The 57149-nt window shown below is 63.1% G+C and carries 53 protein-coding genes and 1 pseudogene (1 of these 54 running past the window's edge); 41 read left to right on the top strand and 13 right to left on the bottom strand.

Annotated features, from left to right (window positions below; translation table 11 throughout):
• Positions 1-179: the 5' end (the start) of a TlpA family protein disulfide reductase gene (locus NCS00_RS12045; protein WP_250440199.1), read on the bottom strand. The gene continues 361 nt to the left of window position 1, outside the view; 179 of the gene's 540 nt are visible here — the first part of the coding sequence; its start codon is at positions 177-179; its stop codon lies beyond the left edge, outside the window.
• Between the two features lie 18 nt (positions 180-197).
• Positions 198-845 carry a hypothetical protein gene (locus NCS00_RS12040; RefSeq protein ID WP_008342899.1) on the bottom strand — a complete coding sequence of 216 codons (648 nt, stop codon included), beginning with the start codon at positions 843-845 and terminating at the stop codon, positions 198-200.
• Between the two features lie 201 nt (positions 846-1046).
• On the opposite strand from NCS00_RS12040, the gene mpl reads away from it, so the two are divergent.
• From mpl to pyrF, 16 genes are all read left to right on the top strand, one after another.
• Positions 1047-2450 carry a UDP-N-acetylmuramate:L-alanyl-gamma-D-glutamyl-meso-diaminopimelate ligase gene (gene mpl, locus NCS00_RS12035; protein ID WP_250435199.1) on the top strand — a complete coding sequence of 468 codons (1404 nt, stop codon included), beginning with the start codon at positions 1047-1049 and terminating at the stop codon, positions 2448-2450.
• Entirely contained in the window at positions 2447-3046 is a 600-nt protein-coding gene (locus tag NCS00_RS12030) for a YqiA/YcfP family alpha/beta fold hydrolase (RefSeq protein WP_008342897.1), read from the top strand. The genes mpl and NCS00_RS12030 overlap by 4 nt, the downstream gene beginning before the upstream one ends.
• A gap of 62 nt (positions 3047-3108) precedes the next feature.
• On the top strand, positions 3109-5163 hold the full coding sequence (locus tag NCS00_RS12025; RefSeq protein WP_250440198.1) for a ribonuclease catalytic domain-containing protein: 2055 nt from the start codon (positions 3109-3111) through the stop codon (positions 5161-5163).
• Positions 5160-6002, top strand: a complete 843-nt coding sequence (gene aroE / locus NCS00_RS12020) for a shikimate dehydrogenase (RefSeq protein ID WP_250435197.1) — start codon at positions 5160-5162, stop codon at positions 6000-6002. The genes NCS00_RS12025 and aroE overlap by 4 nt, the downstream gene beginning before the upstream one ends.
• A gap of 1 nt (position 6003) precedes the next feature.
• Positions 6004-6762, top strand: a complete 759-nt coding sequence (gene mtgA, locus NCS00_RS12015; protein ID WP_250440197.1) for a monofunctional biosynthetic peptidoglycan transglycosylase — start codon at positions 6004-6006, stop codon at positions 6760-6762.
• A gap of 348 nt (positions 6763-7110) precedes the next feature.
• Positions 7111-8040 (top strand): IclR family transcriptional regulator, encoded by a 930-nt coding sequence (locus NCS00_RS12010; RefSeq protein WP_008342893.1) that lies wholly within the window; start codon positions 7111-7113, stop codon positions 8038-8040.
• Positions 8037-9011, top strand: a complete 975-nt coding sequence (locus NCS00_RS12005; RefSeq protein ID WP_250440196.1) for a 2-dehydro-3-deoxygalactonokinase — start codon at positions 8037-8039, stop codon at positions 9009-9011. Before NCS00_RS12010 ends, NCS00_RS12005 begins: the two co-directional genes overlap by 4 nt.
• A gap of 15 nt (positions 9012-9026) precedes the next feature.
• Positions 9027-9704 (top strand): 2-dehydro-3-deoxy-6-phosphogalactonate aldolase, encoded by a 678-nt coding sequence (locus tag NCS00_RS12000; RefSeq protein ID WP_008342891.1) that lies wholly within the window; start codon positions 9027-9029, stop codon positions 9702-9704.
• The gene (locus NCS00_RS11995; protein WP_250440195.1) at positions 9701-10477 is read left to right on the top strand and encodes an SDR family oxidoreductase; all 777 of its coding nucleotides are present in this window, start codon (positions 9701-9703) and stop codon (positions 10475-10477) included. Before NCS00_RS12000 ends, NCS00_RS11995 begins: the two co-directional genes overlap by 4 nt.
• A 131-nt stretch (positions 10478-10608) precedes the next feature.
• A complete protein-coding gene (locus NCS00_RS11990) occupies positions 10609-11616 on the top strand; it encodes an arabinose ABC transporter substrate-binding protein (protein WP_008342889.1) in 1008 nt (335 codons plus the stop codon).
• A 56-nt stretch (positions 11617-11672) separates the two neighbouring features.
• Complete coding sequence (araG, locus tag NCS00_RS11985; protein ID WP_250440194.1) at positions 11673-13187, top strand: L-arabinose ABC transporter ATP-binding protein AraG; 1515 nt, start codon at positions 11673-11675, stop codon at positions 13185-13187.
• An 18-nt stretch (positions 13188-13205) separates the two neighbouring features.
• Complete coding sequence (gene araH / locus NCS00_RS11980) at positions 13206-14222, top strand: L-arabinose ABC transporter permease AraH (protein ID WP_175982767.1); 1017 nt, start codon at positions 13206-13208, stop codon at positions 14220-14222.
• A 730-nt stretch (positions 14223-14952) separates the two neighbouring features.
• Positions 14953-15741, top strand: a complete 789-nt coding sequence (locus NCS00_RS11975) for an SDR family NAD(P)-dependent oxidoreductase (RefSeq protein WP_250440193.1) — start codon at positions 14953-14955, stop codon at positions 15739-15741.
• Positions 15732-16607: an SMP-30/gluconolactonase/LRE family protein gene (locus tag NCS00_RS11970; RefSeq protein ID WP_250440192.1), complete on the top strand. Its 876-nt coding sequence runs from the start codon at positions 15732-15734 to the stop codon at positions 16605-16607. Before NCS00_RS11975 ends, NCS00_RS11970 begins: the two co-directional genes overlap by 10 nt.
• A gap of 87 nt (positions 16608-16694) precedes the next feature.
• Entirely contained in the window at positions 16695-17798 is a 1104-nt protein-coding gene (locus NCS00_RS11965; RefSeq protein WP_502801576.1) for an aldose 1-epimerase, read from the top strand.
• Between the two features lie 90 nt (positions 17799-17888).
• Positions 17889-18701 (top strand): orotidine-5'-phosphate decarboxylase, encoded by an 813-nt coding sequence (pyrF, locus tag NCS00_RS11960; RefSeq protein ID WP_250435191.1) that lies wholly within the window; start codon positions 17889-17891, stop codon positions 18699-18701.
• Positions 18702-18966: 265 nt separating this feature from the next.
• Here pyrF and NCS00_RS11955 read toward each other — a convergent pair whose 3' ends face one another.
• The 3 genes from NCS00_RS11955 to thiL are packed head-to-tail and all read right to left on the bottom strand — an operon-like array spanning position 18967 to position 21006.
• A complete protein-coding gene (locus NCS00_RS11955; RefSeq protein WP_008342881.1) occupies positions 18967-19467 on the bottom strand; it encodes a CinA family protein in 501 nt (166 codons plus the stop codon).
• Positions 19468-19493: 26 nt separating this feature from the next.
• Positions 19494-20027 (bottom strand): phosphatidylglycerophosphatase A family protein, encoded by a 534-nt coding sequence (locus tag NCS00_RS11950; RefSeq protein WP_239295150.1) that lies wholly within the window; start codon positions 20025-20027, stop codon positions 19494-19496.
• Positions 20017-21006, bottom strand: a complete 990-nt coding sequence (gene thiL, locus NCS00_RS11945; RefSeq protein ID WP_250440190.1) for a thiamine-phosphate kinase — start codon at positions 21004-21006, stop codon at positions 20017-20019. Before thiL ends, NCS00_RS11950 begins: the two co-directional genes overlap by 11 nt.
• 242 nt (positions 21007-21248) lie before the next feature.
• On the opposite strand from thiL, the gene NCS00_RS11940 reads away from it, so the two are divergent.
• The 3 genes from NCS00_RS11940 (at position 21249) to NCS00_RS11930 (ending at position 25015) form a co-directional block, all read left to right on the top strand.
• On the top strand, positions 21249-23543 hold the full coding sequence (locus tag NCS00_RS11940) for an NADP-dependent malic enzyme (RefSeq protein WP_008342878.1): 2295 nt from the start codon (positions 21249-21251) through the stop codon (positions 23541-23543).
• 409 nt (positions 23544-23952) lie between these two features.
• Positions 23953-24447 (top strand): guanyl-specific ribonuclease, encoded by a 495-nt coding sequence (locus NCS00_RS11935; protein ID WP_250440188.1) that lies wholly within the window; start codon positions 23953-23955, stop codon positions 24445-24447.
• 4 nt (positions 24448-24451) lie between these two features.
• Positions 24452-25015: a barstar family protein gene (locus NCS00_RS11930; RefSeq protein WP_008342876.1), complete on the top strand. Its 564-nt coding sequence runs from the start codon at positions 24452-24454 to the stop codon at positions 25013-25015.
• Between the two features lie 65 nt (positions 25016-25080).
• Here the strand turns inward: NCS00_RS11930 and NCS00_RS11925 are convergent, their stop codons facing one another.
• Positions 25081-25818 (bottom strand): 16S rRNA (uracil(1498)-N(3))-methyltransferase, encoded by a 738-nt coding sequence (locus NCS00_RS11925; protein ID WP_250440187.1) that lies wholly within the window; start codon positions 25816-25818, stop codon positions 25081-25083.
• A 53-nt stretch (positions 25819-25871) separates the two neighbouring features.
• Complete coding sequence (locus NCS00_RS11920; protein WP_008342874.1) at positions 25872-26285, bottom strand: VOC family protein; 414 nt, start codon at positions 26283-26285, stop codon at positions 25872-25874.
• Positions 26286-26717: 432 nt separating this feature from the next.
• On the opposite strand from NCS00_RS11920, the gene tkt reads away from it, so the two are divergent.
• Together tkt and gap are read left to right on the top strand one after the other, a co-directional pair.
• On the top strand, positions 26718-28772 hold the full coding sequence (gene tkt, locus NCS00_RS11915; protein ID WP_239295147.1) for a transketolase: 2055 nt from the start codon (positions 26718-26720) through the stop codon (positions 28770-28772).
• 47 nt (positions 28773-28819) lie between these two features.
• Positions 28820-29830, top strand: a complete 1011-nt coding sequence (gap, locus tag NCS00_RS11910) for a type I glyceraldehyde-3-phosphate dehydrogenase (RefSeq protein ID WP_008342872.1) — start codon at positions 28820-28822, stop codon at positions 29828-29830.
• 53 nt (positions 29831-29883) lie between these two features.
• Here the strand turns inward: gap and NCS00_RS11905 are convergent, their stop codons facing one another.
• Positions 29884-30579, bottom strand: a complete 696-nt coding sequence (locus tag NCS00_RS11905; RefSeq protein WP_034471690.1) for a FadR/GntR family transcriptional regulator — start codon at positions 30577-30579, stop codon at positions 29884-29886.
• Between the two features lie 229 nt (positions 30580-30808).
• On the opposite strand from NCS00_RS11905, the gene NCS00_RS11900 reads away from it, so the two are divergent.
• Positions 30809-32137, top strand: a complete 1329-nt coding sequence (locus NCS00_RS11900) for a C4-dicarboxylate transporter DctA (RefSeq protein WP_250440186.1) — start codon at positions 30809-30811, stop codon at positions 32135-32137.
• 79 nt (positions 32138-32216) lie between these two features.
• Positions 32217-32726, top strand: coding sequence for an ureidoglycolate lyase (locus tag NCS00_RS11895; protein ID WP_008342867.1), 510 nt, complete (start codon positions 32217-32219; stop codon positions 32724-32726).
• Between the two features lie 140 nt (positions 32727-32866).
• On the opposite strand, the gene fur is transcribed toward NCS00_RS11895, so the two are convergent.
• Complete coding sequence (fur, locus tag NCS00_RS11890; protein WP_008342866.1) at positions 32867-33295, bottom strand: ferric iron uptake transcriptional regulator; 429 nt, start codon at positions 33293-33295, stop codon at positions 32867-32869.
• Between the two features lie 193 nt (positions 33296-33488).
• On the opposite strand from fur, the gene NCS00_RS11885 reads away from it, so the two are divergent.
• The 9 genes from NCS00_RS11885 (at position 33489) to NCS00_RS11845 (ending at position 42623) form a co-directional block, all read left to right on the top strand.
• Entirely contained in the window at positions 33489-34289 is an 801-nt protein-coding gene (locus tag NCS00_RS11885) for an outer membrane protein assembly factor BamE (protein WP_033537302.1), read from the top strand.
• A 118-nt stretch (positions 34290-34407) separates the two neighbouring features.
• Positions 34408-35205 carry a 4-hydroxy-tetrahydrodipicolinate reductase gene (gene dapB / locus NCS00_RS11880; protein ID WP_008342862.1) on the top strand — a complete coding sequence of 266 codons (798 nt, stop codon included), beginning with the start codon at positions 34408-34410 and terminating at the stop codon, positions 35203-35205.
• Positions 35206-35213: 8 nt separating this feature from the next.
• Positions 35214-35879: a MotA/TolQ/ExbB proton channel family protein gene (locus NCS00_RS11875; protein ID WP_239295143.1), complete on the top strand. Its 666-nt coding sequence runs from the start codon at positions 35214-35216 to the stop codon at positions 35877-35879.
• A gap of 10 nt (positions 35880-35889) precedes the next feature.
• Complete coding sequence (locus NCS00_RS11870; protein WP_239295142.1) at positions 35890-36330, top strand: ExbD/TolR family protein; 441 nt, start codon at positions 35890-35892, stop codon at positions 36328-36330.
• A 193-nt stretch (positions 36331-36523) separates the two neighbouring features.
• Complete coding sequence (gene leuS / locus NCS00_RS11865) at positions 36524-39118, top strand: leucine--tRNA ligase (protein ID WP_250440185.1); 2595 nt, start codon at positions 36524-36526, stop codon at positions 39116-39118.
• 92 nt (positions 39119-39210) lie between these two features.
• Complete coding sequence (locus NCS00_RS11860) at positions 39211-39720, top strand: LPS-assembly lipoprotein LptE (protein WP_409014118.1); 510 nt, start codon at positions 39211-39213, stop codon at positions 39718-39720.
• Positions 39721-39742: 22 nt separating this feature from the next.
• Positions 39743-40834 (top strand): DNA polymerase III subunit delta, encoded by a 1092-nt coding sequence (gene holA / locus NCS00_RS11855; protein ID WP_250435182.1) that lies wholly within the window; start codon positions 39743-39745, stop codon positions 40832-40834.
• An 88-nt stretch (positions 40835-40922) separates the two neighbouring features.
• Positions 40923-42194 (top strand): glutamate-5-semialdehyde dehydrogenase, encoded by a 1272-nt coding sequence (locus NCS00_RS11850; protein ID WP_250435180.1) that lies wholly within the window; start codon positions 40923-40925, stop codon positions 42192-42194.
• A gap of 12 nt (positions 42195-42206) precedes the next feature.
• Entirely contained in the window at positions 42207-42623 is a 417-nt protein-coding gene (locus NCS00_RS11845) for a CopD family protein (RefSeq protein ID WP_008342849.1), read from the top strand.
• On the opposite strand, the gene NCS00_RS11840 is transcribed toward NCS00_RS11845, so the two are convergent.
• Together NCS00_RS11840 and NCS00_RS11835 are read right to left on the bottom strand one after the other, a co-directional pair.
• Positions 42610-44475, bottom strand: coding sequence for a hypothetical protein (locus tag NCS00_RS11840; RefSeq protein WP_250440184.1), 1866 nt, complete (start codon positions 44473-44475; stop codon positions 42610-42612). The genes NCS00_RS11845 and NCS00_RS11840 overlap by 14 nt on opposite strands.
• 86 nt (positions 44476-44561) lie before the next feature.
• Positions 44562-45401 carry a MurR/RpiR family transcriptional regulator gene (locus tag NCS00_RS11835; RefSeq protein ID WP_241814131.1) on the bottom strand — a complete coding sequence of 280 codons (840 nt, stop codon included), beginning with the start codon at positions 45399-45401 and terminating at the stop codon, positions 44562-44564.
• A 299-nt stretch (positions 45402-45700) separates the two neighbouring features.
• Between NCS00_RS11835 and edd the strand changes: the two genes are divergently transcribed.
• The 6 genes and pseudogenes from edd to NCS00_RS33680 form a co-directional block, all read left to right on the top strand.
• Positions 45701-47653, top strand: a complete 1953-nt coding sequence (edd, locus tag NCS00_RS11830) for a phosphogluconate dehydratase (protein WP_239295135.1) — start codon at positions 45701-45703, stop codon at positions 47651-47653.
• 91 nt (positions 47654-47744) lie between these two features.
• Positions 47745-48377 (top strand): bifunctional 4-hydroxy-2-oxoglutarate aldolase/2-dehydro-3-deoxy-phosphogluconate aldolase, encoded by a 633-nt coding sequence (gene eda, locus NCS00_RS11825; protein WP_008342842.1) that lies wholly within the window; start codon positions 47745-47747, stop codon positions 48375-48377.
• A 527-nt stretch (positions 48378-48904) separates the two neighbouring features.
• On the top strand, positions 48905-50065 hold the full coding sequence (locus tag NCS00_RS11820) for a DUF2827 domain-containing protein (protein ID WP_284504071.1): 1161 nt from the start codon (positions 48905-48907) through the stop codon (positions 50063-50065).
• Complete coding sequence (locus NCS00_RS11815; protein ID WP_250440183.1) at positions 50062-51213, top strand: DUF2827 domain-containing protein; 1152 nt, start codon at positions 50062-50064, stop codon at positions 51211-51213. Before NCS00_RS11820 ends, NCS00_RS11815 begins: the two co-directional genes overlap by 4 nt.
• A 45-nt stretch (positions 51214-51258) precedes the next feature.
• The gene (locus tag NCS00_RS11810; protein ID WP_250435171.1) at positions 51259-52386 is read left to right on the top strand and encodes a DUF2827 domain-containing protein; all 1128 of its coding nucleotides are present in this window, start codon (positions 51259-51261) and stop codon (positions 52384-52386) included.
• A 376-nt stretch (positions 52387-52762) separates the two neighbouring features.
• Positions 52763-52855: pseudogene (locus NCS00_RS33680) on the top strand (ESPR domain-containing protein); the annotation flags it as partial.
• Between the two features lie 236 nt (positions 52856-53091).
• Here NCS00_RS33680 and NCS00_RS33675 read toward each other — a convergent pair.
• Positions 53092-53496, bottom strand: coding sequence for a hypothetical protein (locus NCS00_RS33675; RefSeq protein WP_250440182.1), 405 nt, complete (start codon positions 53494-53496; stop codon positions 53092-53094).
• 24 nt (positions 53497-53520) lie between these two features.
• Here NCS00_RS33675 and NCS00_RS11800 point away from each other — a divergent pair, with 24 nt between their 5' ends.
• The 3 genes from NCS00_RS11800 to NCS00_RS11790 all read left to right on the top strand — a co-directional run bounded on the left by NCS00_RS11800 (position 53521) and on the right by NCS00_RS11790 (position 56987).
• A complete protein-coding gene (locus tag NCS00_RS11800; RefSeq protein WP_250440181.1) occupies positions 53521-54447 on the top strand; it encodes a YadA family autotransporter adhesin in 927 nt (308 codons plus the stop codon).
• Positions 54448-55114: 667 nt separating this feature from the next.
• Positions 55115-56479, top strand: a complete 1365-nt coding sequence (locus NCS00_RS11795) for a GntP family permease (RefSeq protein ID WP_239295129.1) — start codon at positions 55115-55117, stop codon at positions 56477-56479.
• A 10-nt stretch (positions 56480-56489) separates the two neighbouring features.
• Complete coding sequence (locus tag NCS00_RS11790; RefSeq protein WP_250440180.1) at positions 56490-56987, top strand: gluconokinase; 498 nt, start codon at positions 56490-56492, stop codon at positions 56985-56987.
• A gap of 59 nt (positions 56988-57046) precedes the next feature.
• Here the strand turns inward: NCS00_RS11790 and NCS00_RS11785 are convergent.
• Positions 57047-57149 (bottom strand): IS3 family transposase (locus NCS00_RS11785; RefSeq protein WP_250439142.1); only part of this gene is annotated, 103 nt, incomplete at its 5' end.

Raw genomic sequence — 57149 nt, 5'->3', positions numbered from 1 at the left:
GGTTGCGACGTGCCGGAAGCGCCCGGCGGCGTCGCCTTCCACAGTTGATCGACGGCGTTGCCGCTCGGCTGCGTCGCGGCCACGGTATCGCCGCCAGTGAACAGATGGCCCGCGTAGAAGCCGCCGACGGTCGCGGCGACAGCGACCACGAGGGCCGCCAGAATGCGTGTGCTTTTCATGAGCGTAGAGAAGATAGATCAGCCGCTGATCTCGAGCGGCGGGACATCGGGGTGATCGAGCAGCGTGCGTACGGCCGCCGCGTTCGCGCGGGCGAGGCGTCCGCGGTTGTCCGCGCGCACCGCGCCGCGCAGATCGTCGGGACCGTAGAGCGCGATATGCACGCCGACCGGCTCCTCGTCGCGTGCGCGATGCAGAAAGCTCAACGTCTCGACATAGCCGCGCCCGGCGAAGTGCCGCGTCTCGGACACGTCGTATTGCACGTTCGCGTTCAGCAGATAAATCGCGACTTCCTTGGGATTGTCGCAGAAGCATTGCAGATGAATATCGGAGTGCTCGCCTGCGGTGCCGTTGAGCACCGCGCCCGTCAGATATGGATCGAAGGGTGTCAGGCGCTCCATCCAGTCGAGCGCGACTTCGCGCATCCGGCGCAGCACGGCTGGCTGGCTGTCGCTCTGGAAAATCGCCTGATACTCGCGGATTTCCTCTTCGATCTGGTCGTTATCGGGCAGGAACTCGCCGCCGATCTTCGCCTCGCCGACGACCTGCCGCGCAGCCTTGCGCTTGGCGGTGGAGTAGTCGAGGCCGTCTTCGGCGATCATCCTCGCGGCAGCGATCGCGATTTCCTCGCGCACGCGCTGCGGATCGAAATGTGATTTGCGAACCATGCCGGAATGATACTAGATAAGCTCGAGCGGCCCTTTTGCGGGCCAAGGGCGGCAGGCTTGCGCCGGGGGAAAAGCGCTTAGCCTGCTCGGTTACAATATGCGCCTTCAGGCGCCTTTCTGCACGGGTTTGCCCTCAGGTTCACCGGTACGGCGCCGTTCCTGTTTTCGCATCTCAATCGCCCGCGCGGCGCGACACGGTTTATGCACATCCACATCCTCGGCATCTGCGGCACCTTCATGGGCGGACTCGCCGTCCTGGCGCGCGAGGCGGGCCACAAGGTCACCGGCTGCGACGCCGGCGTCTACCCGCCGATGAGCACGCAACTCGAAGCCCAGGGCATCGAACTGATCGAAGGTTACGGCATCGAGCAGCTCGCGCTCGAGCCGGATCTCTTCGTCATCGGCAACGTGGTGACGCGCGGCAATCCGCTGATGGAAGCCATCCTCGATCGCGGCCTGCCATACACATCCGGCCCGCAGTGGCTCGGCGAACATGTGCTGAACGGCAAATGGGTGCTCGCGGTGGCGGGCACGCACGGCAAGACCACGACGAGCTCGATGCTCGCATGGCTGCTCGAAGACGCGGGCATGAATCCCGGCTTTCTGATCGGCGGCGTGCCGTTGAACTTCGGCATTTCCGCGCGCCTGACCGATTCGAGCTTTTTCGTCATCGAAGCCGACGAGTACGACACCGCATTCTTCGACAAGCGTTCGAAGTTCGTGCATTACCGTCCGCGCACGGCCGTGCTCAATAATCTCGAATTCGATCACGCCGATATCTTCCCCGATCTCGCGGCCATCGAAACGCAATTCCACCACCTTGTGCGCACGGTGCCGGGCGTCGGGCGCATCGTCACGAACGGGCGCGAGGCGGCGCTGGAACGGGTGCTCACGCGCGGCTGCTGGTCGGGCGTCGAACGCTTCGGCGTCGAAGGCGGATGGCAGGCGCTGCCCGTCGAACAAGGCGCCGCCGTCGACGAGCAGTTCGCCGTGTACTGGGAAGGCGAGCGCCAGGGCGTCGTCGACTGGCAGGTGCAGGGCGAGCACAATCGGATGAACGCGCTCGCTGCGATCGCGGCCGCGCGCTCGGTCGGCGTGCCGGCGGCGCAATCGGCGAAATCGCTCGCGAGTTTTCGCAACGTCAAGCGGCGCATGGAAGTGAAGGGCAGCGTCGACGGCGTCACCGTCTACGACGACTTCGCGCATCATCCGACCGCAATCGAGACGACCGTCGCGGGCCTGCGCACGCGCATCGGCAATTCGGATACGTCGCGCATCCTCGCCGTGCTGGAGCCGCGCTCGAACACGATGAAACTCGGCACGATGAAAGCGCAATTGCCGGCGAGTCTCGCGGGCGCGGATCTCGTCTTCGGCTACGGCGCGCGCGAAGGCCGCGACAAGCTCGGCTGGAATCTCGCAGAAGCGCTCTCACCGCTCGGCGACAAGGCGCGGGCATTCGACGAAATCGAACCTCTGGTGAAGGCGGTCGCGGCCGCCGCGCGCCCCGGCGACCACGTACTCGTGATGAGCAACGGCGGCTTCGGCGGCGTCCATCAGAAACTGCTCGACGCGCTTTCGGCGCGTGGCGCAGGAGGACATTCGTGATTCTCTATCTGCACGGCTTTCGCTCGTCTCCCCAATCGTTCAAGGCACGCGTAATGCACGCGCGGCTCGCGGAACTCGGGAGGCTCGGCGAATGGCAGTGCCCGTCGCTGCCGGTGTCGCCGTGCGATGCCGTCGCGCTGGCCGAATCGCTCGCGGCGGGCGAGAAAGCGGGCGATGTGACCGTCGTCGGCAGTTCGCTCGGCGGCTATTACGCGACGTATCTCGCGGAGAAACACGGCTGGCGCGCCGTGCTGCTCAATCCGGCGGTCGTGCCGGATCGCGATCTGAGCCATTTTCTCGGCGAGCAGCCGTTGTGGCACGGCGGCGGAACGATCACCGTGCTGCCGCGCCATCTCGACGAGTTGCGCGCGCTCAAGGTCGAATCGATCACGCGGCCCGAGCGCTACTATCTGATCGCGGCGACGGGCGACGAAGTGCTCGATTACCGCACGATGCTCGACCACTATCCCGGCGTGCGAACCACGCTGATTCAGGGCAGCGATCACGCGATCAGCGACTTCCCGGCTTATCTCGCCGATGTCATCGCGTTCTGCGACCAGGCGCCGCCACCCGTGCGCGCGACCGCAGCCGCCTGAGCCCATTCATTCGCCGGCGCGCGGCAAGCGCGGCCCGGTCCACCGTTTTACGAGAGTATTGAGTGAACGTTTTCTTCGAGGAATCGGGTAGTTTCAAGGCCGGATCGGTGTTGTCGAAACAGGGCGACGCGTTCCAGGTCGAATTGCCGGGCGGCCGGCGCGCGAAAGTGCGCGCGAAAGACGTGCTGATCGAGTTCGAGAAGCCCGCAGCCGGCGATCTGATGCAGGAAGCCGACGCCATCGCGCAGGAGATCGATCTCGACTTCCTGTGGGAATGCGCGCCCGACGAGGAATTTCCGTTCGCCGCGCTCGGCGCGGATTACTTCGGCGACAAGTTCGGACCCGCCGAACGCGCGGCGCTCGTCCTGCGCATGCACGGCGCGCCGGTTTACTTCCGGCGCAAAGGGCGCGGCCAGTATCAGCGCGCGCCGCAGGAACAATTGCAGATGGCGCTCGCGTCGCTCGAACGCAAGCGTCAGCAGGCGCTCGTGCAGCAGGGCTGGGAAGAGGAACTGAAGGCGGGCAAGCTGCCCGATGCGCTGAAGGGCAAGGCGATCGGCCTGCTCACGAAGCCGGACAAGAATTCGATCGAGTACAAGGCGCTCGAAGCGGCGGCGGCGGCGCGCGGCATCTCGCAGGCGCGGCTGATGCTCGAATGCGGCGGCATCACGTCGCCCCGACAGTTGCACGAGGCGAAGTTCCTGTCGGAGTTCTTCCCGCACGGCATCGGTTTTCCGTCGGTGCAGCCGGGACCGCTGCCCGAGGATTTGCCGGAAGCGCACGTCGAAGCGTTCTCCATCGACGACGTCACCACCACCGAAATCGACGATGCCTTCTCCGTCGAGCATCTTTCGGATGGCCGCGTGCGCGTGGGCATCCACATCGCGGCGCCGGCGCTCGGCATTACGCGTGGCGACACGATCGACGCCATCGCGCGCGGGCGTCTCTCCACGGTCTACATGCCCGGCGACAAGATCACGATGCTGCCCGACAACGTCGTCGACGTGTTCACGCTCGGCGAGGGCGGGCTGCGCCCGGCGCTGTCGCTGTACATCATCGTGAATCGCGAGACGCAGGATATCGTCGCCACTGAAACGCGCGCCGAACGCGTGTTCGTGAAGAGCAACCTACGCCACAACCATCTCGACGAGTTCGTCACCGAGGAAACGCTCGCGGCCGGCACGGGCGACTATCCGCACAAGGAAGACATCGCGGTGCTGTGGCCGCTCGCGCAGGCGCTCTTCGAAAAGCGTCAGCAGGCGCGCGCGACTTACGGCCTCAAGCGCGAAGTGCAGCGCAACAACGACTTCAACTTTTATGTCGATGGCGAGCACATCACGATCACGCCGCGCCGTCGCGGTTCGCCGCTCGATCTGATCGTCGCGGAACTGGCGATTCTCGCGAATTCGTCGTGGGGCGCGTTCCTCAACGATCACGGCGTGCCGGGCATCTATCGTTCGCAGCGCGGCTTCGGCGGTCCGGGACCGAAACGCACGCGCATGCAGACGACGCCCGCGCCGCACGAAGGCCTGGGCGTCGCGCAATATGCGTGGAGCACGTCGCCGCTGCGCCGTTATGTCGACCTCGTCAATCAATGGCAGTTGCTCGCGTGCGTGCAGCATGGCGTGACGGCCAAGCTCGCCGCGCCGTTCAAGCCGAAGGACGCGGACCTTTTCGCCGTCGTGCAGGGTTTCGACGACACGTACACCGCGTATGCCGATCACCAGCGCCGCATGGAGTATTTCTGGTGCCTGCGCTGGCTCAAGCAGGAGAACAGGAAGCACGTTCCCGCTTCGGTCATCAAGGACGATCTCGTGCGGCTCGAAGAGATTCCGCTGATCCTGCACGTGCCCGGCCTCGGCGTGCATGCGCGCGGCACGCGTGTGATGCTCGAAGTCGTATCGATCGACGAGCTGACGGTCGAAGCATCGTGCCGTCTGCTGCATGTGATCGACGCGCCGTCCGCGAGCGCGCCGGTCGAGGAAGAAGAGGCGGAAGAAGAGATCATCGAGACGAGCGATCTTTCTGCCGAAAGCGAAGCCGAAGCGCAGGCGGAAGCGTCGGTGGAGCAGCCACAACCGGAAACGCCCGACAACGCGCAGGAACCGACGCCATGAAAGACCAATACGCGGTGATCGGCAATCCGATCGAGCACAGCAAATCGCCGTGGATTCACGCGAAGTTCGCCGCGCAGACCGGCGAGCCGATCGAATACGGCCGCATTCTCGGGCCGCTCGATGGCTTCACGCGTGAAGTGAAGGCGTTCATCGCGTCGGGCGGACGCGGCATGAACGTCACCGTGCCGTTCAAGCTCGAAGCGCACGCGCTCGCCGATTCGCTGTCGCCGCGCGCGGCAGCGGCGGGCGCGGTGAACACGCTCGCCTTCGGGCCGGATGGCGTGCGCGGCGACAACACCGATGGCGTCGGCCTCGTGCGCGACATCGAAGTGAATCTCGGCGTGAGTCTGAAAGGCGCGCGCATTCTGCTGCTCGGCGCGGGCGGCGCGGCGCGCGGCGTCGTGCTGCCGATCTTCGATCGCGCGCCGGCGGCGCTCACCATCGTCAACCGCACGGCGGCGAAGGCGCATCAGCTCGTCGATCAGTTCGCGCAGAACGCGTCCGAGTGCGGCGTGCGTTTCTCGGGCGGCGGCGCCGACAGCGCGGAAGCCGGGCAGTACGACGTGATCGTCAACGCGACCGCGGGCAGCCTCGACGCCGCCTTGCCCGATTGCGACGACGGCGCGTTCGGCGCGGGCACGCTCGCCTACGACATGATGTACGGCGCGCAGCCGACCGTCTTCATGCAACACGCGTCGAAGCTCGGTGCGCGCGCATCGGACGGTCTCGGCATGCTGGTCGAGCAGGCCGCCGAATCGTTTTTCATCTGGCGCGGCGTGCGCCCGGATGGCGGCGCGGTGCTGCGCGATCTGCGCGCCGCGCTGGCCGCGAAAGCCTGACATGACCACCGCGCCCGTCGGCAGCCAGGGCGGCCGCTCGCCGCGCGTGCGCAAAGCGGCGCGGCTCGGCCCGGCGCGCTGGATCGCGTACGGCGTATCGGTGCTCGGCATCGCGTTCATCGCGACGCAAATGTGGTTCTTCGCGCAGATCGGCATCTGGACGATCGTCAATCCCGGTCCGACGGCCTTCATGCGCGCCGACGCGTGGACGCTCGCGAAGACGCATCCGGGCATTTCGCTGCAACGCACCTGGGTGCCGTACGAGCAGATTTCGCGCAATCTGAAGCGCGCGATCATCGCTTCGGAAGACGCGAATTTCGTCAATAACAACGGCTACGAAACCGACGCCATCCTTCAGGCGTGGGAGAAGAACAAGGCGCGCGGAAAAATCGTCGCGGGCGGCTCGACCATTTCGCAGCAGCTCGCGCGCAACCTGTTTCTGTCGCGCGAAAAGAGCTATGTGCGCAAGGCGCAGGAGCTCGTCATCACCTGGATGCTCGAGTTCTGGATGGACAAGGAACGCATCTTCGAGATCTACCTGAATTCGGTCGAGTGGGGCAACGGCGTGTACGGCGCGGAAGCGGCGGCGCGGTATTACTACAAGACATCGGCGGCGAAACTGACGGCCTGGCAGAGCGCGCGGCTCGCGGTGATGCTGCCGCGCCCTAAGTATTTCGACGACCATCGCAATGCGCCGTATTTGTCGCAGCGCGCGGGCGTCATCGCACGGCGGATGGGGGCGGCGGAACTGCCGCAGTGAAATTTAGCTGGCCGCGATAAACAATGCAAAGCCCTGATAATTCAGGGCTTTTTTGTTTTCCAGAAGCTTTCGGCTGCAAGCTTCTCTCCCATTATGTGAGCACGACGATCACATATTGAATAAATCGAAGAGCCGGAACTACAATCCGGCCAAAGCCTGAAACGGCACACGCGGGCGACGACCGGAGCGACTTCTGGCGCGCACGACCAGAACAATGGAGACACGTCATGCATTCGATCGCACGCCCGCGCTCGCGGGCCTCCTTGCACGATTCGTACGCTCATTCCATCGGGGACGCGCCCGCGTGCGTCATCCGGCGCGCATCGTGATCGACGAGGGATTCGCGCCATGACCAAATTCCAGACCCCTGAAACCGACGTCGCCGAGGCGGGCGCAGCGCGCGCCAAGTCCAACGGCGCGAGCGGGACGAAGCACACACCCGATCCCGACGCCATCGCGCTGCCGAGCGCGCTCGTCGACATCACGCCGCAGCAGGCGGGCACGCAGACGCTATTGCGCGGCCTCGCGATTCTCGAAGCCGCCGCGAACGGCGCGCGCGACCTGCGCGCGTTCGGTGCGGCGCTCGGCACGACGCGCAGCACGACGCATCGGCTCGTGAGCTCGCTCGTGCAAGCGCGCTATCTGCGTCAGGTGCAGGGCGGCTATCTGCTCGGGCCGAAGCTCATCGAACTCGGCACGATCGCGCTCGAACAGATGCCGCTCACGACCGTCGCGCGACCGCATCTGCAGGCGCTCGCCGAGCATACGCACGACACGATCCATCTCGGCGTGCGCGACGGCGACGACGTGCTCTACATCGACAAGATTCCGGGCACGCGCGGCCTGGAGATGCGTTCGCGCGTCGGGCACCGGATGCCGCTCGCGTCGACGGGCATCGGCAAGGCGATGATGCTCGACCTCGAAGCGAACGCGTGGAAGAAGCTGCTGGAAGCGTCGCATCGCGTGCTCGCGAGGATGAGCTTCAAGCCCGACAACCGCCCCGACTTCGACACCTTCCAGCAGCGCATGACGCGCTATGCGCAAGGCGGCTTCACGTTCGATCTCGAAGAGAACGAGGCGTCGATCCGCTGCGTCGCCGCGCCGGTGCGCGATGCGTCGGGCGCGATCGTCGCGGCATTGTCGGTGGCGAGCACCATTCCCTACATGCCGCACGAGCGCATGGAGGAACTGATTCCGGTCGTGCAGCGCGAAGCGCACGCGATCTCCGAGGAACTTGGCTGGCGCGCGCCGCAGGCCGCCCGCAGGATCAAGCGATGACCGCATCCGTTTCCACGCCCGCGCTCGTCGCGCTCGACTGGGGCACGACTTCGCTGCGCGCCTATCTGCTTGGCGCCGACGGTCTCGCCCTCGATACGCGCGCATCGTCGGCGGGCATCATGAATCTGCCGGCGGGCGGGTTCGATCAGGCGTTCGAGCAAACCTGCGGCGCGTGGCTCGACGCGCACGCGCACTTGCCGGTGATCGCGGCGGGCATGGTCGGCAGCGCGCAGGGCTGGGTCGAAGCGCCGTACGTCGAAACGCCGGCGAACGCCGATGCGCTCGTCGCGGGCATCGTCGATGTGAAGACGGCGCGCGGCGTCGTGCTGCATGTCGTGCCGGGCGTGCTGGAGCGCGGCGTGTTGCCCAACGTGATGCGCGGCGAGGAAACGCAGATTTTCGGCGCGCTGGCGAGCGAGCCGGCGCTCGGAAACGCGGGCGGCGCGCTGATCGGACTGCCGGGCACGCACGCGAAGTGGGCGTTCGTCGCCGATGAGCGCATCGAGCGTTTCTACACCTTCATGACGGGCGAGACCTTCAGCGCGCTGCGCGATCACACGATCCTCGGCCGCACGATGCATCCCACCGCGACGCACGACGAACAGGCGTTCCTGCGCGGCGTCGAGACGGCGCGCGATGCCGGTCATCCCGGCGTGCTCGCGACGATCTTCAGCACGCGCACGCTCGGCCTCACGGGCCAACTGAGCGCGGAGCAGCAATCGGATTATTTGTCGGGCCTGTTGATCGGCCATGAATTGCGCGGGCTGAACGAAGTGCTTGCGCGCGAACAATCCGCGCTCGCGGGAAAGCCCCTGCGCCTGATCGGCAACGATGCGCTTTGCAATCGCTATCGCGCCGCGCTCGCGCGTTTCGGATGCCACGATGCCGCCACGGTCGCGCACGCCACCGAGCACGGCCTTTATGGAATCGCCGCGCTGGCCGGGCTGGTCGCGGCCAGGCGCGCGGCCTGAAAAGGAGAGAACACGATGCAGCCTCCCATCAATCTGCCCGCGCCCTACGGCATGCACGCCGGTCTCGCAAAGGCGTTCGCCGCGTGCCCGCTGATCGCGATACTGCGCGGCGTCACGCCCGCCGAAGCCGCCGATCACGGCCGCGCGCTCTATGAAGCGGGCTTTCGCATCGTCGAAGTGCCGCTGAATTCGCCGCAGCCGTTCGACAGCATCGCGGCGATCCGTCAGACGCTCCCCGCCGATGCGATCGTCGGTGCGGGAACGGTGCTGCATCCGAGTTACGTCGATAGCGTGAAGGCCGCGGGCGGCGAGCTCATCGTGATGCCGCACAGCGACGCCGATGTCGTGCGTGCCGCGAAGGCGCAGGGTCTCGCGTGCGCGCCGGGCGTCGCGACGCCGAACGAGGCGTTTCTCGCGCTGAAGAACGGCGCGGACGTGCTGAAGATGTTTCCCGCCGAGCAACTCGGCCCAACGGTGACGAAGGCATGGCGCGCGGTGATCGCGAAGGACGTGCCGCTCGTGCCGGTCGGCGGTATTGCGCCGGACAACATGGAGCCGTTCTTGAGCGCAGGCGCGAACGGCTTCGGCCTCGGCTCGGCGCTCTACAAGCCGGGCCAGAGCGCGGACGTCACGGCGCGGCACGCGAAGGCGTTCATCGACGGACTGGCCGTTGCACGAGGCGCAGCCAAATGAACCGCCTCGCCGGCAAGGTCGCGATGGTCACGGGCGCGGGACGCGGCATCGGCGCGGCGATCGCGCTGGCGTTCGCGCGCGAGGGCGCACGCGTCGCGCTCGCGGAACTCGACATCGGCACGGCCCGCGAAACGGCCGAGCGCATCGGGGAAGAAACCGGCGCGAACGTCATCGCGGTCGAAACGGACGTGACGCAAAGCGCATCGGTGAAGGAAGCCGTCGCGCAGACCGAAGCCGCGCTCGGCCCGCTCGACGTGCTCGTGAACAACGCCGGCATCAACGTGTTCTGCGATCCGCTCACGATGACCGACGACGACTGGCGCCGCTGCTTCGCCGTCGATCTCGACGGCGTGTGGAACGGCTGCCGCGCGGTGTTGCCGGGCATGGTCGAGCGCGGGCGCGGCAGCATCGTGAACATCGCGTCGACGCACAGCTTCAAGATCATTCCGGGCTGCTTTCCGTATCCGGTGGCGAAGCACGGTGTGATCGGCCTCACGCGCGCGCTCGGCATCGAGTACGCGCCGAACAACGTGCGCGTGAATGCGATCGCGCCGGGTTACATCGAAACGCAATTGACGCTCGACTGGTGGAGTTCGCAGGCTGATCCGAAGGCCGCGCGTCAGGCGACGCTCGATCTTCAGCCGATGAAGCGTATCGGCGAGCCGCGGGAAGTCGCGATGACGGCGGTGTTCCTCGCATCGGACGAGGCGCCGTTCATCAACGCGAGCTGTATCACCGTGGATGGCGGGCGAAGCGCGCTGTACCACGACTGAAGCAAACGAGATCACGAAGGAATGACGCACTGGCCGCTGTGCGGACATCAATCAACAAGAAAGCGGCCACACACTTCGTAGCGCCCGCGCGCGGGCATTTTTCGACATCGGAAAAAGTCGGGAGACAAAAAATGAAACGCAGACTGTTCCTCACGCTGATCGCCGCTGCCACGGCAACGAGCGCGTCCATGATCGCGGCGCCGGTCGCGCAGGCCGCCGACGAGGTCAAGATCGGCTTCCTCGTGAAGCAGCCGGAAGAGCCGTGGTTCCAGGACGAATGGAAGTTCGCCGAAATCGCCGCCAAGGAAAAGGGCTTCACGCTCGTGAAGATCGGCGCGCCGTCGGGTGAAAAGGTGATGAGCGCGATCGACAACCTCGCCGCGCAGAAGGCGCAGGGCTTCATCATCTGCACGCCGGACGTGAAGCTCGGGCCGGGCATCGTCGCGAAGGCGAAGGCCGACAAGCTCAAGATGATGACGGTCGATGACCGCCTCGTCGACGGTTCGGGCAAGCCGATCGAATCCGTGCCGCACATGGGCATTTCCGCATACAACATCGGCAAGCAGGTGGGCGACGGCATCGCCGCCGAGATCAAGAAGCGCGGCTGGGACATGAAGGATGTCGGCGCGATCGACGTGACTTACGAGCAATTGCCGACCGCGCATGACCGCACGGCCGGCGCGACCGATGCGCTCGTCGCCGCCGGTTTCCCGAAGGCGAACATCGTCGCCGCGCCGCAGGCGAAGACCGACACCGAGAACGCGTTCAACGCCGCGAACATCGCGCTGACGAAGAATCCGCAATACAAGCACTGGGTCGCCTACGGCCTGAACGACGAAGCCGTGCTCGGCGCGGTGCGCGCAGCGGAAGGCCGCGGCTTCAAGGCGGACAACATGATCGGCATTGGTATCGGCGGATCGGACTCGGCGTTGAACGAGTTCAAGAAGCCGAATCCGACGGGCTTCTACGGCACCGTCATCATCAGCCCGAAGCGCCACGGCGAAGAGACGTCCGAGCTGATGTACGCGTGGATCAAGGACGGCAAGGCGCCGCCGCCGCTCACGCTCACGACCGGCATGCTGGCTACGCGTGAAAACGTGGCATCGGTGCGCCAGCAGATGGGACTGGCATCGAACTAAGTCTTTCGTGAGGGAAGCGGGCCGCGCGTGCGGTCCGCTCGAGAATAGGAGGCGATGTGTCAGCGACGCTGCGTTTTGACAATATCGGCAAGGTGTTTCCAGGCGTGCGCGCGCTCGACGGCGTGTCGTTCGACGTCAACGCCGGCGAAGTTCACGGTTTGATGGGCGAGAACGGCGCGGGCAAATCGACCTTGCTCAAGATTCTCGGCGGCGAGTATCAGCCCGATTCGGGGCGCGTGCTCATCGACGACAGGGAAGTGCATTTCGCGAGCGCGGCGGCATCGATTGCCGCGGGCATCGCGGTGATTCATCAGGAATTGCAGTACGTGCCGGATCTGACCGTGTCCGAGAATCTGCTGCTCGGCGCATTGCCGAACCGGCTCGGCTGGGTCGACAAGCGCGCGGCCAAGGCGCACGTACGCGAGCGGCTTGCGGCGATGGGCGTCGATCTCGATCCGAATGCGAAGCTGCGCAAGCTGTCGATCGCGCAGCGGCAGATGGTCGAAATCTGCAAGGCGCTGCTGCGCAACGCGCGCGTGATCGCGCTCGACGAACCGACGAGTTCGCTGTCGCATCGCGAGACGGAAGTGCTCTTCAAGCTCGTGCGCGATCTGCAGGCGGATAACCGTGCGCTGATCTACATCTCGCATCGCATGGACGAGATTTACGAACTGTGCAACGCGTGCACGATTTTCCGCGACGGGCGCAAGATCGCCTCGCATCTTTCGCTCGCGGATGTGCCGCGCGAAACGCTCGTGCAGGAAATGGTCGGGCGCGAGATCAGCGACATCTACAACTATCGCGCGCGTCCTTTGGGCGACGTGCGCTTCTCCGTGAAGAACGTGGAGGGCGATGCATTGAGCGCGCCCGCGAGCTTCGAAGTGAAGCGCGGGGAGATCGTGGGCTTCTTCGGGCTCGTCGGCGCGGGACGCAGCGAGCTGATGCATCTCGTCTACGGCGCGGACAAGAAGAAGGGCGGCGACATAACGCTCGACGGCAAGCCGATCAAGGTTCGCAGCACCGGCGAGGCGATTCGTCACGGCATCGTGCTGTGTCCGGAGGATCGGAAGGAAGAAGGCATCGTCGCGATGGCGACGGTCGCGGAGAACATCAATATTTCGTGCCGGCGACACTATCTGCGCGGCGGGCTGTTTCTGGATCGCAAGAAGGAGGCGCAGACGGCCGAGCGCTTCATCCAGTTGCTGAAGATCAAGACGCCGAGCCGGAAGCAGCGCATCCGTTTTCTTTCGGGCGGCAATCAGCAGAAGGCGATTCTGTCGCGCTGGCTCGCGGAGCCGGACCTGAAGGTCGTGATTCTCGACGAACCGACGCGCGGCATCGACGTCGGCGCGAAGCATGAGATTTACAACGTGATCTATCAGCTTGCGGAGCGCGGCTGCGCGATCGTGATGATTTCGTCGGAATTGCCGGAAGTGCTGGGCGTGTCGGACCGGATCGTCGTGATGCGGCAGGGGCGTATCGCGGGCGAACTGGCGCGCGAGAAGGCGAGCGAACAAACAGTGTTGAGCCTTGCGCTGCCGCAGGCGGAAACGGTCGCGCAGGCGGCGTAAAGACGAGAGGAGCGAATCATGGAAGCAAGAGAAAACATCGTGGGGCAGGCGACGGAAAGCGTCGCGAACGCGCTGATCCCGCAAAAGAACGACAAGCAGAAGTGGTGGCAGCAGATCACGGAATACAGCCTGATCGTGATCTTCATCGTGATGTTCGTGACGATGTCGCTGACCGTCGATCACTTCTTCTCGATCGAGAACATGCTCGGCCTCGCGCTGTCGATCTCGCAGATCGGCATGGTCGCGTGCACGATGATGTTCTGCCTCGCGTCGCGCGACTTCGACTTGTCGGTGGGCTCGACGATCGCCTTCGCCGGTGTTCTGTGCGCGATGGTTCTGAATGCGACGGACAACACGTTCATCGCGATCATCGCGGCGGTGGCTGCGGGTGCGGTGATCGGGTTTGTGAACGGCGCGGTGATTGCTTATCTGCGAATCAATGCGCTGATTACGACCTTGGCGACGATGGAAATCGTGCGCGGGCTCGGGTTCATCGTGTCGCACGGGCAGGCGGTGGGTGTGTCGTCGGATACGTTCATCGCGCTCGGCAGTCTGTCGATGATCGGGATTTCCCTGCCAATCTGGGTCACGCTTGCGTGCTTCATCGTTTTTGGCGTATTGCTCAATCAGACGGTGTATGGACGTAATACATTGGCTATCGGCGGTAATCCCGAGGCTTCGCGGCTCGCGGGGATCAATGTCGAGCGCACGCGTGTGTGGATCTTTTTGATTCAGGGCGCTGTGACCGCGCTGGCTGGGGTCATTCTCGCTTCGCGGATCACGTCGGGGCAGCCGAATGCCGCTCAAGGCTTCGAGCTCAATGTCATTTCTGCTTGTGTTCTTGGCGGTGTTTCTCTGCTGGGCGGTAGGGCGACGATTTCCGGTGTCGTGATTGGCGTGCTCATCATGGGTACTGTCGAGAACGTCATGAACCTTTTGAATATCGACGCGTTTTATCAGTACCTCGTGAGAGGGGCTATCCTGCTTGCTGCCGTTCTGCTCGATCAGTTGAAGAATCGCGGGTCGCGGGATTGATGTTTTGCGGTTGATGTCGCTGTTGATGTTTTGCCGTTGATGTCGCTGGATCCCGTTTTCGTGTCGGTCTATTAGCACTGCCCCTGTGCGGGGCGGCACCTACTTTCTTTGCTGCTGCAAAGAAAGTAGGCAAAGAAAGCAGCTTTTCAGGCCCGCGGTCACACGCACGTTGGGTAGTACTCTCGTCCCAGGCGGCACTCGCCTAAAGAGTGCCCTCGAAGGACTAACCGGGCTTGGCTCGCGCACGGTCCGCCGCCCGAAGGTGTTGAGAACGCTGGTTCAGCACGAAATGGCTTCGGCACAGCGCTACGCGCTGCCGCCGGGTATGCAAGGGAAACCAGCGGGCGGCAAGTGCAGTGAGATGGAGACGGCAGCAAAGAAGCACGCGCGGCCCCGATTGACCGGTCGGCCGCGAAGCGGGCCGGAGCTATTTGGTGCTGAACCAGTTTGGTGTGTGGTGCGAGGTGGCAGACCGTGCGCGAGCCAAGCCCGATGGGACCTATGAGGGCACTCTTTAGGCAGCCCACGAACGACGAGAGGACTACCCAAATTGCGTGTGACCGCGGGCGTATCGGAAGCTGCTTTCTTTGCTTACTTTCTTTGCAGCAGCAAAGAAAGTAAGTGCCGCCCCGCACAGGGGCAGTGCTAATAGACCACTAAGAAACCGGGATCCGGCGAAAAGCGCAAAGCAAACAAGCGCGACAAGCGCAGCAAGGAGAGACAAAACCCAATGCCAACGATCGAAAAGAACCTCGCAAGATACCCCAGCCTGCAAGGCAAAACAGTGCTGATAACCGGAGGCGCAACCGGCATCGGCGAAGGCTTCGTCGAACACTTCTTCGATCAGGGCGCGAAAGTCGCCTTCTTCGACATCGACACCGACGCTGGCGAAGCGCTCGCCGACCGCCTCGGCGCGGCTCTGCAAGAAGGCCAAACCCGCCCGATGTTCCTCAACGTCGACCTGACCGACATCGACGCATTGCGCAAAGGCATCGCCGACGTAAGAGCCGCCCTCGGCCCCATCAACGTGCTCGTCAACAACGCCGCCAACGACAAACGCCACGCAATCGAAGACGTCACGCCCGAGTCGTACGATGCAGGCATCGCGGTCAACATCCGCCATCAATTCTTCGCGGCGCAGGCCGTCATCGACGACATGAAGCGCACGGGCGGCGGCTCGATCATCAATCTCGGCTCGATCAGCTGGATGCTCAAGCAAGGCAACTTCCCCGTCTACACGACGTCGAAATCGGCAGTGCAAGGCATGACGCGCGGCCTCGCGCGCGATCTCGGCAAATTCGGCATCCGCGTCAATACGCTCGTGCCGGGCTGGGTGATGACCGAAAAGCAAAAGCGTCTGTGGCTCGACGAGGCCGGCAAGGAAGCAATCAAGCAAGGCCAGTGCATCGACGGAGAACTGCTGCCCGCACACCTCGCGCGCGCGGCGCTCTTTCTCGCATCGGACGACAGCAAAATGATCACGGCGCAGGACATGATCGTCGACGGAGGATGGGCCTGATGAATCCGATGCGAGCGCAACTTCTCATCGATAGCCAGTGTTCGCTCGGCGAAGGCGCGACGTGGTGCGCCGCGAGCGGCCGCTTCTGGTGGACCGATATCGAAGGCAAGAAGCTGTGGCGCTACGATCCGCGCGACGGCGCGAGCGAATCGTTCGACATGCCTGAGCGGCTTGCGTGCTTCACGCCGTGCGCCGATGCGCGTTTCCTGCTGCTCGGCCTCGCATCGCGGCTCGCGTTCCATGAAATCGCGACGGGCAAGATCGAAACCATCATGGAAGTCGAAGCCGATCTGCCGACGCGCCTCAACGACGGCCGTTGCGACCGCGAAGGGCGCTTCGTGTTCGGCACGAAACACGATGTGGACGATGCGCAACCGGTCGGCGCGTTTTATCGGCTGAACGCGGATCTGTCGCTGGAAAAGCTGCCGCTCGGGAATTGCGCGATCTCGAATAGCATCGGCTTCTCGCCCGATGGCGCGACGATGTACTACTGCGACTCGCCCACGCGTCAGATTCGCGTATGCGACTATCCGATGTTCGACAACGACCGCGTGTTCGTCGAGCTGACGGATGCGACCGGCGTGCCCGACGGCTCGATCGTCGATGCGGACGGCGGCTTGTGGAACGCGCAGTGGGGCGGGGCGCGCGTCGTGCGCTACGGAAGCGACGGACGCGAGACGGCGCGCATCGGCGTGCCGAGCGCGCAGCCGAGTTGCGCCGCGTTCGGCGGCGCGGACTTCGGCACGCTGTATGTGACGACGGCGCGCATCGGCCTCGGCGAAACAGACGCGCACGCAGGCGGCGTGTTCGTCGCGACGCCCGGTGCACGCGGCATCGCGGAAGCCGTATTTGCGGGCAAGGCGTAACCAGAACACGAGGCGGCGCGCGATCGACGCGCCGCCCGACTCATCCCGGCAACGCCGGGTTCTTCGCCTCTCGATGGAGCACGAGTCATGGCTGTCGCGCGAACAGAGCAAAGACCGAATCCTGCATCGATGTCCAAGGAACAGGCGAACGCCCGCCGTGCGCGTCTCGCCGCCGCCACCGAACCGCCGATCCGTCCCGGCCCGAGCACCGCGGTCGTCGCGATGGGCGGCGCCGATGTCGACGGCTGCATCACGCTCGCCAACGCGCATTTGCGGCTCGAGCTGGCACCGTCGCTCGGCGGCGGCATCACGCGCTTCGACTGGCGGCACGAAGGCACGCTCGTGCCGATCTTCCGGCCGTGTGTCGAGCCGGGACCGGACACCGATCCGAATCAGCTCGCGTGCTATCCGCTTTTGCCGTATTCGAACCGCATCGGCAACGGAAACTTTCAGTTTTCCGGACGCTCGATCGACGTGCCGTGCAATCGCGCGGGCGAACCGCTGCCGCTGCACGGCGATGGCTGGCTCGGCGCGTGGGAAGTCGCGGAGCAGGATTCCGCGCGCGTGCGTCTCACGCTCGATTGCAGCGGCGGCACGCCTTACGCGTTTCGCGCCGCGCAGACTTACACGCTCGACGAAGCGACGCTCGCCGTGACGCTCGATGTCGAAAATACCGGCGACGAAGCGCTGCCGTTCGGCCTCGGGCTGCATCCGTTCCTGATGCGCGAGGCGGACACGGAGTTGTCGGCGGCGGCGGGCGGCGTGTGGCTGTGCGGCGACGACTGGCTGCCTGTGCGGCATGTTCCGACGCCGCCCGCGTGGCAATTCGGCGTTGCGTATCCGATGCCATCGGAAATGGTCAACAACGCGTTCACCGGATGGAGCGGGCGCACGAGCGTGCTGTGGCCGAAGCGCCGCCTGTCGCTGACGATCGCCGCCGACACCGATTACTACGTGCTCTACGCGCCGCCCGGCGAAAGCTTTTTCTGCTTCGAGCCGGTCGATCATCCGATCAACGCGGTGAATCTGCCCGGCGGTGGGGAAGCGAACGGCATGACCGTGCTCGAACCGGGCGAACGCTTGTCGCGGGAATTCCGCTTCACCGTCGAGCGCACCGGGGAAGCGACGCGGCGCGGAAGGCCGCGCACGCGGGCAGGCGCGAAGGCGCGGGCACGGGACGCGGCGCGCTGATCCGCGCCGGAAGCGCGACGGAAGCGCGACGGAAGATGACGCCACGCACGCTAAAATGCGTGGCATCGACGTTTTCAACATCTTCCCGCCATGTCCTTCATCGAATCGCTCAATGCCGCGTGGTCGCGGACTCAATCGCTTCTGTGCGTCGGCCTCGATCCGGAGCCGGCGAAGTTTCCCGGCGCACTCAACGGCCGCGCCGACGCGATCTTCGAGTTCTGCAAGACCATCGTTGATGCAACCGCGCCGTATGCATCGTCGTTCAAGCCGCAGATCGCGTACTTCGCGGCGCATCGCGCGGAAGATCAGCTCGAAGCGCTGATCGCGCATATCCACGAGAAGCACGCCGGCATTCCGGTGATTCTCGATGCGAAGCGCGGCGATATCGGCAGCACGGCCGAGCAGTACGCGAAGGAAGCGTTCGAGCGCTATCGGGCCGATGCCGTCACCGTGAATCCGTACATGGGCTTCGATTCCATCGAGCCGTATCTCGCGCATGAGGGCAAGGGCGTGATCGTGCTGTGCCGAACGTCGAACGCGGGCGGCTCCGATCTGCAATTTCTCACGACCGATGGCAAGCCGCTGTATCAGGTCGTCGCCAGGCTCGCTGCGGAAAAGTGGAATGACAAGGGACAGTTGGGCCTCGTCGTCGGTGCGACGTTTCCGAAGGAAATCGAAACGGTACGCGGGATCGTCGGCGACATGCCGCTTCTGATTCCGGGCATCGGCGCACAGGGCGGCGATGTCGAAGCAACCGTGCGCGCGGGCCGCACCGCGAACGGCACGGGCATGTTGATCAATTCGTCGCGCGCGATCATCTACGCCGGCAAGGGCGATGATTACGCGCAAGCCGCGGCCGAAGCCGCGAAGAAGACGCGCGATACGATCAATCAGTATCGGTGAGCGCGCGCTTCAACTATCGGCAATAGGCGCGAACAGCGCCTCGATGTCTTCGGCGGAGAACTTCTCCACCGCGCGCGCATCTTCGGACAGAATGCCCGCCGCGAGCGCTTAACGATGGCGATGTACAACGGCGGCTCGGTCGGCGATGTGACGTTCGATTGCGGCCGAAGGTCTTCCGACCCATCCAGCGGGCCACCTGATCCTTGCTGAACGTGACGGAATCGGCCGGATTGTCGATGCGCTTGTTCATGCGATCGACGCGCGCTCAGCGCTCGCTCTGATCCATGAACTCCAGCAGCCTGCGCAACGCATGCGCGGCGGCCTGCGTTCGCACTTGTTCGCGGTCGCCCTTGAAATGCTGGGTCTCGATCTGCGTATTCAGACGATTGCTCCATCCGAAGCACACGGTACCGACCGGCTTCGCCTCGCTGCCGCCCGCCGGTCCCGCCACGCCCGTAATCGACACCGAGACCTGCGCGCGGCTGTTGCGCAGCGCGCCTTCGGCCATGGCCTTCGCGACCGGCTCGCTGACCGCGCCGTGCTGTTCGATCAGCGTCGCGGGCACGCCGATCATCTCGATCTTCGCGAGATTCGAATACGTGACGAAGCCGCGCTCGAACCACGCGCTGCTGCCCGAAATATCGGTGATGGCGGTCGCGACCATGCCGCCCGTGCACGACTCGGCGGTGGCGAGCATCAGCCGTTCGGCGTGCAGCTTGTTGCCGACGCGAATCGCAAGTTGGTGAACGACGGTGTCGGTTGGCATGGCGGTGGTCTCGATGGATGGAAAAATCAGACGGTCATGCGCCAGAGCGCGATCACGAGCAGCGTGAAGAACGCCGCGACGAGATCATCGAACATGATGCCGAAACCGCCTTTCAACCGGCGATCGAAATATCGGATGGGCGGCGGTTTCACCATGTCGAAGAAGCGGAACACGACGAACGCCCACAATTGCCCGGTGAAGGTCGCGGGCGTGACGAGCAGCAGCACGAGCCAGAACGCGACGATCTCGTCCCACACGACCGGCGACGGATCGTCGGTGCCCATTTTCTTCGCGGTGAAGCCGGTGAACCAGCATCCGGCGATGAAGCCGGCGACGATCAGCGCGCCCCATTCCGCGACCGTCAGATGCGGATTGAACACGACGAACGACACCCATGCGAATAACGTGCCGACCGTGCCCGGCACGATGGGAGACAGTCCGCTGCCGAAGCCGAGCGAAAGAATATGAAGCGGATGGTCGAGCATGAAGCGCGCGCTCGCCCGGCGCGGCTTGCTGCGCGGCGCGGCCGGGTCGCCCGCTAGCGTGGGGTCAGTCTGCATGGAAATGATCGAAGCCTTGCAACGTCAGGGAGAGCGGGGCGCCCGACGCATCGCGCCAGGCGATTGCGGGCGCACCGGATGACTCGATTGTACCGATGCGCGTCAGCGGCACTTTCACGTCCGTCGCGATCTTGGCGAGCGCGTCGCGGGCATCGACGGGCGCGGTGAAGCAGAGCTCGTAGTCGTCGCCGCCCGCGAGCGTGCATTGTCGGCGCGCGGTTTCGGGCAGCGCGCGCACGGCATCGGAGCACGGCACGGCATCGGCATCGACGACCGCGCGCACGCCCGAACGCTTCAGGATGTGCATGAGATCGCCCGCGAGGCCATCGGAGATATCGAGCGCCGCGTGCGCCACGCCGCGCAACGCCATGCCCAACGCGACGCGCGGTTCCGGGCGCTCCAGCGCGCGCCGCCAGGCGGAAGCCTCCGGCGCGGACCACTCGCCGCGAATCGCGCCGAGGCCCGCGCGCGCGTCGCCCAAGGTGCCGGATACGTAGATGTCGTCGCCGGGACGCGCCGCATCGCGACGCAATGCCGCACCCTGCGGCACGTCGCCGAACACCGTGATGCAGATGTTGAGCGGCCCGCTCGTCGTATCGCCGCCGACGAGCGCGCAATCGTGACGTTCCGCGAGCGCGAAGAGACCGTTGCTGAACGCTTCGAGCCAGGCTTCGTCGGCGCGCGGCAACGCGAGCGCGAGCGTGAACGCGTGCGGCTTCGCGCCCATCGCGGCGAGATCGGACAGGTTCACCGCGAGCGCCTTGTGACCGAGCGCGTACGGATCGACATCGGGAAAGAAGTGGCGTCCTTCGACCAGCATGTCCGTCGAAATGGCGAGCTGATGGCCGGCGGGCGGCGCGATAAGCGCGCAGTCGTCGCCGATGCCGAGCGGCTTCGCGGCCTCCTCGTCATGACGCGGGGAAGGCGCCGTCGCGCGGCGTGCAAAGAAACGGTCGATCAGTGAAAACTCGGAGAGCATGCGTCGGCGCTTGAGGTTGATTGTTGCAATGCACGATGAAAAACACAGCGCGCCGAAACCGGCGCCGCATCTCGAAAACACTCGGCCGATGCCCGCGAAGGCTTGCCGGACGGACCGACCAGACGTTTTCCAGTCATGGCACTTGTAGCCGAAATGCATGGAGCGCGGTCCGAAACCGCGACTGATTGGCGCTACAATGCGTTCGAACTTCCATTCTAATTCCCGCACTGCTAGCCCGCCTTATGACGACTGACGCCAATACCAAGTTGCGCGAAGCTGCGCTCGACTATCACGAATTTCCGGTTCCCGGGAAGATCGCGATCGCCCCCACCAAGCAGATGATCAACCAGCGCGACCTCGCGCTGGCTTACTCGCCGGGCGTCGCGTTCGCGTGTGAAGCGATCGTCGAAGATCCGCTGAACGCCGCGCGCTTCACCGCGCGCAGCAATCTCGTCGGCGTCGTCAGCAATGGCACGGCCGTGCTGGGCCTCGGCAACATCGGGCCGCTCGCATCGAAGCCGGTGATGGAAGGCAAGGCCGTGCTCTTCAAGAAGTTCGCCGGCATCGACGTGTTCGATATCGAGCTGAACGAAAGCGATCCGCACAAGCTCGTCGACGTGATCGCCGCGCTCGAGCCGACTTTCGGCGGCATCAATCTGGAAGACATCAAGGCGCCGGACTGCTTCATCGTCGAACGCGAATGCCGCAAGCGCATGAAAATTCCCGTCTTCCACGACGATCAGCACGGCACGGCCATCGTCGTCGCGGCGGCGATCACGAACGGTCTGAAGGTGGTCGGCAAGAACATCGGCGAAGTGAAGCTGGTCGCGTCGGGCGCGGGCGCGGCGGCGCTGGCGTGCCTGAATCTGCTCGTCGATCTCGGCATGAAGCGCGAGAACATTTTCGTGACGGATCTGGCCGGCGTCGTCTACAAGGGCCGCACCGAGCTGATGGACCCGGACAAGGAGCTCTTCGCGCGCGAAACGAGCGCGCGCACGCTCGCCGAAGTGATCGAAGGCGCGGACGTGTTCCTCGGGCTTTCGGCCGGCGGCGTGCTCAAGCAGGACATGGTCAAGCAGATGGCCGCGAAGCCGCTGATTCTCGCGCTCGCGAATCCGACGCCGGAAATCCTGCCGGAACTCGCGCTCGAAGTGCGCCCGGACGCCGTGCTCGCCACCGGCCGCACGGACTATCCGAATCAGGTCAACAACGTTCTGTGCTTCCCGTTCATCTTCCGCGGCGCGCTCGATGTCGGCGCGACCGTCATCACGAAGGAAATGGAAATCGCTGCGGTGAACGCCATCGCGGAACTGGCGCGTCAGGAGCAGAGCGATATCGTCGCGACGGCTTATGGCATTCAGGATTTGTCGTTCGGCCCGGAATATCTGATTCCGAAGCCTTTCGATCCGCGTCTCATCGTGAAGATCGCGCCGGCCGTCGCGAAGGCGGCGATGGACAGCGGCGTGGCGACGCGTCCGATCGAGGACATGGAAGCGTACGAGCAGCATCTGCAGCAGTTCGTCTATCACAGCGGCACGACGATGAAGCCCGTGTTCCAGCTCGCGCGCAGCGTCGAGCCGGAGAAGAAGCGCATCGTGTTCGCGGAGGGCGAGGAAGAGCGCGTGCTGCGCGCGGTGCAGATCGCCGTCGATGAAAAGATCGCGAAGCCGATTCTCATCGGCCGTCCGGCGGTCATCCAGCAACGCATCCAGAAATTCGGCCTGCGTCTCGCGCCGGGCGTCGATTTCTCCGTGGTCGATACGGACCACGACGAGCGCTATCGCGATTTCTGGCAGACGTACGCGAAGATGATGGCGCGCAAAGGCATCAGCCAGCAGATGGCAAAGCTCGAAATGCGCCGCCGCACGACGCTGATCGGCGCGATGCTCGTGCAGAAGGGCGAAGCCGACGGCATGATCTGCGGCACGGTGAGCACGACGCATCGTCATCTGCACTTCATCGATCAGGTGATCGGAAAGAAGGAAGGCGCGAACGTGTACGCGGCAATGAACGCGCTCGTGCTGCCGGGGCGTCAGATTTTCATCGTCGATACGCACGTGAACGTCGATCCGACGCCCGAGCAGCTCGCCGAAATCACGATGCTCGCGGCGGAAGAAGTGAAGCGCTTCGGCATCGTGCCGAAGATCGCGCTCCTGTCGCATTCGAACTTCGGCACGAGCAATGCGCCGACCGCGCAGAAGATGCGCGACGTGCTCGCGATCCTCAAGGAACGCGCGCCCGATCTCGACGTCGACGGCGAAATGCACGGCGACGTGGCGCTCGATGCGCGTCTGCGCAAGGAAGTGCTGCCCGAATCGACGCTCGAAGGCGACGCGAACCTGCTGATCCTGCCGAACATCGACGCGGCGAACATCTCGTACAACCTGCTGAAGACGGCGGCGGGAAGCGGCATCGCGATCGGGCCGATCCTGCTCGGCGCGGCGAAGCCGGTTCACGTGCTCACTTCATCGGCGACGGTGCGGCGAATCGTCAACATGACGGCATTGCTGGTGGCGGATGCATCGGCGGCGCGCTGATCGCGGCTTGCTTTGATCAAGAACGCGGCGGGCTTTCCCGCCGCTTTTTTTGCGCAAAAAAAAGCGTGCCGTGGACACACGGCACGCCGCGAAAAAAGCAAAGGAGTGTTTGCTTTACACGCAAAAAGCGGGATCGAACGGCAAGCGCGATGCCGCGAAACTGGCGACGAGTGAGGCGGCTCGTCCAACGCTTCAGATCCCACGAGCAAATTATTATCCTGACTGGGATAAAAATCTCTCAGATTTCGGCTAATTCTTCGGATGATTACGTCATCAGAATTTGCGGGATCGGTCCAAACTGCGAAAAAATTTCCGATTTTCGGGCGAACGTTGCTTCGCCCTGTCATTAGCGATACCCTTACATCTTTCATGGTCGTGAATTCTGGTGTAACGCGAGGACAACCGTTTGGTGACACGCGCGAGGGCTCTTTCGTTTTTCGTCGCCTTGAGCGTCCTGTTGGGCGCGTGCGGCAAGGATGAACCTCGAAGCGGCGTTCAGGAAACGGTTGCTTCGGCGAGTCCGGCGCCCGTCTCGCCGGCCGAACCGGTCCGTGAAGCGCAGGTGCGGCAACCGCAAGCGACCGGCGAGCAGGAGCGCGACGGGCTGGCCACCGTCTACATTGCGCAGTTGCCCAAGCAGGCGGTCGCAACCTTGCGGCTGATCGAAGCGGGCGGCCCTTTCCCTTTCGAGAAGGACGGCGTCGTGTTCGGCAATCGCGAGCGTTTGCTTCCGCGGCATCCACGCGGCTACTACCACGAATACACCGTTCCCACGCCTCGCGCGCGGGATCGCGGCGCGCGCCGGATCGTGTGTGGCGGTCCGAAGAAGAAGCTCGACGATTGCTACTACACGGACGACCACTACGCCAGTTTCAAACGCATTGCGGATCAACTACGGGATTAACGGCATGAGCGACAACATCTACGCGCACGACCACAGCGTCGCGGGTGATCTTTTCGCCACCGGCGATGGCAACCTGTTCCAGCGAGTATTGCGGCTACGCATGACAGAACACGACAACAGACCCGACGACGAGACCAGGCCCGAGGAGCTCCATCCGCAAGAGGATTCGGAATCGCTGTTCGCAACCGTGCGGCCGAACATCGTGCAGTCGATTCGCGCGTTCCGGGTGCAGGATCTCGCGGACGAAGCGAACCGCCTCGGCCAGCATTTCCTGTACGCGTATCTCGGCCATGCGCAGAGCAAACAGGAAGTGCTCGAGACTATCGCTCTTTCGTTTCTCTTTCCCAAACACTTCGGCAAGAACTACGACGCGCTTTACGATTCGCTCACCGATCTCGTTCACAAGGCGGGCTCGCAACCGGGTTTCGTGATCGTGCTGGAACAACTGCCGATCGCGCAGAAGTTCGACAAGGAAGGCCGCGAAGTGCTGCTGGACGTATTCCGCGACGCGGCGGAATTCTGGGCGGAAAGGAAAGTGGCTTTCCGCGTGTTCTATTCGTTCGTCTGAGCATTCGAACCAAGGCCGGCGCAAAGCAGGAAAATAGCCCGATGGGTTTCCATCGGGCTATTTTTTTACCAGCCGCCCCAGCGCGCGGCCAGCGCCGCCAACACCGCCATGCCCGCCGTCTCCGTGCGCAGCACGCGCGGGCCGAGCCCGAGCGTGGAAAAACCCGCATCGACGATCGCGGTTTCTTCCGCGGGCGAAAAACCCGCTTCCGGACCGATCAGCAAAGTGACGGGACTCGCCGGCGGATCGACGGGCAACGATGCAAAGCTGACTTCGGCGCGCGGCGAGAGAAGGAGGCGCAGTTCGCCGTCGATGGCGGCGGGCAGGTCGGCGAGCCAGGCGCCGAGATCGCGCGGCGGCGCAACCTCGGGCACGCGATTGCGCCCGCATTGCTCGCACGCCGCGCGCGTGAGCGCCTGCCAGTGCGCCTGGCGACGCAATGCGCGCTCGCCGGCGAGACGCACGACGCCGCGCTCGGCCGTGATCGGCGCAATGCCCGAGACGCCGAGTTCCACCGCCTTCTCGATGAGCCAGTCCATCTTGTCGCCGCCCGCCACGCCTTGTGCGAGCGTCACGCGATACGGCGGCTCGGCCTCGCGATCGCTGTGTTCGTCGATGCGCGCGGTCGCCGCGCGTTTGGCGATATCGACGAGCTCGCCGCGATATTCGCCGCCGCGGCCATCGAAGAGTGTGATTGCATCGCCCGTTTGCAGACGCAGGACGTGCACATGACGCACGACGTCATCCGGAAGGGCGAAGGTTTGGCCTGCGCAGAGCGGGCCGTCGACATGAAAACGTGGCATGAATGATTGATCGCGGACTCGGCCGTCCGCGGATAGTGAGAATGCCTGCGCGCTCAGCGCAGATGCCGCGCGATCGCCCAGCGATAGCCGTCCGGATCTTCGATCTGCGCGAAGCGGTCGCCCCAGAACTGGTCCTGCGGCTCGATGAGCGCCTTCGCGCCGACTGCGAGCGCCTGATGGAACGTGGCGTCGACGTCATCGACGTATAAATAGAAGGACTGCGGCGCCATTTGCCCCGCGCTCTTCGGCGTGCGCGCCTGCGAACCGTACGCGCCTTCGGGCGCGAACATCACGATCAACTGCCCGCGATACGTCATCTCGACATGGATGACCGTGCCGTCGTCGTTGACGCTGTCGCGCACCGCGAAGCCTAGCGCTTTTTCATAAAACGCAATGCTCACGCGTGCGTCGCGCACGGTGAGATACGGAGTCAGCCAGGGCACGTCGGCGGGGCGAGGGTCGGTCATCGAAAGCACTCCTTGAAGCCTTGCTGCTGCACATTGGGAAACATTTTGCCATGAAGACGTACGATCAATGGACCGGCAAGGAACCTGCGCGATACGCCGCGCGCCGGACGGATTTCGCCAGATGAACGTCCGTTGACCGCGCGCGTTACCGTGTAAGGTCACGGATTGTCATGCCGCCGTGACAGTGCGGCGACGCGTGAATTGCACGGAACATGCCCGCGCCCGGGACGTCCGGACGCACCGGATTTGCGCCCTTACAGACGCGTGTCAATCGGACCGGTCTGTTAGAATGATGGGCTTCCGATCCTCGTCGTTTCTCGTCGTTTCCAAGTCGTTCCGGTCCTGAAAACGTGGTGTGTGCGGGTCCGGCCCGAGTGAGAAGTACTGCAAGAGAAGCACCGCGGATCATTTCAGCACCTGCCCAGACTCGACATGACGATCCCGACCTCCAGCCAGACCGCCCTCATGGCCAACGCAATCCGCGCGCTCGCCATGGACGCCGTTCAACAAGCCAACTCCGGCCATCCCGGCATGCCGATGGGCATGGCGGAAATCGGCGTCGCGCTGTGGTCGCGCCATCTGAAGCACAATCCCGCGAATCCGCACTGGTTCGATCGCGACCGTTTCGTGTTGTCGAACGGTCACGGCTCGATGTTGCTGTATTCGCTGCTGCACCTCACCGGCTACGACCTGCCGATGAGCGAGCTCAAGAACTTCCGTCAACTGCATTCGAAGACGCCGGGCCATCCGGAATACGGCATCACGGCCGGCGTCGAGACGACCACGGGCCCGCTCGGCCAGGGCGTCGGCAATGCGGTCGGCATGGCGCTCGCCGAGGCGCTGCTCGCCGCCGAATTCAACAAGGCTGACGCGAAGATCGTCGATCACTACACGTACGTGTTCCTTGGCGACGGCTGCCTGATGGAAGGCATTTCGCACGAAGCGTGCTCGCTCGCGGGCACGCTCAAGCTCAACAAGCTGATCGCGCTGTACGACGACAACGGCATTTCCATCGACGGCCACGTCGAGCACTGGTTCCACGACGACACGCCGAAGCGCTTCGAAGCGTATGGCTGGAACGTGATCCGCGCCGTGGACGGCCACAACGTCGATGCAGTCGATGCCGCTATCGCCGCCGCGAAGAAGTCGGACAAGCCGACGCTGATCTGCTGCCGCACGGTCATCGGCAAGGGAGCGCCGACGAAGGCGGGCGGTCACGACGCGCACGGCGCGCCGCTCGGCGACAAGGAAATCGCGGCGACGCGCGCGGCGATCGGCTGGAACTACGGTCCGTTCGAAATTCCGCAGGAAGTGTATGCGGCGTGGGACGCGAAGGAACAAGGCACGCACGCCGAAGCGGAATGGAACAAGGCGTTCGACGCCTATCGCGCGAAGTACGCGTCGGAAGCGAGCGAATTCACGCGCCGCATGAGCGGCGAGCTGCCGGCGAACTGGGCCGAAGCTGCCGCGAAGATCATCGAGGACGCGAATCAGAAGGCCGAAACCATCGCGACGCGCAAGGCCTCGCAGAACGCCATCGAAGGGCTGGCCGCGGCACTGCCGGAACTGCTCGGCGGCTCGGCCGACCTGACCGGCTCGAACCTCACCAACTGGAAGGCTTCCAAAGCCGTTCGCGCCGCAGGCGACGCCGAAAACGCGAATCCGGAACACGCGGGCATCCAGTGGGGCAATCACATCAACTACGGCGTGCGCGAGTTCGGCATGTCGGCTGCGATCAACGGCATCGCGCTGCATGGCGGCTATCGTCCGTTCGGCGGCACGTTCCTGACGTTCTCGGACTACAGCCGCAACGCGCTGCGCGTCGCCGCGCTGATGAAGTCGCGCTCGATCTTCGTCTTCACGCACGATTCCATCGGTCTCGGCGAAGACGGTCCGACGCATCAGTCGATCGAACATGTGTCGAGCCTGCGCCTGATCCCGAATCTGCAGACGTGGCGTCCGGCCGATACGGTCGAAACGGCGGTCGCGTGGACGCATTCGATCGCGCACAACGGCCCGTCGACGCTGATTTTCAGCCGCCAGAATCTGCAATTCTCGCCGCGCAACGACATTCAGATCGCCAACATCGCGAAGGGCGGCTACGTGCTGCGCGACTGGAACGACGATATCCCCGCGCGCAAGATCATCCTCATCGCGACGGGCTCGGAAGTGCAGCTCGCGATGCAAGCCGTCGAGGCGCTGGCGAAGGAAGGCATCGGCGCGCGCGTCGTGTCGATGCCGTGCACGAACGTCTTCGACAAGCAGGACGCCGAGTATCGTGAGCGCGTGCTGCCGAAGGGCGTGGCGCGCGTGGCGATCGAAGCGGGCGTGACGGATTTCTGGCGCAAGTATGTGGGCCTCGAAGGCGGCGTGGTCGGCATCGACACGTTCGGCGAGTCGGCTCCGGCGGGCGCGCTGTTCAAGCATTTCGGCTTCACGGTGGAGCATGTTGTCGCGACGGCGAAGGCCGTCCTCGCCGCGCAGTAAAATTCGCGGTCAGCGAAGCAGGTTTTTTTAAGCCAAGGAGATAGACCATGACGATTCGCGTTGCAATCAACGGCTATGGCCGTATCGGCCGCAACACGCTGCGCGCCCTCTATGAAAACGGCAAGAAGCACGACATCGAGATCGTCGCCATCAACGACCTCGGCGATGCCAAGACCAACGCGCACCTGACGCAGTACGACACGGCGCACGGCAAGTTCCCGGGCGAAGTGTCGGTGGACGGCGATTACCTCGTCGTCAACGGCGACAAGATCCGCGTTCTGGCGAACCGCAACCCGGCCGAACTGCCGTGGGGCGAGCTGAAGGTCGACGTGGTGATGGAGTGCACCGGCTTCTTCACGACGAAGGAAAAGGCGAGCGCGCACATCAAGGGCGGCGCGAAGAAGGTCATCATCTCGGCGCCGGGCGGCAAGGACGTCGACGCGACCATCGTGTACGGCGTGAATCACAACGTGCTGAAGGCGTCGGACACGGTCATCTCGAACGCATCGTGCACGACGAACTGCCTCGCGCCGCTCGTCAAGCCGTTGAACGACAAGATCGGCCTGGTGAACGGTCTGATGACCACGATCCACGCGTACACGAACGACCAGGTTCTGACGGACGTGTACCACGAAGACCTGCGCCGCGCGCGCTCGGCCACGCACAGCCAGATCCCGACGAAGACGGGCGCTGCTTCGGCCGTCGGCCTCGTGCTGCCCGAGCTGAACGGCAAGCTGGATGGCTACGCGATCCGCGTCCCGACGATCAACGTGTCGGTCGTCGATCTGTCGTTCATCGCCGCGCGCGATACGACGGTCGAAGAGATCAACAAGATCATGAAGGAAGCGTCGGAAGGCGAACTGAAGGGCGTGCTCGGCTACAACGATGCGCCGCTGGTCTCGATCGACTACAACCACAACCCGGCTTCGTCGACGTTCGATTCGACGCTCACCAAGGTGTCGGGCCGTCTCGTGAAGGTGTCGAGCTGGTACGACAACGAATGGGGCTTCTCGAACCGCATGCTGGATACGGCGGTCGCCCTCGCGAACGCGAAGTAAGTTTCAGCCTGCTGAAACGACAAAGCCGCTCTTCGGAGCGGCTTTTTTTCGCCTCAAGCTTTGCTCGGAACGGGAAAATGCACGCCCGCACGCTGCGCCGCGTTGACGATGTGACCTTCGATCGCGCGGCCGGCCTTCTCGCCGTCGCGCGCCTTCAGAGCCTCGATGATGACCGCGTGTTCGTGATACGTCGATAACACCAGTTCGCGCCGATAGAACGGCAGCCGCTGGCTCTCCTTCATGATGTCGGCGCTGCCGCGCAGGATCGATTCGATCGCCGCATTGCCCGCGAGACTCACGATACGCATGTGAAACGCGAAGTCGAGTTGCGCGGCTTCTTCCAGCGCCGATTCGGTCAACGCGGCGTGCAGCGAGTCGAGATTGTCGTCGAGCCAGTCGATGTCCGCGTCGCCGATCGAATGCGCCGCGAGCCGCGCGACGAATCCCTCCAGCGCGAAGCGCATCTGATAGGTGTCGGGCAACGACGCCTGATCGGCGAAGCGCCACGGATGTGCGTTGCTTGCCTGCGCACTGCTGACATACACGCCTTTGCCGGGCCGGATGTGCAGCATGCCGAGCGCTTCGAGCGTCGAGAGCGCCTCGCGTAGCGACGCCCGGCTGATCGCCAATTCTTCCGATAGCTGCCGCTGCGCCGGAAGCAGACTCCCGACCGGATACATGCTCGATTCGATGCGCTCGCGAATGGTCGCGATGGCGGCGTCGGTCACGGTATGCGGGACGTTTTTCATAGGAAGAAAACTGAATTGGCCGGTCTGACCGCCATTGTATGCGCGTGCCGTGCGCGCGTGTGAACGACCGTGTCGCGGCCATTTCCGTACCCGGCCGGAACAGGGTAAACCGCTACCAATGCTTCCTTGACGGCTCTATATCGGCTTTCTAATATTCCCCATCACAGCACTGGTCCGACCAGTCGGAACAGTTGCTCATGGTCCCGAGACATTACACGAGGAGACGGTCGTGTCGAGATTTCTGAATTCGCTGTTCGGCAGGGTGATGATCGCGCTGGTCATCGGCGTGGTGGTCGGCGCGCTGTTTCCGCATTTCGGCCAGTCGTTGCGGCCTTTGGGCGACGGTTTCCTGAAGCTCATCAAGATGGTGATCGGGCCGATCGTGTTCTGCGTCGTCGTGAGCGGCATGGCGAGCGCGGGCGATCTGAAGAAAGTGGGACGCGTCGGGCTGAAGGCGGTCGTCTACTTCGAGATCATGACGACGCTCGCACTTGTCATCGGCGCGCTGCTCGCATGGTTCACGCGGCCGGGCGTCGGCATGAACATCGATCTGCATTCGCTCAATGCCGCGTCGCTCGCGACCTACACGGAGCACGCAAAAAGCCTGAAGGACACCGCGGGCTTCCTGTTGAAGATCATCCCCGACACCGCGATCGACGCTTTCGCCAAAGGCGACATCCTGCAAGTGCTCGTGTTCGCGATCCTGTTCGGCTCGGCGCTCTCGATGCTCGGCGAAAAGGCACAGCGCGTGACGGTTTTCATCGACGAGCTGTCGCATGTGTTTTTCCGCATCATGGCGTTCATCATCAAGCTCGCGCCGCTCGGCGTGTTCGGCGCGATCGCCTTCACGACCGGCCAGTACGGCGTCGCGTCGCTCAAGCAGCTCGGCCTGCTCGTGATTGTGTTCTACGCGAGCTGCTTCCTGTTCGTGTTCGTCGTGCTGGGTATCGTGATGCGCCTCGCGGGCTTCTCGATCTTCAAGCTCGTGCGCTATCTGCGCGAGGAATTGTCGATCGTGCTCGGCACCGCGTCGTCGGATGCCGTGCTGCCGCAGATCATGCGCAAGCTCGAATGGATGGGCGTGAAGGATTCGACCGTCGGTCTCGTGATTCCGACCGGCTACTCGTTCAACCTCGACGGCTTCTCGATCTATCTCACGCTCGCGGTGATCTTCATCGCGCAGGCGACCAACACGCCGCTGTCGATGCATGACCTGATCGTCGTCGTGCTCGTGTCGCTGGTGACGTCGAAGGGCGCGCACGGCATTCCCGGCTCCGCCATCGTGATTCTTGCCGCGACGCTCTCCGCCATTCCCGCCATTCCCGTGCTCGGCCTCGTGCTGATCCTGCCGGTCGACTGGTTCGTCGGCATCGCGCGCGCGGTGACGAATCTGATCGGCAACTGCGTCGCGACGGTGGTCGTCGGCGTCTGGGAGAACGACATCGACCGGGCGCGCGCCAAACGCGTGCTCGATCAGGACGCCGAGTATCGCTTCGTGCCCGCCGCGCCGCAATCGGAGCAAGGCGCGCACGGCAACGAACACGCACACGCGATCTGACTCGACGCAACCCGGGCATTGAAATGACCGACTGTCGCGACACGCACATCGCGGAATCGCGCATCTTCGGAGGAATCGAATGAAAACATTGACGCTCGAACCGCTCACGCGCGAAGCCTTCGCCCCGTTCGGCGATGTCATCGAACTCGAAGGCGCGCGTCATTTCCCGATCAACGCGGGCACGACGGAGCGCTTTCACGATCTCGCGAACGTGGAAGTCGGCTTCGAAAGCGGAGGGCGGCCGCTTATCAACGTGTTTCGCGGCCAGCCGCGCCCGCAGCCGGTCGTGGTTTCGATGATGGAGCGCCATCCGCTCGGCAGTCAGGCTTTCGTGCCGCTCGCGGACGTGCGCTATCTCGTGGTCGTCGCGCCTGCGGGCGAGTTCGATGCGGCTGGTCTGCGGGCCTTTTACGCGCGCGGCTGGCAGGGCGTGAACTATGCGCGCGGCGTGTGGCATCACCCGCTGATCGTGCTCGACGAGCCGGGCGATTTCATCGTCGTCGATCGCGGCGGCGACTTGCCGAATTGCGACGAAATCGACCTGCCCGAACGTTACGCGCTGATCGAAGCGGCCGCGCGCGCAGCTTGATACAACATGCGGTAATCGAAATGCAATTGCGAATCGATCGCATGCGCATAACATGAAACGTACGGGCGAAACGAAACCGCCGTCCATCGCGAGATGAACGGCGGTTTTTCATCCGCGCGCCCAAGAGCGGCGCGCGAAGCTCAATGCTTGCGGTGCGGGCAGTTTTCCTTCGTGCATGCGCCGTACAGCGCGAGCGCATGCTCGTGGAGCTTGAAACCGCGTTCCTTCGCGATCGATTGCTGACGGCGTTCGATCTCCGCATCGAAAAACTCTTCGACGCGGCCGCAGTCGATGCACACGAGGTGATCGTGGTGCGATCCCTCGTTGAGCTCGAAGACGGCCTTGCCCGATTCGAAATTGCTTCGCGACAGCAGGCCGGCTTGCTCGAACTGCGTGAGCACGCGATAAACCGTCGCAAGACCGATATCGAGCTCTTCGTTGAGCAGGCTTCGATACACGTCTTCAGCGGTCAGATGGCGCACCGGACTGTGCTGGAAAATTTCGAGAATCTTGAGGCGGGGCAGGGTCGCCTTGAGCCCGATATTCTTGAGATCGGCGGGATTGGTCATGGCTAGGCATCCCTAGAGTACAATTCAAGGTTGTCATAGTAATGCGTTTTGCCAAATCCTGACATCCCAAGCGGCGTCAAGGCGTCAAGGTGAATTAGCTAATGAGGGCCGAAATGAGTGCGGCCTTGAAGCGCCTCGCGTGAAAGGTGAAATGTTTTCCAAATATTTATCGAATTGCAGGGAGAGCCGTCGCATGCGGGGAACCGTAATAGCAGCAACCTTGGCCGCATTGCTCGCCGGCTGCTCGACGTACGACAGCGTCACGCAGAAGATCGCGCAAAGCATCACGCCGTACCGGATCACGGTTGTGCAAGGCAATTTCGTTTCGGCGGAAGCCGCGGCGCAGATGCAGGTCGGCATGTCGCGTGATCAGGTGAAGCAACTCCTCGGCACGCCGCTTCTGACGGACATGTTCCACGCCGATCGCTGGGACTACGTGTTCTATTTCAAGCGTGGGTCGACATCCGTCGTTCAGCAGCGTGACTTCGTCGTCAACTTCGCGAGCGATCGCGTCGTGAGCTGGTCGGGCGGCGAGAATCTGCCGTCGAACCTCGAGCTGCTCGCCGAAATCGACGGCGACAAGGGCGTCAAGGTCGCGAAGCCTGCGACGCCGGCGGCGGCATCCGCGCCGGTGGCGTCGACCGCGGCGGTGACAGCGCCGGTCGGCGAGCCGTCGACGCAACCGAATACGGCAGCGGCATTTGCCGGCGATGCGAACCAGGAAGCCGCGCAGGCCGCGAACCGCGCAACGGCGCAAGTCGAAATGCCGACGGGGCGTCAGCGCTCCTCGGCGTTCAGCAGCGCGCCGACGAGCTCGGGCGGCGCGCCGGGTTCCACCAACAGTTCCGGCAGCAACTCGCAGATTCAGCTGCAGCGCCGCCCGCAGACGATCAACATTCCGGACAGCAGCGCGGTCGGTCCGGCGGGTTCGTCGCCGGCTCCGGCCAACGCAAGCGGCCAGGCGCAGTTCTATCTGCCGCAGCAAAGCCAGTAAGCAGTTCAGCCGCTCGAGGACGAAGCCGCGCCATGCGTCGACGCGGCGCCGCTTCATCCGCACAGCCCATTCGCATCATCCGTCGCGCGTGCCGCGCGCGATTCAACACGAGACTGCCATGAAGATCGCCATTGCCGGCGCGTCGGGCCGCATGGGCCGGATGCTGATCGAAACCGTCCTCAACGAGCCCGAAGCGCAACTCGCCGGCGCCCTCGACCGCCCCGGCGCGCCGCAGCTCGGACAGGACGCGGGCGCGTTCCTCGGCAAGACCACGGGCGTGTTGCTGACGGACGACATCGAGCGCGTGTTCGCCGACGCCGACGCCCTCATCGACTTCACGCGTCCCGAAGGCACGATGGCGCATCTGGAAGCGGCGCTGCGGCACAACGTGAAGATGATCGTCGGCACGACCGGCTTTTCGGACGAGCAAAAGGCGCAACTGAAGCAGGCGGGCGAGAAGATCGGCGTCGTGTTCGCGCCGAACATGAGCGTCGGCGTGAACGTCACGTTGAAGCTGCTCGAATTCGCCGCGAAGCATTTCGCGACCGGCTACGACATCGAGATCATCGAGGCGCACCATCGTCATAAGGTGGATGCGCCGTCGGGCACCGCGCTCGGCATGGGCGAAGTGATCGCCAAGGCGCTCGGCCGCGATCTGAAGGACTGCGCCGTGTACGCGCGCGAAGGCGTGACCGGCGAGCGCGATCCGTCGACGATCGGCTTTTCCGCGATTCGCGGCGGCGATATCGTCGGCGATCACACGGTGCTCTTCGCGGGCATCGGCGAGCGCATCGAAATCACGCACAAGTCGGCGAGCCGTCTGTCGTACGCGCAGGGCGCGCTGCGCGCCGCGCGTTTCCTCGAAGGGCACGACAAGGGCTTCTTCGACATGCAGGACGTACTCGGCCTGCGCTGATTTTTTTTATGGCAGCAACGGGCGTCATTCATTACCTTCAATCCGGCGATGCCGTGACGCACGCGGTCGCGGGTCTGCTGCTCGCCATGTCGCTCGCGAGCTGGTGTTTCCTGCTCGTGAAGGCGTGGATTCTGGCGCGCGCCAAGTGGCAAGGTCCGCGCGCATTGCAGCGTTTCTGGCAGGCGCCGAGTTTGAAGGACGGCATCGGCGCATTGCAGCGCGCGGATCGCGAGCGTGTGTTTCTGCCACTCGCTGAAGCCGCGTGGCGCGCATCGGAAGCTGAAATGCCCGGCGCGATGCTCGCCCGCGTCGAGCGCAGCGAGCGCGTGTTGCGCGCGCTGCGTCATGCGTTGCTGCGTTCGCAACGAAGGCTCGAATTCGGTCAGGTTCTGCTCGCATCGGTGGGGAGCACGGCGCCTTTCGTCGGCTTGCTCGGCACCGTCTGGGGCATTTATCACGCGCTGTCGAACATCGCGTCGAGCGGTCAGGCGATGATCGAAAACGTCGCCGGGCCGGTCGGCGAGGCGCTCATCATGACGGCGTTCGGTCTCGTCGTCGCGATTCCCGCCGTGCTCGCGTACAACATTCTCGGGCGCTACGTGCGGCAGATTTCCGAGGAACTCGACGGATTCGCGCACGATCTGCATGCGTTCGTGTGCGGTCCGGCCGAATAGGAACGCGGCGATGGCCTTCGGCGGACTCGACAAGAAGACGAACGGTGCGCCGATGGCGGACATCAACATGACGCCGCTCATCGACGTCATGCTCGTGCTGCTCGTCATCTTCATCATCACCGCGCCGCTTTTCACGCACGCGATCCGGCTCGATTTGCCGAAAGTCTCGTCGCAGCCCGCGCGCGAGACGCCGCAAACCGTCACGCTGTCCATCGACGACGCCGGCAAGCTCTTCTGGAACGACACGCCCGTCACTTTCGATCAGATGCGCGCGCGTTTCGCCGACGCGGGCAAGAGCGCGCAGAAGCCGGAACTGCATCTGCGGGCGTCGAGCGCGACGCGCTACGACGTCATCGCGCAGGTAATGGGCGCGGCGCAGCAGGCCGGTCTGGAGCGCATCGGCTTCGTCACGCAGCCCGCGAAACCGCAGCAGCCAGCGCGCGCGCAATAAGCGCGCGAACCGGCGCGCATCGAACGGTATAATCGCGATTTCCCCGTTCGGCGGGCCTTGGCCCGAGCCAGCAGGCCCGAATTCCGACGCCGCGCCGTGTCAGCAATGCCGCAGCGCCCGGACTCGTTGCCCGAATCGATAGCGGCGAGTCCCAAAGTCCGTTCCCAGCATTTGCCGAAAGCCAAACCACACCATGCACGATAAATACGCACCCGCCGACGTCGAATCCGCCGCGCAGAGCAACTGGCGCGCGAACGACGTCTACCGGACGACCGAGACGTCGGCCAAGCCCAAGTTCTATTGCGTCTCGATGCTGCCGTATCCGTCGGGCAAGCTGCACATGGGTCACGTGCGCAACTACACCATCAACGACGTGATGTACCGTTACTTGCGCATGAACGGCCACAACACGCTGATGCCGATGGGCTGGGACGCGTTCGGCATGCCCGCCGAAAACGCGGCGATGGCGAACAACGTGCCGCCGGCGAAGTGGACGTACGAGAACATCGCGTACATGAAGAAGCAGATGCAGTCGATGGGCCTCGCCATCGACTGGTCGCGCGAAGTCGCCACCTGCTCGCCGGATTACTACAAGTGGAACCAGTGGCTGTTCCTGAAGATGCTGGAAAAGGGCATCGCGTACAAGAAGACGGGCACGGTCAACTGGGATCCGGTCGATCAGACCGTGCTCGCCAACGAGCAGGTCATCGACGGGCGCGGCTGGCGCTCGGGCGCGCTCGTCGAAAAGCGCGAAATCCCGATGTACTACCTGCGCATCACCGATTACGCGGATCAACTGCTCGACGATCTCGACGGCCTCGGCTGGCCCGAGCGCGTCAAGATCATGCAGCAGAACTGGATCGGCAAGAGCTTCGGCGTGAACTTCGGCTTCCCGTATGAAATCGACGGCGAAGCGAAACTGTTGCGCGTATTCACCACGCGCGCCGACACGATCATGGGCGTCACGTTCGCGGCGGTCGCGGCGGAGCATCCGCTCGCCACGCGCCTCGCGCGCGACAACGCCGATCTCCAGGCGTTCATCGACGAATGCAAGCGCGGTGGCGTGGCCGAAGCCGATGTCGCGACGATGGAAAAGAAGGGCGTGCCGACCGGCTTCTTCGTCACGCATCCGCTGACGGGCGCACAAGTCGAAGTGTGGATCGGCAATTACGTGCTGATGTCCTACGGCGAAGGCGCGGTGATGGGCGTGCCGGCGCACGACGAGCGCGATTTCGCGTTCGCGAAGAAGTATAAGCTGCCGATCAAACAGGTGATCGATGTCGAGGGCAAGACGTACTCGACCGACGCCTGGCAAGAATGGTACGGCGACAAGACCGCGGGCAGGCTCATCAACAGCGGCAAGTACGACGGCCTGACGACGGAAGAAGCCATCGACGCGATCGCCGCCGATCTGAAGGCGAAGAACCTCGGCGACAAGCAGGTCACCTGGCGTTTGCGCGACTGGGGCATCTCGCGCCAGCGCTACTGGGGCACGCCGATTCCGATCATCCATTGCCCGTCGTGCGGCGACGTGCCGGTGCCGGAGAAAGATCTGCCGGTCGTGCTGCCGGAAGACCTCGTGCCGGACGGCTCGGGCAACCCGCTCGCGAAGTCGGAAGCGTTCGTGAACTGCACGTGCCCGAAGTGCGGCGCGGCGGCGAAGCGCGAAACCGACACGATGGACACCTTCGTCGATTCGTCCTGGTACTTCTCGCGCTACACCGCGCCGGACGCGCCGACGATGGTTGACGAGCGCACCGATTACTGGATGCCGATGGATCAGTACATCGGCGGCATCGAGCACGCGATCCTGCACCTCTTGTACTCGCGCTTCTGGACCAAGGTCATGCGCGACATGGGCCTCATCAAGTTCAGCGAGCCCGCGAAGAATCTGCTCACGCAGGGCATGGTGCTGAACGAAACGTTCTATCGCGAGGACGCGAGCGGCAAGAAGACTTGGTACAACCCGCTCGAAGTCACGGTCACGCACGATGAAAAGGGCCGCCCGACGGGCGCGACGCTGAACGCGGACGGCCAGCCGGTCGTGCTCGGCGGCGTCGAGAAGATGTCGAAGTCGAAGAACAACGGCGTCGATCCGCAAACGCTGATCGATCAGTACGGCGCCGACACGGCCCGCCTTTTCGTGATGTTCGCCGCACCGCCCGAGCAGTCGCTCGAATGGTCGGGCGCGGGCGTCGAAGGCGCGAGCCGCTTCCTGCGCCGCGTGTGGCACTTCGCGCATGACAACGCCGATGCGCTGCGTCAGCACGCGAAGCTCGACGCATCGAAACTCGGCGACGCCGAGAAGACCTTGCGCCGCGAAATCTATACCGTGCTGAAGCAGGCCGATTTCGACTACGGCCGTCTGCAGTACAACACGGTCGTGTCCGCCGCCATGAAGATGCTCAACGCGGTCGAAGGCGCGAAGAACGTCGGCGCCGGCGTGCTGAACGAAACCTTCGGCGTGCTGTTGCGCGTGCTGTATCCGGTCGTGCCGCACATCACGTTCCAGTTGTGGTCGGAACTCGGCTACGAGAAGGAATTCGGCCCGCTCCTCGACGCGCCCTGGCCGACGGTCGACGAAGCCGCGCTCGAGCAGTCGGAAATCGAGCTGGTGCTGCAGGTCAACGGCAAGGTACGCGGTGCGCTGACGGTCGCGAAGGAGGCATCGCGCGAAGACATCGAAAAGGCCGCGATCGCGCACGAAATGTTCGAGAAGTTCGCCGAAGGCCGCACACCGAAGAAGGTGATCGTGGTGCCGGGGCGTCTCGTCAACGTGGTCGTCTGATGCGCACAACCAAGGGAGTGGATGTGACCGGCAAAGTCAGCGCGAGCAGGCGCTCGTTTCTCTCGTTCGTCCCGCTCCTCGGCGGCGCGGCGATGCTGTCCGCGTGCGGCTTCCAGCTTCGCGGCCAGCAGGACTACGCGTTCAAGCGGCTCGCGATCACCGGCGGCACGCCGCAGATGGTCGCGCGCCTCGAGCGCATGGTTCAGGGCGGCAGCGACACCGTGATCGTCAAACCGTTCGAGAAGCCGGACGCGACGCTCAATTTGAACGAAGGCCAGGGCATGCGCACTCTGAGCCTGAACGCGCAGGGCGTGATCCAGGAATACGAGCTCGTCTTCTCGCTGAACTACACACTGCTCGGCGCCGACGGCACGTTACTGATTCCGCCGAGCACCATCGCGCTGAATCGCTCGATGACATACAGCGATCAATACACGCTCGCGAAATCGCAGGAAGCGACGCTGCTCTACAACGACATGCGCAACGACGCCGTCGATCAGCTGACGCGCCGTCTCGCGACCGTGCGTTCGCTGCATCCGGCGCCGGGCGAGCAGACGCCGGGCGTCTCGCCGCGCGCGCCGCTGCCGGTGCCGCCGCTTTGATCGGCCGGGTTCGCTTGGCATCATGCAACTGAAGCTCGACGCGCTCGAAGCGCATCTCGCGAAAGGCCTGAAAGGGCTGTACGTCGTCTACGGCGACGAGCATCTGCTCGCGCAGGAAGCGTGCGACCGCATTCGGGCAACGGCGCGCGCGGCGGGCTTCACCGATCGCACGGTGTTCACGGTCGAGCGTGGATTCGACTGGAGCGCGCTCATCGGCGCAACGCAGTCGATGTCGCTGTTCGGCGACCGTCAACTGATCGAACTGCGCATTCCGACCGGCAAGCCCGGCAAGGAAGGCGCGGAAGCGCTGAAGACGCTCGCCGACGCCGATAACCCGGACGTCGTGACACTCGTCACGCTGCCGCGTCTCGACGGCGCGACGCAGAAATCCGGCTGGTTCACGGCGTTGCTGGGCGCGGGCGTCGCGTTGAAGGTCGATCCGATCGAGCGCGCGCAATTGCCCATGTGGGTTGGCCAGCGCCTCGCGCAGCAAGGCCAGCGTGTCGCGCCGGGCGAGGAAGGGCGGCGCGCGCTGTCGTTCATCGCGGAACGCGTGGAAGGCAATTTGCTCGCCGCGCATCAGGAAATCCAGAAGCTCGGGCTGCTGTATCCCGAGGGCGTGCTCACGTTCGAGCAGATTCACGACGCGGTGCTGAACGTCGCGCGCTACGACGTGTTCAAACTCAACGAAGCGATGCTGACGGGCGATGTCGGCCGTCTCGCGCGCATGCTCGATGGCCTCAAAGGCGAAGGCGAGGCGGCAGTGCTCGTGCTGTGGGCGCTCGTCGAGGAAGTTCGCACGCTGCTGCGCATCAAGCGCGGCGTCGCATCGGGCAAGCCGCTCGCGACACTCATGCGCGAGAACCGCGTCTGGGGCCCGCGCGAACGGCTGATCGGCCCGGCGCTCTCGCGCGTGACGGACGAGGCGCTGGAAAAGGCGCTGTCGCTGGCGGCGCGGCTGGATCGGCAGGTGAAGGGACTGTCGGGCAGCACGGGCAAGCGCGGCAGCGAGCCGCCGCCGGATCCGTGGGCCGGCATGTTCGAACTGGCGATGGCCGTCGCGCACGGCGGCAAGACGGCGCAGCGCGCGCCAGCGCCACGACCGCGTCGCTAGAACGCTTCCGTCACGCGCTGTTGCAATCTGTGCAACAGCTTAGAATGAACTTTTCGACGCGCGCAGCGCCGACGCAACGAGACCCACGATGAACATCGATCAATACATGACCGACCTCGGCCGCCGCGCCCGCAAGGCGTCGCGCGCGATGGCGCGGGCGTCCACGGCGGCGAAGAACGCGGCGCTCATCAAGGTGGCCGACGCCATCGAGCGCGAGCGCGAAGCGCTCAAGGAAGCGAATGCGCGCGATCTCGCCCGCGCGCGCGAGAAGGGTCACGACGCGGCGTTCATCGACCGCCTGACGCTTTCGGACAAGGCGCTGAACACGATGGTCGAAGGCTTGCGTCAGGTCGCCGCGCTGGCCGATCCGATCGGCGAGATCAGCGGGCTCAAGTTCCGTCCGAGCGGCATTCAGGTCGGGCAGATGCGCGTGCCGCTCGGCGTGATCGGCATCATTTACGAATCGCGGCCCAACGTGACCATCGACGCCGCCGCGCTCTGTCTCAAATCCGGCAACGCGACCATTCTGCGTGGCGGCTCCGAGGCGCTCGAGTGCAACACGGCGCTCGCGAAGCTGATCGGCGTCGGGCTCGAAGCGGCGGGCTTGCCACAGGACGCGGTGCAGGTCGTCGAGACGGCGGATCGCGCGGCGGTCGGCAAGCTCATCACGATGACCGAATTCGTCGACGTGATCGTGCCGCGCGGCGGCAAGAGCCTGATCGCGCGCCTGATGGAAGAAGCGCGCGTGCCGATGATCAAGCATCTCGACGGCATCTGCCACGTCTACGTCGACGATCGCGCCGATCTCGCGAAAGCAGCGGCCATTTGCGACAACGCGAAGACGCATCGTTACGGCACCTGCAACACGATGGAAACGCTGCTCGTCGCGCGCGGCATCGCGAACGAGGCGCTGCCGCAACTCGCGCGCGCGTTCCAGGCGAAGGACGTCGAGTTGCGCGTCGATGGGCAAGCGCGCGCCGTGCTCGAAGCGGCGCACGTCGGCTCGCTCGTCGATGCGACCGAAGAAGACTGGAGCACGGAATATCTGGCGCCGGTGCTGGCGATCAAGGTCGTCGGCGATCTCGACGAGGCGATCGAGCACATCAACACATACGGCTCGCACCACACGGACGCCATCGTCACCGAAGACCACGACCGCGCGATGCGCTTCCTGCGCGAAGTCGATTCGGCGAGCGTGATGGTCAACGCATCGACGCGTTTCGCGGACGGCTTCGAATTCGGTCTCGGCGCGGAAATCGGCATCTCGAACGACAAGCTGCATGCGCGCGGACCGGTCGGTCTCGAAGGGCTCACGTCGCTCAAATATGTCGTGCTGGGGCGCGGCGAAGTCCGTCAATAAAAATCAGAACCGATGCTCTGGATCAAATCGCTGCATATCGTGCTCGTCGCTTCATGGTTCGCGGGGCTGTTCTATTTGCCGCGCATCTTCGTGAACCTTGCGATGGAGAAAGACCCCGCGGCCACCGCGCGCCTGCTGCTCATGGCGCGCAAGCTCTTTCGCTTCATGACGTTCATCGCCGTGCCCGCGCTCGCGTGCGGGCTGTGGCTGTGGCTCGTCGTGGGCATCGGCGCGGGGCAGGGCTGGCTGCACGCTAAGCTGACGATCGTCGTCTTGCTGATCGCCTATCACGCATATTGCGGGCGCTTGCTGCACACGTTTCAGCGCGGCGAAAACAAGCGTTCGGACAAGTGGTATCGGATGTATAACGAGCTGCCGGTGCTCGGGCTGCTCGGCGCGACGCTGCTCGTCGTGATCAAGCCGTTCTGACGCGTTCCTGCTTCACCAGATCGAGGACCATTTCCCCGAACACTTCGGGACGGCCTTCGAAGAAACGCTGGACCACATTCTTCTCGAGCATGTAGCGGCGCAGCGATCCGCGTTCTTCGTGATTGTTCGCGAGCCTGACCGCCGCTTCGACATATTCCTCGACCGTGTCCGCGACCAGCCAGCCGGGCATGTACGCGCGCATGAACATGGCGCCGTCGATGCGCTCGAACACTTCCCGCCCTGTCTTGCACACGCCCGGCAAACCGACGGTGAACGCGTCCACGATGCCGTTCGTGTTGCCGAACGGGAAGGGGCTCAGGAACATGTCCATGTCGTTGAGATAGCGGATGTATTTCATGTAGGGCTGCTGCGGAACGATTAGCGCGTTCCGTTTCGCAAACGTCTCCGCGGCGGATTTCGCCAGGTGCAACAGCGCGACGGCGTTTCCACCGCTAGTCAGAAAATGGAAGCGGACCGGGGCGCGGCTGCACTCGGAAATTTTTCGGCATGCCGCCAGAAAACCGGGCGAGAGCTTCATCAGGCTGGCAGCAATGCCTATGTTGATTTCCGCCGACGGCTTCTTTGCCGGAAAGTCGATCGCCTTCATCGCGCCCGAAGGTCGATAAGGCTGGCCATCTTTCGGAAGTCTCAATAGCTTTTCGCTGAAACATGCCGGATCGCCGACGTAATCGTCTTCCACGCTGACGTAATCGACACAGTCCGAGCGAGTGGTCGCGGGATGGCCCAATGCCGCGATCTGAATCGGCGCGAGCCGCATGTTCGACACGTTGAGCGTCAACAACGACATGCCCACGCTCGGCATGTAGAGGACGTCGGGGCATTCGCGTTCGGCGAATTCGCGAATCGCGGCGAGTGTGCGACGGAAGCCTTCTTTGACTGGCAATTCGATCACGCGCGTGAAGACCTGCCGTCCGAGTTCGCCTATTGCGTCGGCATCGCACATCGCGACGATATCGAAACGAGCGCGCGCGGCCTGCAAATTGAGCGAATGAGTACGCATGATCGAATGGCCATCGCCGAATGCTTCGAGCACGACGAGCATGAGCGGTCGGGCTCGTTCGGCCCGTCGCGACGCGGTGAGCTTCGTGTCGAGATCGGTCAGGCCCGTCGCCGCGAGCGTCTTGCGCACGAGCTTGTTGATGCTGCATTTGATTGCATGCCTGTCCTCGATTTCGGCATAGGTGCAGTGCATGTAAAGGCCCAGCAGCGGGTCCATCTCGATTTCCCAGAGATCGCTCTGCTGGTCAAGTGTCCTGTCGAGCCAGCTGAGGAGCGCCTCACGTTTGCGGTGCGCTTCGGTTGTGCCGGGAAGCATTTCGCCGGCTGTCGCAATGGCGAGATTGAGCGTCGGAATGGGGTCCGCACGCATGCAGGCGGAATAATCCAGCGTCAGGCGCGATTCGGAATTGCACAGCAGATTGAGCCGTTTCACCGCGTCAGGATAGGGCAGTTGCACGGTTCCATCCTCGTGGACCACCGGAAGAAAACCCCGTGCGAGATGGTCTGCATTGGTAAGCGGCGCCGCGCCGAGAAAGCGCTGGACAAGCGAGCGGCAGCCTGAGAATTTCAGAAACCGCGATTCCGTGAGCGTGATTTCCGTATTCCCGAGGAGTGCAACGATGGCCGCCGCCACGCGGCTGACGAAGCGTTCGAGTTGGCGCTCCCTGCTGGGTGTCGGCCATATCGCGGAAGGCGCCACAAGAGTCAGCAAATCAGGAAATGGAACATCGCGCAGGTAATGATCGAATTCGCAAAGCAGCGCGATGGCTTCGTCCGGCTTTCCGCCATAAACACAGGATTCGAAGCGCTCGACAGTGAAGGAACAGTCCATGTTGCATGGTCCTGCAAGACATCCGGTTTGTGGGAAGAATAGGCGATGCATCGCCCTTCGTTCGACGTCGAAGCGAACTTCGCCGCTTACGCACCCACCCGCCGCCCTTCGAGCACGTCCTTCGCTTCCGCAAGCTTTTCCGCCAGCGCGGGTCCCCGCGCCAGGGCGAGGCCGACCGCCAGAATGTCGCCGATCGCGAGATGCGAAACGCGCGATGTCATCGGCGAAAAAATGTCGGTGTCTTCATCGACGTTCGCGAACAATCCGACTGTCGCGAGACGCGCGAGCGGCGAGTTGCCGTGCGTGATCGCGATAACCTTCGCCCCGCCGTTCAGCGCCGATCGGCACGCATCGAGAATGTCCCGCGTGCGTCCTGTATTCGATATCGCGACGACGACATCGCCCGCACCGAGAAGCGCCGCCGAGGTCGTGTAGGTGTGCGGGTCCGAGTATGCGACAGACGGCACGCCCAACCGAAAAAATTTGTGCTGCATGTCGAGCGCGGCGATGCCCGACCCGCCCGCGCCGTAGAACTCGATGCGCCGTGCATCCGCGAGCATCGCGATTGCCGCCGCGACGCTGTCCGACGACAGGCTGTTGCGCACCGCGATCAATGCGCCGATGGTCCGGTCGAGCACCTTCGCCGCGACGCCTGCGGCCGGTTCGTCGGTGCGTACGTCGCGATACACCGTGGGAACATCCGCTGCTACGCCTTGCGCCAAGCGAATCTTGAACTCGCGAAATCCCGAAAAGCCGAGCGCCTGACAGAAACGCGCAATCGTCGGCTGGCTGACGCCCGCGCGCGCGGCGAATTCGGTCATCGACAGGTCGAGCACCTCGCGCGGCGCTTCCAGCACGTACTCAGCCAGCTTGCGCTCGGACGGACGCAGTTGCGCGCGCATCGCTTCGACTTGGGACAGCAACATCGGAATTCTCGCCTATTCTGAAAATTGCTACGGACTATAACGGATGATCGGTTTTGTACAAATACTACATACGTTGGATTCGGAATCTTAGGGAAATCCCGTAAACGTCCGTGCGATAAGCGTCTTGTTCATGTGACTGCTTGTCGCTCTGGCCAGGTTTTCGATTGTCATCGTGTAGTTTTTCTCCTAAACTCGCGAGACACGGCGCCCATCACAAGACAACGATTCAAACGCCGTCCCTCGCAATGTTCAACCCAATCTCAACGGCAGGCAGCCGGGAGTGAGACGAAGGAGCTTCGATGGTTTCCCCGCATCCGCAACTCAAGAACGTCACCGATCGCATCATCGAACGCAGCAAGCCGACGCGCGCAGCCTATCTCGCGCGCATCGACGCGGCGCACGGCCTGTTCCCGGCGCGCGGTGCGCTGTCCTGCGCCAATCTCGCGCACGGCTTCGCCGGCCTCGAGGGCCAGGAAAAGTTCGCGATCAAGGCGGTGCGCGAGCCGAACATCGGTATCGTGTCGTCCTACAACGAGATGCTTTCCGCGCACGCGCCGTACAAGAGCTTTCCGGACATCATCAAGCAGGCGGCGCGCGCGCATGGCGGCATCGCGCAATTCGCGGGCGGCGTGCCGGCTATGTGCGACGGCATCACGCAAGGCAACGCGGGCATGGAGCTGTCGCTGTTCTCGCGCGAAGTCATCGCGATGAGCACGGCCGTCGCGCTGACGCACAACATGTTCGACGCGGCGCTGTGCCTCGGCGTGTGCGACAAGATCGTGCCCGGACTCGCGATCGGCGCGCTGCAGTTCGGCCATCTGCCGACCATTTTCGTCCCAGCCGGCCCGATGACGAGCGGTCTCACTAACGACGAAAAAGCCAAGGTGCGCCAGGAATTCGCGACCGGCAAATGCGATCGCGGCGCGCTGCTCGAAGCCGAAGCGGCGGCGTATCACGGTCACGGCACCTGCACGTTCTACGGCACCGCCAACAGCAATCAGATGCTGATGGAAGTGATGGGCCTGCATCTGCCGAGCGCGGCGTTCGTGCATCCGCATACGGAACTGCGCGACGCGCTCACCGCCGAGGCCGCGCGCCGCGTGCTCGATATCACGCTCGAACGCGGCAACTACACGCCGATCGGTCATGTCGTCGATGAAAAGGCGATCGTGAACGGCATTGTTGCGCTGCTCGCGACGGGCGGTTCGACCAATCACACGCTGCATCTCGTGGCGATCGCGCGGGCGGCGGGCATCGTGATCGACTGGAACGATTTCGACGAGCTGTCGCAGGTCGTACCGCTGCTCGCGAAGATCTACCCGAATGGCAAGGCCGATGTGAATCACTTCCACGCAGCAGGCGGCGTCGCGTTCCTCGTGCGCAATCTGCTCGAAGGCGGGCTGCTGCATGAGGACGTGCAGACGGTCGTCGGCAAAGGGCTGTCGCATTACACCAAGGAGCCGAAGCTCATCGACGGCAAACTGCAATGGGTCGACGGCGCGGCAGAGAGCCACGACACGAAGGTGCTGCGCGCGATCGGCGAGCCGTTCCAGCCGGACGGCGGACTGCGGCTGATGCAGGGCAAGCTCGGGCGCGGCGTCATCAAGATTTCGGCGGTGGCGCCGGAGCATCGTGTGGTGAAGGCGCCGGCCATCGTCTTCAATTCGCAGGAAGAAGTGCAGGAAGCGTTCGACAAGGGCGAACTGAAGCGCGATTTCGTCGCCGTCGTGCGTTTCCAGGGCGCGCGCGCGAATGGCATGCCGGAGTTGCATCGATTGACGCCGCTTCTGGGCGTATTGCAGGATCAGGGCTTCCATGTCGCGTTAGTGACCGATGGACGCATGTCGGGCGCATCGGGCAAGGTGCCGGCGGTCATTCACGTATCGCCGGAAGCGCTGCTGCAAGGTCCGCTCGGCAAGGTCCGCACCGGCGATATGCTCGTGATCGACGCGCCCGCGGGCGTGCTCGACATCGAAATCGATGCGAACGAGTGGGCTTCACGCGAAGTCGAGGCGCCGCTGCATCAGGCGGAGAACGAAGCGGGCTTCGGCCGCGAGTTGTTCGGCGTGTTCCGCAGCGCGGCGTTGCCGGCGGAGCAGGGCGCGTCGGTCTTCGGCGCGTTGATCGGCGCGGCAGCAAGCCACGACGGACACGCGCACGCGACGGCCGCCGCGCCCGAACGAAACGCGCTTCGCGACAATGCGCGGGCGGCTGCGTCGGCGCTGAACAAGGCGCACGCCACGAATCACTGAACGGAACAACGAAGGGCGTAACGCCCGGAACCTGAGAGAAACCCGCGGACAGACCCCAAGGGCGCCGCTCAAAAACCAGGAGTCGCATCAAATGAAAACGGTAAGCGAAATCGTGCGTCTGGGACCGGTGATCCCGGTTCTGGCTTTCGAAACGATCGAGCAAGGCGAGCACGTGTCGCGTGCGCTGCATGCGGGCGGCGTGAAGGTGCTGGAAATCACGCTGCGCACGCCGGCGGGCATCGGCGCGATCGAGCGCGCGAGCCAACTGGCGGACGATATCGTCGTCGGCGTGGGCACCATCACGAAGCCGGAGCATTGCGCGCAGGCGAAGAAGGCGGGCGCGCAATTCGGCGTGTCGCCCGGTCTCACGAAGGACATGCACAAGGCCGCGCAGGACGCCGGATTGCCGCTCCTGCCGGGCGTGATGACGCCAAGCGATATCATCACGGCGATGGAACTCGGCTATGAAATCGTCAAGTTCTTTCCGGCGCAACAGGCGGGCGGCATTCCGATGCTTCAGGCGTTCTACGGACCGTTCCCGAACCTGAAATTCTGTCCGACGGGCGGCATCACGGCGGAAACCGCATCGAGCTTCCTGGCGCAGCCGAATGTGGTGTGCGTCGGTGGGTCGTGGCTCACGCCGAAGGCCGCGCTCGCCGCGCAGAACTGGGAAGAAGTCACACGCCTCGCGCGGGCGGCGAGCGAATTGGCGCCGCATAAGTAAATTGCTGCACTAATCGAAAACGCGTCACGGCCGTGCAAGCGGCCGGGCGCGTATTGTTTTTTCGCCTTTCGGTCGGGGCAATTCGTGCCCGACGATGCTCCTCTTCCGACATGCTTTCGCGTGCGCCGTCAGTCGAGCGCGCGAACATCAAGCTTTTTCGTCAAGCGATTCGATCAATATTTGAATCGGATAAATCCAAATTTCGAAACGCATTGTGTTTAAGACGTTTTGCGCATTTTAAGACTCGGATAAGACTAGTCTCATTAATCCCTGATTCACTGGGAATTCTAGAGATTCTTCTATATATTTAGCTTTCAGAAGTTCCCCGATATATCCAATCGCGGAAGCGAAGAAGATCAGGACGGTTCGGCGCATTCTGCACCATTCCTCCTTGCTTCCGCGCGATGCTGCTCGCACCAGCGCCGATCCCGCCGCACCAGCGTTCAACCGTGCCGGCCGAAAGATCGACTTGCCGCGGAACCTCTTCTTCAGAAAGCGAAATTTAATATCTTTAGGATGCCAATCCGATGACCATCCGAGTCGGAATATCAGTCGTCACGCATCAAGGCCAAAACATCTGGCAAAACGGCCTGGGCCAGAACGTGATCTTTCTGTCGGAAGCGCTTCAAAAGCTTCCGTTCATCGAGAGTGTTTCGCTCATCGACGTGGGCGACCAGAACGCATTGCCTCCGCAAGTGGACGCCGCGTCGAAAGGCCTGCGCATCATGCGGATTCATGAGGCGACCGACGCCGTCGACGTCATCTTCGAAATGGGCGGCGCGCTCGACACCGAATGGCTCGATCTCATGCGCGCGCGTGGCAAGAAAGTCGCGTATTACTGCTGCGGCCAGCCGTACGTGGGGCTCGTCGAAGCGCCAGTGTTCGACAAGCCCGTGCACGTCATGCGCGCGGACCGTTACGACCAGGTCTGGCTGATGTCGAAGGATCGCGCGTCCGTCCCGATGATGCGTACGCTGCATCGCTGTCCCGTTCATATCATTCCGTTCATCTGGCATCCGCAGTTCATCGAGAGCCGCATCGTCGAAGTCGAGGAGCACGGTCTGCGCTACGGCTACGAGCGCCGCGCGGACAAGTCGGCTCAACCTGCCATCCAGCCGCAAGGTTTCCGGGTCGCAATGTTCGAGCCGAATATTTCGGTGGTGAAAACATCGAGCATTCCGATGCTCGTCTGCGAAGAGGCGTATCGCGCGGATCGTTCGAGCGTGTCCGCCATGCATGTGCTCAATTCCATGCACATGAAAGATCACCCGACGCTCATGTACATGGCCAACTCGCTCGACATCGTGAAAGACTCGAAGGCGACGTTCCATGGCCGTAACGATATCGCCGGCTTCATGGCGCAATTCGCCGATGCAGTCGTGTCGCATCAGTGGGGCAACGATCAGAATTACCTGTATCTGGATGTGCTCTACGGCGGCTATCCGCTCGTCCACAATTCGCCGTGGCTGAAGGATGCCGGCTACTACTATCCGGGCTTCGACGCGCAAGAGGGCGGACGTCAGCTGCTGCGCGCGTTCCGCGAGCATGACGATAATCTCAATGCATATCGCGCAAACGCACAGCGCGTCATCGACGCGGTCAGTCCTTTCAATCAAGCCAACCTGGATGCGTTCGCCGAACGGTTGATCAACCTTTGTGAGGGCAGCAAGCTCGAGGTAGGCGTATGAACATGCAAAGCAAATCCCGCATGCCGGAGCGGATCAACGTCGGCGTTTCCATTTTCATCCGCAAAGGCGAGCAGTCGCTGTGGGAAAACGGCATCTTCCAGAACTGCCTTTATCTCGTGATGTTGCTCATGCGCTCGCCGCGCGTGAAATCGACTTATCTGGTGACGGGCGGCGGCGACGGCGGCCCCGAAGACGCAAAGCGTTTCCTGTCCGATTCGCCCGTGCCGCTCATCGACATGGAAACGGCCATGTCCAAGCTCGACGTCATGATCGAAATGAGCGCGCAACTCAGCAAGGAATGGGCGATCAAGTTCCGCGAGAAGGGCGGCAAGGTCATCACGATGCGCGTCGGTAACGACTATGTCATCGATATCGAGCGCATGGTCTTCAATCTCCAGCACGCGCTGCTGATTTCGGGCGCGCCTTACGACGAAGTCTGGACGCTGCCGGAATACGAAGTCAGTTGCAAACCGTACTTTGAAACGCTCTTCCGCGCGCCGGTCAAGCTCATGCCGCACCTGTGGAGTCCGGTCGTGCTCGAACGCGAAGCGGCGAAGCTGCCGAACGGTCAGAAGTTCGGTTATCAGCCGGGGCGCCGGCGTTGGCGCGTCGGAATTTTCGAGCCGAACGTCTGCATGGTGAAAACGAGCTATATCCCGATGCTCGCCTGCGACGTGGCGCATCGCGAGAATCCGGACATGCTCGAACGCGTATGGGCCTACAACACGTTCAAGCTGAAGGATCACGCGGCGTTCGTCGGTTTCGCGCACAGTCTCGATTATGTGAGACACGGGCTCGGCAACTTCGAAGGACGCTTCCCGTTCGCGCAGATCGTGCCGGCTTCCGTCGACGCGGTCGTGAGCCATCAGTGGGAAAACCCGCAGAACTACGTGTATTACGAAGCGCTCTACGGCGGCTATCCGCTGATTCACAACTCGCATCTGATCGGCGAGTGCGGCTATCGCTATCACGATTTCGATTGCGAAGAAGGCGGCCGCGCGTTGCTTCGCGCCTTCGCCGAGCACGATGCCAATCTCGAAAGCTATCGCGCGACCGCGAAGAAATTCCTTCACACGCTCGATCCGGAAAACGAAGACAACGTGCGGATCTACACGCAGGCGATCGAGGCCGTCTACGCGAAGGCGTGAGTTCGGGATTCAGGCATCTGCCGCGAGGCAACGGAGTTAAATGGAATGAAGAAGTTGCGAATTGGCATCACGATCGGCCTGTTTCACGAGGCCGAAACGTTGTGGAACAACGGTATCAAGCAGAACGCGGTGTTTCTCGCGGAAGCGCTCAAGAACTGTCCCAACGTCGAGAGCGTCGTGCTCGTCAACACGACGCATGTGGCGATCACGAACCAATTGCCCTGGGATCTCGAGCGCTGGCCCACCGTCACATTCGATGACGCGAAGGACAAGGTCGATGTACTGATCGAACTCGGCGGCCAGATCGACGCGAACGCGACGGCTTATCTGAAAGAGCGGGGCGCGCGGCTCATCTCTTATTGTTGCGGTTTCGAATACGTCCACGCGATGGAGTCGATTCTGTTCAACAGACCCACTTTCGGCGACAACCTGTTCGTCAACCAGCGCTATGACGACATCTGGATGATTCCGCAAGTCGCGAACATCAGCGCGCCGTACTTCGAGGTGATGCGTCGTCAAACCGCGCGGGTCGTGCCGTTCATCTGGAGCCCGATGTTCCTGAACGCGCGTACCGTTTCGTTGCCGCATTCGGGCGAGTATCAGCCGCACGCGGGGCCGCGTCGCCTGAGCGTGATGGAGCCGAATATCAACGTCGTGAAATTCTGTCTCTATCCGGCGATGATCGCGGAATTGGCGTATCGCGAACGGCCGGACGACATTCAACTGCTTCAGGTGACCAACGCGCAGAATCTCGCCACGCAGTGCCGCGAATTCATTGTGTTGATGAACCAGCTCGACATCGTGCGGAACCACAAGGCGGTGTTTCTCGGACGCTTCGACACGCCGACATATCTTGCCGAGCATACGGATATCGTCGTGTCGCATCAGTGGGAAAATCCGCTGAATTACTTCTATCTGGAGGTTTGCTGGCAGGGTTATCCGCTTGTCCACAACGCTACGTTGTGTACCGATCTGGGTTACTACTACCGCGACAATAACGTTGCCGAAGGGGCGCGCCGCGTGGTCGAGGCAATCGATCAGCATGATGCGAATGTGGGCCGTTACCGGGACGAGCAGCGCGCGGCAATCGCGCGTTTTCTGCCAGACAACGCGGAACTGGTAAGCGGATACGCCGGTTTGCTCGATGAACTTGTGAAAAAGCCGCTGCGTTAAACTCTACAAAACGCGGTTCGGCTCGACGCCGAGGCTGATCACTTAGATCAGCCTCGGCGTTTTACTTTGACGTGTTGGTTCCCGTTCGTCTCTTTTCTCAATGAGCGGTGCGACTTTGCGCCTCAGCTTTGCGTCGAAAATAAGAATAAATAAGACATATCCGAGCATTATTTAATCGGACTGGCAATATGGTCCGTTTGAATCGGATTAATCCGAAAGACGGCAAAACATCTTCCTCCGCTTTTTCCACCTCACTTGCACGAATTTAGGACATGTCCGCTTCATCGAAGTGGCGAGTCTGAATATTCTCTGCAGTGGTCAAAGTTGTTTCCTTTGTTTTTGTGAAGACGCTCGTTTTTGTGGGTCAATTCGGTTTATGAATAAGTCATACCGCAGTATTTGGAATGAGAAGGTAGGGACGTTCGTTGCAGTCGCCGAGACTGCAATGGCGCGAGGCAAGAAGAGTTCTGGCGGCGCGGTATGCGACCTAGAAGACGGTCAGAGCGCCATATTAGCGGCTTACCGGCAGGAAGATAACGATCCGCGCGACGTGTTCCGTGTGGCGGCAGGCGTCGGCGCGTCGGTGGCGATGCTATTTGGCGGTTCGACGGCTTGGGCTCAGAACTCCTCGATGTCGCTGTGCGACGGCGGCACCGGATACGTTTACAAGTCCAACTCAGCGACACCGACAGCTGATTCCGGTACCTACTGCGCCGGCGGCTTTAGCGGAGTCGTACTAAGCGCCGGCACCGGCTCCAGCGCCAATTCAATCTCCATCAGTAACACTACCGGCATCACGTTCACCGGAAATAACATCGCCTTCTCGAACGGGAACGTGAGTTTCTCAGGCAAGAACCTTGTCAACCTGAAAGACGGGAACATCGCGGTCGGAAGCATGGACGCCATCAATGGCGGGCAATTGTTCACGGTGTCCAGTTCGGCATCGACCAGCATCAGTTCCCTGTCGACGTCGACCTCCACGACGATTTCGACCATGGGGTCGACGGTCAATAGCTGGTCGACTTCGGTGACGTCGATCTCGCAAAGCATGTCGACGTCATATGCCTCGTTGTCGACCGGGTTCAACTCCATCTCGGGCAGCGTGTCCACCGGCTTCAACTCCATTTCGACGCAATGGAGCACGCTGTCGACCAGCACGTCGACCACGGTGTCAACGACGACGATGTCGCGACCGTGGGTCAGTTGAAGGAAACGAGCCTGTATAAGGACGGTACGAACGGGAAGCCGAAGGCGGCCGTCACGTTCGACACGACGTCGACCGGAGAGACGGACTACAGCAACATCACGCTGGCCGGCAAGGACGGAACGACCATTCACAATGTGAGTACCGCCATCGCCCCGACTGACCTTGTCAACAAGGCGCAGTTGGATGCGCTGTCCAGCCAGATTGCGAACATAACGACTTCCGATAACCCGTTGTTCGCAGCGGACGGCAATCGTGCAACCGAAGCGGCTGTAGCAAGCGGCACCCATGCGACGGCAAGCGGCGCGAAGGCTCAGGCAACGGGTGCGAACTCGGTCGCCAACGGCTCGAGCGCGGTTGCCAGCGGCGTCGGTGCGGTGGCTATCGGTGCGAACACGCGGGCAACGGCGGATGACTCCGTCGCGCTGGGCGCGAGCTCGGTGGCTGATCGTGCGAACACGGTGTCGGTTGGCGCAGCGGGTAGCGAGCGCCAGATCACCAACGTGGCTGCCGGTACGGAAGGCGCGGATCTGGTCAACGTCAACCAGTTGAACGATGCGGTCACGCAATCGAACAGCTACACCGACAGCGTCGTGAATGGCATGCAAGGCGCCGTCGCCGAGGTGGGTCGTAACGCCTACTCGGGCATCGCTGCGGCAACGGCGTTGGCGATGATCCCGAACATCGACCAGGACAAGATCATGTCGGTCGGTGTGGGCGGTGCGACGTATCAGGGTTACGCGGCAGCGGCTGTTGCGGTCAACCTCCGTGTCACCCAGAACCTGGTGCTGAAGGCCGGTGCTGGTTCGAGCCGCAACGGAACGGTGTACGGCGCTAACGCTTCGTACCGCTGGTAAGAGTGAGCGCCTGACCTGACGGTCAGGGAGTCTGGGCAATCGTGTTGTCACGCGATTGCCCAGATCGATCACTCGCCATTTGTCGACCATTACCTGTCAAACGCGAAATGTCTAAATTTTTTTTCACGATCCTCGCTGCAGTCGGAGTTCTCTCCGCTTGCACGACGGACACGGGCTTGAGCTACTCCGCTCAAAATTTGAATGTTGCCGGTCAAAGCGGGGCGCAACGCGTCACCTGTTCGGGGCTGTTCGAATCGCAGAACAGTTGCGTGTCGAAGGCTGCCCGGATTTGCGAGGATCGCCAAGTAATCGTGGTTCAAGCCCTCGACAACCCGCAGCTCAGGCCAGGCGGAAGCCGCGCGCGCCAATTGGACTTCCAGTGCGCAGCGGCAACGAAGCCGGCGGCCTGATGCATTGCAAATCGTTCGGGCGAGAAGGCTTGAACTTCCATTCGAAACCGACGCTTACATGAGCGTCGGTTTTTTTTCGGCCGCGTTTCGCACGCGCGCGCTTCTCGCTGCCATTTCTCGGCCGACTTCCTCGCTTACAAGTAAAATTCCGTTGCCCAGCGCCGTGTTTGCGCTTGCCGGATGTTGCCGCGTGTGCAGTGCAACGACGGCAAACGCATACATAGCGCAGAAAACCTCAACAAAATCAAGGAGGCGTTATGCCAGCCGTCCACGGGAGCATGCTACTGCTCTACGCGGTGATCGCGATCGCGGTTCTGATCCTGATGATCGCCCGCTATAAGGTTTACCCGTTCCTCGTTCTCATGATCGTGTCCGTATTGCTTGCCCTCGCGGTCGGCATGCCGATGGACAAAATCGTGAAGTCGTTCGAAACCGGCAACGGAAATACGCTCGGTCACATTGCTGTCGTCGTCGGCCTTGGCACGATGCTCGGCAAGATGATGGCCGAATCGGGCGGAGCCGAGCGCATCGCCAATACGCTGATCAATCTCTTCGGTGAGAAGAACATTCACTGGGCCATGATGGTCGTCGCGATCATTGTCGGCTTGCCGGTGTTCTTCGAAGTGGGCTTCGTGCTGCTGATCCCCATTGCGTTCAACGTCGCGAAGCGCACCGGCAAGTCGCTGCTGCTGATCGGCCTGCCGATGGTCGCGGGTCTCTCGGTCGTGCACGGTCTGATTCCGCCGCACCCGGCCGCGTTGCTCGCGGTGCAGGCGTATCACGCGGATATCGGCAAGACGATCGCCTACGGTCTGCTCGTCGGCGTGCCGACTGCGATCGTCGCCGGCCCGCTGTTCGCGCTGCTGATCCACAAATACATCAAGCTGCCCGACGCCAACGCGCTCGCCGACCAGTTCACCCAGAAGCACGGCGATACGGAGAAGACGCGCGATTTGCCGAGCTTCGGCATCACGTTGTTCACCATTCTGCTGCCGGTCATTCTGATGTTGATCGGTAGCTGGGCCGATCTGGTCTTCACGCCGAAAACGCTGCCGAACGATTTGCTGCGCTTCATCGGCCAGTCGGATATGGCACTGTTGATCGCCGTGCTGGTCAGCTTCTGGACCTTCGGCGCGAAGCAGGGCTTCAACCGTGAGCAGATTCAGAAGTTCTGCGGCGAGTGCTTGGCGCCGATCGCGGGCATTACGCTGATCGTCGGCGCGGGCGGCGGCTTCGGCCAGGTTCTGCGCGATAGCGGGATCTCGCAGCAGATCGTCGCGAGCGCCTCATCAGCGAGTCTGTCGCCGCTGTTGCTTGGCTGGTTCGTCGCCGCGCTGATCCGTCTGGCGACGGGCTCGGCCACGGTCGCGATGACCACCGCCTGCGGCATCGTTGCGCCGATCGCCGCCGCGGCGGGCGGTCACACGAGCCCGGAACTGCTGGTGCTCGCCACCGGCTCCGGCTCGCTGATCTTCTCGCATGTGAACGACGGCGGCTTCTGGTTGATCAAAGAGTATTTCGGGATGACGGTCGGTCAGACGTTCAAGACGTGGTCGTTGCTCGAAACGATCATCTCTCTGATGGGCCTGGGCTTGACCTTCGTGCTCGCGATGTTCGTGTAAGGAGACTTCGATGATTTTGATCGCAATGGGCGTGTCGGGTGCCGGCAAGTCCCTCATCGGCGAGATGCTGGCGGAGCGGCTGCACTGCACTTTCACCGACGGCGACGCGTTCCACAGCGCCGCGAACAAGGAGAAGATGCACAAGGGCATCCCGCTGACCGACGAGGATCGCTGGCCGTGGCTCAAGACCATTCGTGCCGCGATCGAGGAAAAGCAGCGTGCGGGCGAGACGGCGGTATTTACGTGCTCGTCGCTGAAACGCTCGTATCGCGACATCCTGCGCGACGGCGATCGCGACGTGTGCTTCGTCTATCTGCACGGTACGATGGATGTGCTTCGCGAGCGTCTCGGTTCGCGCACCGGACACTTCTTCGATCCCTCGCTGTTGCAGAGCCAACTCGACACGCTGGAAGAACCTGGCGAGGACGAGGCGATTACGGAAAGCATCGAGCTCATGCCCGAGCAGATCGTCGACAACGTGATCGAGAAGTTGAAGACGCGCAAATGACGCGCCAATGAAAAAAGCCCCGGAATTGAACTGACCCCGCAAAGTTGGACAGTTTTGGGCTAGGCCGCTAAGGGCTGAGTTCTGTACATCACAGGACTCAGCCCTTTCAGCTTCAGCTTGATGCGGTGGTGATTGTAGTAGTGAATGTAGCGTCTGATTCCG

The sequence above is a fragment of the Caballeronia sp. AZ1_KS37 genome (assembly GCF_023631165.1).
Taxonomy (GTDB): domain Bacteria; phylum Pseudomonadota; class Gammaproteobacteria; order Burkholderiales; family Burkholderiaceae; genus Caballeronia; species Caballeronia zhejiangensis.
Note: the sequence above shows the minus strand (reverse complement) of the source record. Positions and strands in the feature narration are given on the sequence as shown.

What these genes read in the sequence shown, in the direction of transcription:
- NCS00_RS12040 (WP_008342899.1), bottom strand. Translation starts at nt 845, where the DNA reads ATGGTTCGCAAATCACATTTCGATCCGCAGCGCGTGCGCGAGGAAATC.
- mpl (WP_250435199.1), top strand. Translation starts at nt 1,047, where the DNA reads ATGCACATCCACATCCTCGGCATCTGCGGCACCTTCATGGGCGGACTC.
- aroE (WP_250435197.1), top strand. Translation starts at nt 5,160, where the DNA reads ATGAAAGACCAATACGCGGTGATCGGCAATCCGATCGAGCACAGCAAA.
- mtgA (WP_250440197.1), top strand. Translation starts at nt 6,004, where the DNA reads ATGACCACCGCGCCCGTCGGCAGCCAGGGCGGCCGCTCGCCGCGCGTG.
- NCS00_RS12010 (WP_008342893.1), top strand. Translation starts at nt 7,111, where the DNA reads ATGACCAAATTCCAGACCCCTGAAACCGACGTCGCCGAGGCGGGCGCA.
- NCS00_RS12005 (WP_250440196.1), top strand. Translation starts at nt 8,037, where the DNA reads ATGACCGCATCCGTTTCCACGCCCGCGCTCGTCGCGCTCGACTGGGGC.
- NCS00_RS12000 (WP_008342891.1), top strand. Translation starts at nt 9,027, where the DNA reads ATGCAGCCTCCCATCAATCTGCCCGCGCCCTACGGCATGCACGCCGGT.
- NCS00_RS11995 (WP_250440195.1), top strand. Translation starts at nt 9,701, where the DNA reads ATGAACCGCCTCGCCGGCAAGGTCGCGATGGTCACGGGCGCGGGACGC.
- NCS00_RS11990 (WP_008342889.1), top strand. Translation starts at nt 10,609, where the DNA reads ATGAAACGCAGACTGTTCCTCACGCTGATCGCCGCTGCCACGGCAACG.
- araH (WP_175982767.1), top strand. Translation starts at nt 13,206, where the DNA reads ATGGAAGCAAGAGAAAACATCGTGGGGCAGGCGACGGAAAGCGTCGCG.
- NCS00_RS11975 (WP_250440193.1), top strand. Translation starts at nt 14,953, where the DNA reads ATGCCAACGATCGAAAAGAACCTCGCAAGATACCCCAGCCTGCAAGGC.
- NCS00_RS11970 (WP_250440192.1), top strand. Translation starts at nt 15,732, where the DNA reads ATGGGCCTGATGAATCCGATGCGAGCGCAACTTCTCATCGATAGCCAG.
- NCS00_RS11965 (WP_502801576.1), top strand. Translation starts at nt 16,695, where the DNA reads ATGGCTGTCGCGCGAACAGAGCAAAGACCGAATCCTGCATCGATGTCC.
- pyrF (WP_250435191.1), top strand. Translation starts at nt 17,889, where the DNA reads ATGTCCTTCATCGAATCGCTCAATGCCGCGTGGTCGCGGACTCAATCG.
- NCS00_RS11955 (WP_008342881.1), bottom strand. Translation starts at nt 19,467, where the DNA reads ATGCCAACCGACACCGTCGTTCACCAACTTGCGATTCGCGTCGGCAAC.
- NCS00_RS11950 (WP_239295150.1), bottom strand. Translation starts at nt 20,027, where the DNA reads ATGCAGACTGACCCCACGCTAGCGGGCGACCCGGCCGCGCCGCGCAGC.
- thiL (WP_250440190.1), bottom strand. Translation starts at nt 21,006, where the DNA reads ATGCTCTCCGAGTTTTCACTGATCGACCGTTTCTTTGCACGCCGCGCG.
- NCS00_RS11940 (WP_008342878.1), top strand. Translation starts at nt 21,249, where the DNA reads ATGACGACTGACGCCAATACCAAGTTGCGCGAAGCTGCGCTCGACTAT.
- NCS00_RS11930 (WP_008342876.1), top strand. Translation starts at nt 24,452, where the DNA reads ATGAGCGACAACATCTACGCGCACGACCACAGCGTCGCGGGTGATCTT.
- NCS00_RS11925 (WP_250440187.1), bottom strand. Translation starts at nt 25,818, where the DNA reads ATGCCACGTTTTCATGTCGACGGCCCGCTCTGCGCAGGCCAAACCTTC.
- NCS00_RS11920 (WP_008342874.1), bottom strand. Translation starts at nt 26,285, where the DNA reads ATGACCGACCCTCGCCCCGCCGACGTGCCCTGGCTGACTCCGTATCTC.
- tkt (WP_239295147.1), top strand. Translation starts at nt 26,718, where the DNA reads ATGACGATCCCGACCTCCAGCCAGACCGCCCTCATGGCCAACGCAATC.
- gap (WP_008342872.1), top strand. Translation starts at nt 28,820, where the DNA reads ATGACGATTCGCGTTGCAATCAACGGCTATGGCCGTATCGGCCGCAAC.
- NCS00_RS11905 (WP_034471690.1), bottom strand. Translation starts at nt 30,579, where the DNA reads ATGAAAAACGTCCCGCATACCGTGACCGACGCCGCCATCGCGACCATT.
- NCS00_RS11895 (WP_008342867.1), top strand. Translation starts at nt 32,217, where the DNA reads ATGAAAACATTGACGCTCGAACCGCTCACGCGCGAAGCCTTCGCCCCG.
- fur (WP_008342866.1), bottom strand. Translation starts at nt 33,295, where the DNA reads ATGACCAATCCCGCCGATCTCAAGAATATCGGGCTCAAGGCGACCCTG.
- NCS00_RS11885 (WP_033537302.1), top strand. Translation starts at nt 33,489, where the DNA reads ATGCGGGGAACCGTAATAGCAGCAACCTTGGCCGCATTGCTCGCCGGC.
- dapB (WP_008342862.1), top strand. Translation starts at nt 34,408, where the DNA reads ATGAAGATCGCCATTGCCGGCGCGTCGGGCCGCATGGGCCGGATGCTG.
- NCS00_RS11875 (WP_239295143.1), top strand. Translation starts at nt 35,214, where the DNA reads ATGGCAGCAACGGGCGTCATTCATTACCTTCAATCCGGCGATGCCGTG.
- NCS00_RS11870 (WP_239295142.1), top strand. Translation starts at nt 35,890, where the DNA reads ATGGCCTTCGGCGGACTCGACAAGAAGACGAACGGTGCGCCGATGGCG.
- leuS (WP_250440185.1), top strand. Translation starts at nt 36,524, where the DNA reads ATGCACGATAAATACGCACCCGCCGACGTCGAATCCGCCGCGCAGAGC.
- NCS00_RS11860 (WP_409014118.1), top strand. Translation starts at nt 39,211, where the DNA reads ATGCTGTCCGCGTGCGGCTTCCAGCTTCGCGGCCAGCAGGACTACGCG.
- holA (WP_250435182.1), top strand. Translation starts at nt 39,743, where the DNA reads ATGCAACTGAAGCTCGACGCGCTCGAAGCGCATCTCGCGAAAGGCCTG.
- NCS00_RS11850 (WP_250435180.1), top strand. Translation starts at nt 40,923, where the DNA reads ATGAACATCGATCAATACATGACCGACCTCGGCCGCCGCGCCCGCAAG.
- NCS00_RS11845 (WP_008342849.1), top strand. Translation starts at nt 42,207, where the DNA reads ATGCTCTGGATCAAATCGCTGCATATCGTGCTCGTCGCTTCATGGTTC.
- NCS00_RS11840 (WP_250440184.1), bottom strand. Translation starts at nt 44,475, where the DNA reads ATGGACTGTTCCTTCACTGTCGAGCGCTTCGAATCCTGTGTTTATGGC.
- NCS00_RS11835 (WP_241814131.1), bottom strand. Translation starts at nt 45,401, where the DNA reads ATGTTGCTGTCCCAAGTCGAAGCGATGCGCGCGCAACTGCGTCCGTCC.
- edd (WP_239295135.1), top strand. Translation starts at nt 45,701, where the DNA reads ATGGTTTCCCCGCATCCGCAACTCAAGAACGTCACCGATCGCATCATC.
- eda (WP_008342842.1), top strand. Translation starts at nt 47,745, where the DNA reads ATGAAAACGGTAAGCGAAATCGTGCGTCTGGGACCGGTGATCCCGGTT.
- NCS00_RS11820 (WP_284504071.1), top strand. Translation starts at nt 48,905, where the DNA reads ATGACCATCCGAGTCGGAATATCAGTCGTCACGCATCAAGGCCAAAAC.
- NCS00_RS11815 (WP_250440183.1), top strand. Translation starts at nt 50,062, where the DNA reads ATGAACATGCAAAGCAAATCCCGCATGCCGGAGCGGATCAACGTCGGC.
- NCS00_RS11810 (WP_250435171.1), top strand. Translation starts at nt 51,259, where the DNA reads ATGAAGAAGTTGCGAATTGGCATCACGATCGGCCTGTTTCACGAGGCC.
- NCS00_RS11800 (WP_250440181.1), top strand. Translation starts at nt 53,521, where the DNA reads ATGGAGCACGCTGTCGACCAGCACGTCGACCACGGTGTCAACGACGAC.
- NCS00_RS11795 (WP_239295129.1), top strand. Translation starts at nt 55,115, where the DNA reads ATGCCAGCCGTCCACGGGAGCATGCTACTGCTCTACGCGGTGATCGCG.
- NCS00_RS11790 (WP_250440180.1), top strand. Translation starts at nt 56,490, where the DNA reads ATGATTTTGATCGCAATGGGCGTGTCGGGTGCCGGCAAGTCCCTCATC.